Raw genomic sequence first — 57,671 nt, 5'->3', positions numbered from 1 at the left:
CAGCTCGCTATTTTGAATATTATTTTAAGGATCAACCAAAAATTGTTCGTAAAAACAGAACGTCTATTGCTGTACTGGATGGCTCAGAAACACCAGAAGAGCTTCATGAACTAGGAAAAGACATATTCTGGTATTTCGGATTAGGTTGTCGCAATGTGTCAAAAGTACTTGTTCCGAAAGGCTATGATGCGGCTACTTTCTTTGAAGCTGTTGAAGATTATTCATTCATTGGAGATCATTACAAATACCGCAACAACTACGACTATCACAAGTCGATTTTATTAGTAAATGGCACTAAACACCTGGACAATGGGTTCCTTCTTTGGTTACCTACAGACAATCTAGTATCTCCTATATCCATTCTTCATGCACAGGAATATGCAAGTAATGAAGAGCTAGAAGCTATCATCGAAAGCTATGGAGATAAGCTTCAGTGTGTAATTGGAAAAGGTCGTATTCCATTTGGCAGTGGACAACTTCCTGAACCTTGGGATTATGCCGATAATGTGGATACTATTGAATTCTTGAAAAGTCTATAATTAAAACAATTGCTGTCCGCTATGGACAGCTTCATGATCTAAAAGCCATTTCTTGCGCTCGAGCCCACCGGCATAGCCAGTTAGTTTACCATCAGATCCAATAACTCTATGACATGGAATAACGATAGCTATTCGATTCATGCCATTTGCAGACGCTACAGCGCGCACTCCATTTGGGTTATCCAATCTGTTGGCCTGCTGCTGATAAGTAGCTGTGGTACCATACGGAATGTCATGAAGAGCCTTCCATACAGATTGCTGGAAGTCTGTACCTGGAGTGATTAAGGGAATGGTGAATTCTTTTCTAGTTCCTTCGAAGTATTCCTGAACTTCTTTAATGGCTAGTTTAATGTGATGATTCTCTCCTGTGATGATTTGAGAATTAAGCCTTTTCTGCAGATCCTTAAACTCCGATTCGAGCATCCTTCTATCCACAAATTCCAGTAAACAGACTCCTTGATCAGTTGCACACACGAACATAGGTCCAAGTGGAGTGGTGAACCGACTCATTAAAATCACATCGCTTGATTGCTTGCTTGAAGGTGAATCTCCCATAATTTTCTTGTAGGTATACCCAAATCCACTTAAGGACTCATAGCCACTTTTAAAGGCCGTACTAGTGGTACTCGATCCTGTTTTTAGTTCTTGATATGCATTGTTGATCCTATACATCCTTTGGAAGGCTTGAAAGGTCATCCCATAATGCTTGTTGAACCAGCGTCGAACACCTTCAGGGCTAATCCCATTTTGTTTGAGTTGGTAGTCTTTGATTTTCTCTTTGGGGTGATCTTTCACTAACTGAATGGCTTGCTCTACAAAGTCAGGTGCTTCATTCGCATTTTCAGTCGGCTTACAGATTTTACATGGCCGATATCCATTATCCAATGCATCCTTAAAATCCGTAAAAAACTCAACATTCTCACGCTTTGGCTTACGTGCTCTACAAGTTGCAATGCAAAAAATAGAGGTTGTTTTCACTCCAACAAAGAAGATCCCAGTATAGCTCTCTTCCCTATTGACGAGTGCGTTGTAATAAGTATCAATGGTTTTTGATTCTGTAACTCTCATTTGCTAAGACAATATAAAGATCATTACAAAAGAGTCAAATCCATTCTCTCTTAGCAACCGAAAACTGGACGAGTATTTTTTCTACTCGAATTCAGAGTATCTGAACAATTAGAATCAACATTCAAATCTCTTCTGTTATGAGTTCAATCATTAATCTGGGCAGTATCCAATTGCAAAATCAACTCTGGATAATTTGTTATAGACTACTAGCTATTTCGCCCAGCATTTCTATTTCATCCGTTTGCCGCTTCCGGCCTTTTGGTTTTTAGTGTAGTGATTAGTCGCTGCATTATTTTAATCTGAGTATTTCTGATTGAGTATTAACTCTTACCGAATCAATGCTATTTCTATAACTCACCAAATATTCAATGAAAAACACATTTATAGCTTCTACATGAGTTACGGTATTTTTGAATTCTCGACTTTTGATAAGCTCTTCATAGTTATTAGGAATAATACATATCGCAAATGGATCCTTTTGAATGAATACTTCAGAATTATGCATTCCCAGGACAGATTCTGCATTTTTATGTATCCTCTCATAAGTGAGGTGTACATATTTTTCCAAATAAGCGATTTCGTTTTCATAGGTAGCAATGATTTTTCTTCTGAGGTTTTCATTTGAGATCAAATCAAGTCCCTTTACTTTCAGATTTTCATAAGCTGACTGGTCAAACTCCATACTTGAGCCAGTGCCAATTGCTGCTAGAGCCTTAGAAAAATCCTCATCATAGGCAGAGCCATTTTCGATATAGGATCCAATGAGGTGAAGCTGCTCAATATTCTGATTCATAAAACCCATCGTGTTATCAATCCTGGATAAGGATTGCTCCAGGCTATTGGCAATTTCACCTAACATTTCTATTTCGTCCTTCTGCCGTTTCTGATCTTCATTCCAGTTTTCGAGCTCCAAGGCTCCATAGATACCGATGACCAGCACAAATATCTCAAAGAAGTATTCTGGCCATTTGGTTTTTAGTGTAGTGATTAGTCGTTTCATATTGGAATGGGGTTTTATTTTATTCCAGAGCCGCGGCCAGATTCTTCCACTCGTTTGTAAATAAGCTGCTTTTTCCCTGAAGGACTGTATTTTGGAATGTAGTTGGTCAGAACCATCTCCTCTGCCAACGAATCAAATTCAATTTCAATAACTGATTCATACCGAAACCTATTCGCAGATAAAGCAACAAGGTGCAATATTGAATCTCCTTCATAATACGCTTTCGCCATTTCTTCTGTGGCCTTTAGCAGAATAGAATCAGACACTATTTTGAAAGTAAGTGTATCCGAAACCGATTCAGCTACATACACTCCCTCATATTTTAAATCAATATCCTCTGCTGGAGGAGATATTTTCCTCATATAGTTATCAGAGACTTCATTAGCACCAATCAGTTTATTAATGGCATAATAGTCTTTTACGGCCGTATTTTGCCAGAGCCTTAAATTCCAGAGCTCCCACCTCAATAAATCCATGTGATACGCAACCAAGCGATTTCTGTAGATAGGGTCATTGACCAGGTAGTCGATATACCGCTCGTCCAGAGAATCCACAAAGTGGACACTTTCTATGGTGCTGGCCCATGGGTATGTCTCCCGGATATTTTGTCTATGGAAAGTGATGAGGTCATCATTTTTTTCATCCACCTTTAGCATTGTGGTCGTCCAGGTGCCGTATAGAACATTCAATTGGCTGATGATTTCTTTATACTCTTCTGGTACTTCTCCAAGCTTCTTCAGTTTTTGAAACCCTCCCTGCTCAACCAGAATTGGGAAATGAAGCATCAAAACAGAAGATAATTCCCCGAACCTTCTATAAACAGTCGCGTCAGGATCAGTGGCAAGAATCATCTCTATCATAGAATCTTTACGAGCTAAGTATTCCAAAGGCACAGAATTCACTGTAATGATTATATCTTCTTGAACCTCCTTTAACACCTCCACATAGTTTGCATAGTTCTTTTTCCGTTCGTTCCAATCATCAATAGCCACTGCAATCAAAATCCCGGCAACGACAAGGATGATTTCACCAATAGCATAAAGCAGATAAGAAATGACTTTATTGTCTGAAGACAATAGCTTACGGCGGATGTTACGGAGTAGGAATAGCATAAAGCGGTGGTTATCAAGGAATTTAACAACAATCATCACAAAAACAAAAAGCTCTTCTGACATAAGAGTCAGAAGAGCTTTACTGCGAATGACACTATTAAAGTTTAGCCTTTATTCTGCTGCTTGATCAGGTTCAATGCGGAACCTGCCTTAAACCAGGCAATCTGACCTTCATTGTAGGTATGATTCGTTACAATCTCATCTTTAGAGCCATCTGCGTGAACAAATTCTAAAATCAAGGATTTACCTGGCGCAAAATCAGTTAAGTCAAGGAAATTGATGGTATCATCTTCTTGAATCTTATCATAGTCAGCCTCATTTGCAAAAGTTAACGCCAACATGCCTTGCTTCTTCAAGTTGGTTTCGTGAATACGAGCGAAAGATTTCACCAAAACAGCTCTCACTCCCAAATGACGAGGTTGCATGGCTGCATGCTCTCTAGATGATCCTTCACCGTAGTTATGATCTCCTACCACAATCGTAGGTATACCTTGCGCTTTATATCCTCTTTGTACATCAGGTACTCCACCATACTCACCAGTCAACTGACTCTTCACTTTATCAGTTTCGCCATTGTAGGCATTAACAGCTCCGGTTAAAGTGTTATTGGCGATATTATCCAAATGCCCTCTATATCTTAACCATGGACCTGCCATTGAGATATGGTCTGTAGTACATTTTCCTTGTGCTTTGATCAAGAGCTTGGCTCCTGTGATATTTTGTCCATCCCAAGGTTTAAAGCCTTCCAATAATTGAAGCCGCTTCGACTCAGGATTGACTTTCACCTCTACATTAGATCCATCTTCCGCAGGAGCTAGATATCCTGGATCTTCTACATCAAATCCTTTCGGAGGCAGCTCCCATCCAGTTGGAGGATCTAATTTCACTTGCTCTCCTTTGTCGTTGGTTAAAGTATCCGTAATTGGGTTAAACCCAAGATTACCCGATATAGCAATGGCTGCAACCATCTCAGGAGATGTCACAAAAGCGTGAGTATTTGGGTTACCATCTGCTCGCTTTGCAAAGTTTCTATTGAACGAGTGAACAATGGTGTTTTTTTCCTTCTTGTCGGCACCTGCTCTATCCCACTGCCCGATACAAGGACCACAAGCATTGGTAAACACTTTAGTACCTAGCTTTTCAAAAGTATTGATAAAGCCATCGCGCTCTATAGTAAATCGCACTTGTTCTGAACCAGGATTGATCCCGAACTCAGCGGCTGGTTTTAACCCTTTTGCTAACGCCTGTTCAGCTATAGAAGCAGCTCTGGAAATATCTTCATATGAAGAATTAGTACACGATCCGATAAGCCCCCATTCTACTTTCTCAGGCCAGCCATTTTCCTGTGCTTTAGCACTCATTTCAGAAATAGGAGTTGCCAAATCCGGAGTAAACGGACCATTTACATGTGGTTCCAAAGTAGATAGATTTATTTCGATCACCTGATCGAAGTATTGCTCAGGGTTGGCATAGACTTCCGGGTCTCCCGTTAAGTGTTCTTTCACACCATTCGCTAAGTCAGCTACTTCGTCACGTCCTGTAGCTCTCAAGTAACGCTCCATTGACTCATCGTAACCGAAAGTAGAAGTCGTAGCTCCAATCTCTGCTCCCATGTTACAGATTGTTCCTTTACCCGTACATGACATGCTTTCTGCACCTTCACCAAAGTATTCCACAATAGCCCCAGTACCTCCTTTTACGGTCAGAATACCTGCTACTTTCAAGATTACATCTTTTGGTGCAGTCCACCCATTCAGCTTACCGGTCAGTTTTACACCGATCAACTTTGGGAATTTAAGTTCCCAGGCCATTCCTGCCATCACGTCTACTGCATCAGCACCACCAACACCAATAGCGACCATACCAAGACCACCAGCATTTACCGTGTGAGAATCGGTACCAATCATCACACCCCCAGGGAAGGCATAATTCTCCAATACTACCTGATGAATAATCCCAGCACCTGGCTTCCAGAATCCTATTCCGTACTTATTGGACACAGACTCCAGGAAGTTGAATACTTCATTAGAATTGTTGATAGCATTCTGTAAGTCTGCAGCAGCTCCAATTTTCGCCTGGATCAAATGATCACAGTGAACCGTAGTTGGTACAGCAACCTTGTCTTTACCAGCTTGCATGAATTGCAACAAAGCCATTTGGGCCGTAGCATCCTGACATGCAATTCTGTCTGGAGCAAAATCCACGTAAGACTCTCCACGTTTGTAAGCCTCTGTAGGCTCACTTTCATACAAATGACTGTATAATATCTTTTCAGAAAGCGTAAGCGGTTTACCGGTTACCTCTTTAGCTTTTTTTACTCTTTGACCTATGGTTTCATAGACCTTTTTGATCATATCTATATCAAATGCCATATCTAATTGAATTGAATTCAAAATTTACAAAGGTGTGCCCAAATAAAAAATGGTTAGCACCTGAAATGTAAACATCAGACACTAACCATTTTGTTGCCTAAACTCTGAATTTTATTCAGAAAATCGGATTATCTAACCAATGCTTTGCCGCTAGGCTTGAATTTGGTCAAATCGATGCCTTTTACAGCAGCTTCATATTCATCCATCTTAGGAGTTCTTCCAAGAATGGTAGAAAGTACAACCACTGGAGTGGAAGAAAGTAAAGACTCTCCTTTTTTCTCATTAGAATCCTTCACTACTCTACCCTGGAACAAACGAGTTGAAGTTGCCATCACCGTATCACCTGGCTCCGCTTTTTCCTGGTTACCCATACATAGGTTACAACCTGGACGCTCTAAGTACAACATGTTGTCGTACTTGGTACGAGCAGCAGCTTTCGGGTTATTATCATCAAATACGAAACCAGAGTATTTTTCCAATACTTCCCAGTCTCCCTCTGCTTTCAACTCGTCAACGATATTGTATGTTGGAGGTGCTACTACCAATGGCGCTTTAAATTCTACTTTACCTTGCTGTGCCTCTACGTTTTTCAACATTTGAGCAAGAATCTTCATATCACCTTTGTGAACCATGCATGATCCCACAAATCCAAGATCTACTTTTTTCTCACCACCGTAGAAAGAAAGTGGTCTGATGGTATCGTGCGTGTATCGCTTCGATACGTCAATGTTATTCACATCTGGATCAGCAATCATCGGCTCACCTACGATATCAAGATCCACCTCTACTTCAGCATAATATTTCGCATTGGCATCAGGCTTCAATGTAGGGTTCTCACCAGATTTGATTTCAGCAATACGCTTATCAGCTTTATCGATCAACCCTTGAAGTACCTTACCTTCATTGTCCATGCCCTTCTCGATCATGATCTGAATCCTACCTTTAGCGATTTCAAGAGATTCGATCAACGTCTCATCTTCAGAAATACAGATAGAAGCTTTCGCTTTCATTTCAGCTGTCCAATCGGTAAATGTGAATGCCTGGTCAGCCGTCAAAGTCCCAATATGTACTTCAATCACTCTACCCTGGAATACATTCTCTCCGCTAAATTGCTTCAACATTTGAGCTTGAGTAGCATGAACTACATCACGGAAGTCCATGTAACTTTTCATCTCACCTTTGAAAGTTACTTTCACCGACTGAGGAATTGGCATAGAAGCCTCTCCTGTAGCTAATGCTAGTGCTACGGTACCTGAGTCAGCTCCGAAAGCAACTCCTTTAGACATTCTGGTGTGAGAGTCACCACCAATTGTGATATCCCAATCATTTACAGTGATGTCATTCAGCACTTTGTGAATTACATCAGTCATAGCTGGATATTGACCTTTTGGATCACGACCAGTAATCAAACCGAAATCATTCATGAACTTCATCAATTTCGGGATATTTGCCTGGGCTTTTGAATCCCAAACTGATGCAGTGTGACAACCAGACTGGTATCCTGCATCCACAATTGGGGAGATAACAGTAGCTGCCATTGATTCCAACTCCTGAGCAGTCATCAAACCTGTAGTATCCTGAGATCCTACGATATTCACTTCCACACGAACATCTGAACCAGCATGAAGAACCTTACCAGGAGTATTTCCTACAGCGTTTTTGTTGAATATTTTCTCTACGGCTGTAAGACCTACACCGTCATTAGAAATCTCTTTAGATGGAGCAAATACTACTGGAGCTTCGATTCCTAAAGTCTTAGCAGCAAAAGTCTGCAACTTCTTACCGAATACTACGGCATAAGAGCCACCCGCTTTGATAAACTCCACTTTTTGTGGGGTCAATGATGACGAAATATCAATCAACTCCTGATCACCATTGTATAATTTTTTCTCTTTGGTATTGATCGTCAAAACAGTACCTGTAGCAACAGAATATGCTTCTTCCAAAATAGGCTCACCATCAGCATCTTTCACCACATTACCTTCCGCATCGGTTTTCTTCACCCAGTTCTTTAAATCGATACCGATTCCACCAGTTACACCAACAGTAGTCAAGAAGATTGGAGAGATACCATTAGTACCAGCAATGATTGGAGCAATGTTGACAAATGGCACATATGGACTACCCGGGATTCCTGTCCACAAAGCAACATTGTTAACACCTGACATTCTAGATGAACCTACACCCATGGTTCCTTTTTCAGCGATCAACATTACTCGCTTATCTGGGTGCTGCGCTTTCAATTCAGTAAGCGCCTTTTGCATGTCTTTATTGTGCTCAAAGATACATTGACCATGAAGCTCACGATCTGATCTAGAGTGTGCATCAGCACCAGGAGACAATAAGTCTGTAGAGATATCGCCTGTACCTGCTATGAAGGTTACGATCTTGATTTCTTCTTCTACCTCAGGTAATTCTGTAAAGAACTCTGCCTTCGCATAACTTTCAAGCAACTCTTTAGCGATTGCATTTCCTGCTTTGAAAGCCTCTTTTAATCTATCGTAATCTGCATCGTATAAGAACACCTGAGTCTTTAAGACTTTGGCCGCACTCTTAGCAATAGCTTCATCATTACCAAGCGCCAAATCCAATAGCACTTCGATAGATGGACCACCTTTCATATGCGAAAGCAATTCGAATGCGAAATCTGATGAAATTTCTTCTACAACAGACTTACCAAGGATGATCTCCTTTAAAAATTTTGCCTTGACACCTGCGGCACTTGTTGTACCTGGTAGTGTATTGTAAATGAAAAATTTTAGAGAATCTTCTCTATGCTCATTTCCTGCATCTTTGATTTGAGAAATAATCTCACTTAATAATTCAGCATCATCAATTGGCTTTGGGTGCAGCCCTTGTGCTTTTCTTTCTTCGATCTCCTTTAGGTAATCGTTGTAGATGTTCATAACAGACGTCTTTTCAGTATTAAAGGCAAAATTTCAACTCACATAACTGCCCGTTTATAATAACTAATGAATGAAAAACCATTCTCAAGCTGTGAGCACAATTCTTCAGAAGGAAGGTCAACTCTATAACCTTAAAAATTCCAAATTGAGAATTGCGAGCCAAAGTTAAATAAACCACCATTATACCCTTTCATTCAATTCAAATTATATGAGGTGGACTTATGAAGACTTAATTATGATTCATCTGATTTAATAAGAATAACTTATATCATTCCCTAATTAGGTACTGATCAAAAGAACATTAACCCTGATTGCTGGTTAGGTTAATAAACAGTTCAATAGAACTTGTTGATAGAAAAAACTAAAACATACCTACACATGCCACAAGATTTTTTTGGTATCGAAAAGGAACTTACCACTCCCTTAGGGAAGCGTAAATATTACTCGCTTCAGCAACTAGCAGAAAAGCGACCTGAAGTTAAAACTCTTCCTTACTCAATCAGAATATTATTAGAAAATGCCATTCGAAATTACGATGACTTTGCAGTTACTGAAGAGCATTTAGAAACTCTCCTAAATTGGAAAAGCACAGCGGGCAAAAAAGACATCCCATACACTCCTGCGAGAGTATTGATGCAGGACTTCACTGGAGTACCTGCAGTAGTTGATATAGCTAGCATTCGCTCTGAAGTAGCCAGAAAAGGAAAAGACACTGGCAAAACGAATCCAGTAGTTCCTGCCGACATGGTCATTGACCACTCGGTAATGGTTGAATATTTTGGAACACTGAATTCGTACAAAAAAAATGTAGATCTAGAATATCAACGAAATGAGGAGCGTTACAAACTTCTAAAATGGGCTCAGAAAGCATTCACCAATTTCTCTGTAGTACCTCCTGGCATGGGAATTTGTCACCAGGTAAACCTGGAATATTTGGCTAAAGGAGTCATTGACAGAGATGGCTATCTGTTTCCTGACACTTTGGTAGGTACTGATTCACATACCCCAATGGTCAATGGAATTGGAGTACTTGGTTGGGGAGTCGGAGGAATAGAAGCTGAAGCTGCCATGCTTGGTCAGCCTATCTACATGATACTCCCTGAAGTAATTGGACTTAAGTTAACAGGGGCATTACCGGAAGGTGCTACGTCTACAGACCTTGTTCTGACAGTTACCCGACTGTTGAGAGACTATGGAGTAGTTGGTAAAATGGTTGAAATTTTTGGTCCTGGTTTGGAACACTTAACCGTTCCGGATAGAGGAACCATTAGTAACATGTCTCCCGAGTTTGGTTGTACAGACACTCACTGGCCAATAGATGATCAGACGCTCGCATACATGCTTAAAACAAATCGATCAAAAGAGCATGTGGACATGGTCGAATCCTACGCTAAAGAAAATCTATTCTGGAGAAACCCAGAAGATCAAATCGAATACACAGATGTAATTGAACTGGATTTGAGCACGGTAGAACCTACCATAAGTGGTCCAAAAAGACCACAAGACAAAATTCTACTTCGCAATGCTAAAGAGCAGGTTATTGGTTTATTGAAAGAGACTCATAGTAGAACCTACATTCCAGTTCAGGAAAGAACCGGTGTATGGCTAAATGAAGGCGGAGCTGTAGCAGAGCCAATTACAGTGGATGGTGAGATAAAAAGCGTCACTATGAAAAAAGGTGACATTAGATATAATCTATCTGATGGAGCAGTGGTAATTGCGGCTATAACTTCTTGCACCAATACCTCAAACCCAAGCGTAATGATCGGTGCAGGACTGGTTGCTAAGAAGGCGGTAGAATTGGGATTAGATGTGAAGCCATGGGTCAAAACTTCTTTAGCACCAGGATCCAGAGTAGTAACAGACTATCTAAAGAAATCTGAACTTCTACCTTATCTAGAAGCATTGAAATTCCATACTGTGGGATACGGGTGTACCACCTGTATTGGTAACTCCGGTGATATGATGCCTGAAGTGCAGAAAGCCGTAATTGAGAATGATCTGGTTGTTTGTTCAGCACTTTCTGGAAATAGAAACTTTGAAGCTAGAATTCACCCAAATATTAAAATGAATTTCCTGGCTTCCCCAATGTTAGTTGTGGCCTACGCTATAGCTGGAAGAATGGATTTTGATATGAACAACGAGCCTTTAGGAATTGACTCCAATGGTGTCGAAATATACTTAAAAGATATCTGGCCAACACAAGCTGAGATTAACGAACTAATGGACGTGGTAGTAACTCCAGAAGATTATAAAATTTCTTATGAGAAAATCTTTGATGGTGATGAGACATGGAAAGAACTAAATGCCCCAGAAGGCAATATCTATGAATGGGATAATGAATCTACATATATCCAGGAAGCACCATTCTTTAAAAATATCTCTGAAGAAGTGCCTGAGCCTGAAGACATCACAGGAGCTAAAGTTTTGTTACAGTTAGGAGATATGGTTACAACTGACCACATTTCACCAGCCGGTAAGTTCCAACCAGAACATCCTGCAGGGCAATATCTTACAGAGCATGGTGTACAACAGCGAGACTTTAACTCCTATGGATCCAGAAGAGGAAATCATGAGGTGATGATGCGCGGAACCTTTGCCAATGTACGTATTAAAAACAAATTAGCCTCAAGAGAAGGAGGATGGACTACATATCATCCAACTGGAGAAGAAATGCCGGTATACGATGCTGCTATGAAATATCAAGCAGACAACACTCCGCTAGTTGTTATTGGAGGTAAGGAGTACGGTTCCGGTTCATCAAGGGACTGGGCTGCAAAAGGAACGACTTTACTGGGAGTAAAAGCCGTAATCACTGAAAGCTACGAGCGTATTCACCGCTCCAACCTGGTTGGTATGGGTGTATTACCACTCCAATTCCTGGAAGGCGAAACTCAAAACACCTTAGGACTACAAGGAGATGAAAGCTTCGATATTCTTGGTCTATCTGATTTGAAAGCAGCACAAGAAGTAGAAGTCATTGCCACTAAGTCAAATGGAGATAAGATTGAATTCAAAGCGAAAGTAAGACTGGACTCTAGTGTGGATGTAGCTTACTATAAGCATGGAGGCATCTTAAACTATGTACTTAGAAGTTTCCTAAAGGATTAAGCCTCACTGCTCTAAACCCTTCACGAGATACCTTAAACAAAAAAGCCCTGGCGTAAACGCCAGGGCTTTTATATTTTATTCAAATAATATTAATAATCATTTGCATTATTCCAATCCATCAAATAACGGATTTCAATTGTACCAGTAGTAGACCCGCTTATTGTCTGTAATAGATGCATCTTACTATACCCATTATAAACGATTGCAAAATCTAAGACTGTACCATCCTCACCAGTTAAGGTAAGTGTAGTCTCAGTAGCATCCCATGTACCAATAGTCAAAACACCGTTTTGATCTGTCAGCAGGAATGAGTCATCCAGCTCAAGAGTTAATCGATAGATGATATCATTACCACCACCGGCAGCTAATTGACCATCTACATAATATTCCTGAACAATCCAGTCACCTGCTCTAACTCCACCAGCATTTGGTGCTACAGGTTCTGCACAGGAGATGGCAAAAAGCGCCATCCCTGCTAGAAATATATAACTTAATACTTTGTTCATGATTCTTATTGTTTTACGATTCTGATGTTCTCAACTTTTGAACCTTGACTTACAGTCATGTTGTAAATACCAGTCTCGAAAGTAGAAATATTGATTTGTTGTGTAAACTGCTCAGCATTCTTCTCGAAAGTTTGGTCCATAACGATCTGACCTGACAATGTCATTATTTGAACTCTAACAGAACCAAGTTCTTCACCTGGTATTTCTAAGTTCACAACATCAGTTGTAGGATTCGGATAAGTACTTGCTACAATTGAAGCACCATCAGGTAAGGTTGTTCTTCCTCCTCCATCAGCAGAAACTGCGTTAGATGAAACAGTACAAACACCTCCAGTACCTTCAAAATCAACTTCAACCATATATTCAGCATTATCAAGAACAGTAACACTAGAAGAGTTAGTCTTATTTCTAAGTTCTACTCCATTTCTGTACCATCTGATTTCCTGCCATCCTGAATAACTAGATATTATCGCGTCAATAGTAGCTCCATCCAATTCTAGATGAACATTATTAGGCTGTCCAGTATAAGTTGAGAACTCATTAAAGTTCACACATCCAGAACCGTCGAAATATGTCACCTCAACATAGAACGGAGTTGCTTCACTTACAGCATCAGAATAAATATATGTAGTCGTTGAAGAGTTACCTTTTACAGGTGCTCCCGAAGCAAGACCAGTTTCAGCATTGATCAACTGATATGAGTAAGACGAACTAGATGAATTAATTCTAAACTCTATTACCCCTTCACCACAAGTTGCATCTGTTTGAGTCAAACTAGGTAAAGAAGGAAGTGAACGTTCCTTAATCTCAATGGTATTTGAGATTCTTCCATAACATCCAGCTGCATTACCAACTTTCACAGAATAAATTCCACCTTCAGCTACCGTAATAGTATTGGTAGTATTTGCAAATCCACTTTGGTTCGAATTGATTGTACCACCGTTTCTATACCATTGATAATAATCAAATCCAGCAGGCGCAGTTAATGTAGCACTACCTTCACCAGTACAGAAAGCCAGGTCTCCAGTAACTTCCAAAGTTGGAGTTCCAACAGGTATGTCATTTATAACTACTTCAAATACTCCTGTAGATTCAACACAAGTAGCGTTCACATCAGAACTAAATCTATCAGCACGATACATGCCTGAAGCTGTAACCTCCAGGTTATTACCTGTAGTTGTTGCATAAACGGTTTCTGTACCATCATCTGCCACTGAATAAACAGTTACAGTTCCTGAGTTACCATATCCAGTATTTTCAAAGAAATACAAGTATGCATTATCACATGACTCAATTACAGATCCTTCATCAATGATATTATCCTCATCATAGAATGAAGTATTCATCACGTTGAAATCTGGTGAAGAAATTGATTCAACAACCACTTCTTCAGAATATGGGCTACCACATGATAGATCAAATGAAATGTTAGAAACACTTACAGAGTAAGCTCCATCTTCATCAACTGTGATAGATTGTGTTGTTGCACCTGTAGACCACATATAATGATTGAATCCTGCTGGTGCTTCCAATACCACTTCACCGTCACCATCACAGAATGTAAGAGCTCCACTTACAACAGTAATAGCAGGTCTATCTGGAGCATCTAATACTTCTACTTCGACACTATCAGTCATATAAATACAACTTGAAGTTGTAACCCTTGCAAAATAAGTACCAGAAACTCTGAATCCTTCATTATCACCAAGAGTTGCGTCGGTACTAACTGGGTTAGACAAATCATCTCTAAACCACTCTACAGAACCGTAAGCTCCTGAAAGACTAGCATCTACTAATCTTCTAGCACTTAATTCTAGAATTCCAGTTGCATCCTCACATACTGTGTAAGATTCACCAGCACCAACTAGCACATATTCACTACCATTAACAGTTTCTCTGTAAAGAGCGTAATTAGGTAAATAATCAAGTCTGTCTGTATAATCTGATGTATAAGAACTACAAGTAGTTCCATTCGAAGACATAGCAGTAATTCTCATTTCCAATTCAGTTGTTTCTGAGATAGTGCCAATATTAATCTCCGTATCATCAAGATCTGGGTCATAAGTAAGACTTCCAAGTACAGATGCATCAGCAGAATTGATGATTTCATACATGAAGTAATCTTGTACATCGTCAACATTAACGATCACGTCACCACCTTCACATTCTAATACATCATCAAAACTAAACTCAGCATCTTGATCTATTAATGCTATAAGCTCCACAGATCTCTCAGATGGAGTTCCAGAACCATTAACATCCATGTAGTCATCTCCATCATTGTCATAATCTAGTCTAAACCAGATATTAGTATTATTTGACAAACCTTCGATAATACTTGTTGGAATACTTACAGTTTCAGTTCCTGTACCTTCAGTTGCTTCAAACTCATACCCACTCAACATTGTATATCCTGAACCAGTAGAGTAATAAACAGACATTACATTGTCCGAATCAAACTTACCTCTGATTTCATATGATAATTCAATCTCCTCACTTGCACATGCATCATCAGTACTAACAGATGAAATCAACACTGCTTGGTTAACTACATTAACACTGCTAGATACATATTCGAATGGAAGACTTTCACCTGAGAGGAATTCAAAGTTGCTTATTACAACATTAATTCCATTGCGCTCTTCTTGTCTAAATCTGAATCTAGTTGCATTACCTCTTATATCATCATTTAATTGATAAGTGAAGGAATCGGAGATATTTGATTGCATTTCTGGATCATCGTAATAATCCAAGGTAGGGAAAGTATCCAATTGAACATAAGAAACTCCTTCATCAATTGAATATTCAAATATCAATTGTTGATTTGGTCCTAGATTCTCTAACGTTTCATCAAAAGTCAAATCAAACGTAACCAAAGCAGCGCCTTCCAATTCTCCAACTTCAAAATCACGAGTAGTTATTAAACCTCTACCATAATCATTAGGGAATTGTCTAACACCACTATATGTTGTGTAATCAATATAAGAATCTGCATCATAAGTCGCTGTACCACCACTGTAGAAATACAACTCAGTAACAGAGAAATTCGAAATTCCGTCCTCAGTAGCATACTCATATTTAAATTCAATTCTATCATTTGAATTAGCATTATTGTCATACCAATCATGCATATCAGGCGTTGTTGAATCTAGATTCAAATATTCATAAGAATTTGAACCTGCCGGAGTTGTATTAAAATAAACCCATGCACCTCCATTAACTCTGTAATATAAATCTACGGACTGCTGACCATCTCTATTATCAACACGAGTCCTAAAATAGCTTGCACCATTCAAATACGACTCGTAGAAATTATAGTTAGTCATAGCACTGCTTACAAACTCTGTTTCATAGATTTCTAAGTCTGCAAACGAATTTTCACTTACTAAATCTCCTACCTCTCCAAGTGCAACATCTTCTGTCAATTCTACTCTGAATTCAAAGCTACCACCTCGTACGTATGGAGGAAGATCCACAGTGATATCAGCTATACCTTGCTGAGTAGCTAAGACCAAATCTTCACCACCAGAGAAGTCTTTAACCAATAGAGTAGCAAAAAGATTGTCGAAACTTGCATTATCTGTTTCGTCATTTTCTACGTCAATAGAGAAAGTAGCAGAATTTCCAGCGTATAGAACATCCGTAACATCCCCCTCATAAATTGTAGTAATTGATTTCAAGAATATGTCTAACGTACCTACGCTATCAGCAGTCATCAATTCATATTCTACTTCATCAACCGTTAAAGTAGCTACAAAACCAATATCATACTGACCGTTTTTAGCGTAAAATGGTACTGAAGCAGAACTCACGCCATACTCCGATGTTGTTCCAATAATTACATCTTCGTTTGTATCAGGGTCTGTAACTCCATCTAAAGAGAAAGTAAATACTGTTCCTTCAGGGAATTCTGTTTCATTAATCTTAGTTGAATCAATTGTCCACAAATAATCAAACGTATCACCATTAAATACTGGATCAGTCATTACATTTTGCTTCCAAACGTAGTTATTCAAATCTGGCTGCAAGTACTCAACATCTTGAGAAACATTAGGTCCTTGTGTATAATAGCTTGTAGGGAATTCATTAGTCTCACCCTCAACTATACTTATTCCACTTAAAGTCCAAGTCGTTTCCCCTGCACCTCTATTCAATGCTTGAGCCCACATGAAATGTGTAGCTTCAGTTAAATATTCGCTAGGTATACCAATTGAAATTGCTGCTCCTTCGTACAAATAACCATCATACGACGAATAGTCTTCACCTACTGATAATGTATCAAAAGAAGTACCTCCATCTGTTGATACCAACAACTGAGGTAACGTCAAGAAAGTTGAAGGAGTACCACCTGTATAACCAAATGTAAAGTTCAATGTAACTGTATCAGTAGCAGTTAAGTCTAGTGCAGAGGTTAACAATGAACGATCTCCCGCTTCATTGAAAGTAAAGGTTCCTGCATATGAAGTTTCACTTGCATCTCTACCATCTACAGCGAGAAAATAATCTTCTTCGTCTAAATTAGTAGTGATGGCCTCATTCATATAAGTAGCATCACCTGATTTGTAGAAAGGAATAACCTTAATTAGATAGTCATCGAAATCATCATCAATTTCTTCTAACTCTTCAACAGTTGATGGGAAGTTAACAGTCACTTGAGCAGCGCCAGTAGCTGTTGACTCATCTAATACCATGTATCCTTGATCACCTTCTAGTACGACAGCAAAGCTAACATCTGAAGGGAAAGGTCCATCTGCATTGTACTCTACAACAAATTCCTCACCAAGAGAATATTCTGGATCTGGATCTCCCAAATCAGATACACTCAAAGAAAGGTTCTCAAACTGCAAGTCTTGTGATAATGAAAAATCTGCAATAGCAATGGCGTTCAATTCTGTCATTCTGAGACTAATACCTTCAAACAAAATTTCGTTATCGCCTGATCCTACAACACTAGAAGTGTTATAAATGAATCTCAAATAAGTTGCTGATGTCAAAGCTTCCTCAGGTAAATCAGAATACTCTTCAATAAAGCTTCCATTACCTTCAAATTCAACACTATCAAATGCTACCCAAGTATCACCCTCATCAATAGAATACTCAAAGAAAACCCAATCGTCTTCTTCATAATTATCAACATCAAGTTCGAACTTAACAGCAGCACCTGATGCATCAGAGAAGTCAAATTCAACTGATTCAGCATATCTTTCTCCATCAGTATCACCAAAAATATTTTCATCTCCTGAACCATATTCTCCTTCTCTCATTGCAAGAGGGAAGTTGTCTTGAGAGGTTCCGGCTACAGTACTTCCCCATGTGGCATCAATTACTGATACAACTGTTTCTCTATTGCCATTTACTAATGATAATCTAAATTCAGGATCTCCATTGTAATTATACCCTATTGGAAGATTTGTTTCTATTGTACCAGATGCAGATGCTGCGAGTCCTGATTCTAATACGACATAATCATTCGGAGCTGACAAATCATTATCCTTTACTTCAAGAGTTAAAGTAACTCCTGTAAATTCAATATCTCCAACAATTGTATACGAAATATCTAAATCACTTGCAGGGTAGATGAAACTGCTTTCTCCTTCTGTAATAGCATCATCAGATGATATCACAATGTTATTAATAGAAATACCAGTTACTGGAAGAACAACACTGTTAGAGTTAGCAACTCCTGCAAAATCAACCATAACATAAACGTTGTAGTTTCCTGCAACGATAGCTGGAACAGTAGCACTAAACGTACCCGCAGCAGTTAATGTATCCAAAATGATATCAAATGGCTCATCTCTCTCTAACATTAAATAAAAGTTGGTTCCATCCGGAAGTGCTCCATTATCAATAGTTAATGTAGCAGAGAACGCATCATCGTAGAATAAATCTCCACTCGCCTCTGGAATTTCAGATAAAGAGATTTCTGGAGCTAACACGTCGATTTCATAATCTGGTTCATAATCCAAATAATCTGGAGTAAATAGTGTAGATGCACCTTCAATTTGAATGTTCCACAAATACCATGAATCTAATTCAAAACCATTGTTGCTTAATTGTCTCCATCTAAAGGTTGTAGAATTAGATGCTACGTCTGCAACAAATTCTGTTACCTCAAAAGACTCTCCTCCAGCAGCTTCATTCAAGTTGAATGTTTCAATTACTGTATAAGTACTACCATCGGTAGAAAACTCTAAGACAATTTCTGTACCTTCTGGACTTCTTACATTATTCTCTCTTTCTAAATCAAAAGAAACCATCAATCCTGAGTTCGATGCAATTTCAATTTCTGGAGTGGTAAATGAACGACTTCCACTTTGCTCAAAGAATACATAAGAACCCTCGTAATCTCCTCCTTCAATTAAAAGATCATCCTCATCGTAATCATTGAAGATGTCTTCGTCGGTTCCGAGAATGGCTTCAGTACCTTCATACTTCACAATTTCCAATGTGATATCATCATCATACACAATATCTCTGGTAATTGTCCCGGTAATTACGATTGTACTGTCGTCATTGACAGTTAAATCTTCATCTTCTAAGAAGTATTCACCTCCTAAAAGAGCTGTATAATTATCTCCGTCGGGATCAAAACCTTCAACGTGTGCGTATATTGAAATTTCATCACCTGGATAAAAGTCTTGATTAGAGTTTGCAATATTGTCACCGTTTGCAAGCTCAACCGAATCAATATTAACTAAGTAGTTGTCAATAGACACAGGAGAAACTTGAGCAATAGCACCCTGGAACAAATATTTCTGAATCTCCAAAGATTTAACTTGCCAAGATTGACTACTTCCTAGCGCTACTCCAACTTGTTTCAATCTGAACATAGATGTTGCAGATATTGCAGCACTTTCCAAAACATAAGATAGAGTCTCATCGTCAGCAAAGCTCTCAATTTCATCAATTGTCACCCATCCAGAACCAGTATTATACTGTAGTAAAATATCCCCCTGGCTATTGGTTTGATTTACATCTCCAAAACCGATAACTAGTGTTACGTATTCCTCTCCACTTAAATCAACAGCATTTGTAGTAATGCTTCTTGTCGTATTTTGATCGAACGTATAAGTAAAATCTGACTCATTAGAACCACTAACTGTTACAACAGAATTTTCAAATTGGTAAGTTGGGTCTTCAAAGTTTCCATAAAATCCGGCTACAAAAAGATCATCTGTAAGGTCATTAGCATTTTCTAAAGGCCATGTTCCTTCCAATGTACCATCACTAGCAGTTGCATTATCATAAACAACTCTAGTCTCTGGATCAAGTATTACCGAATCCTTCTCACCATAATAATAATAGAATGTTGCATCTGATGAGAAACCAAATGCTTCATAGTCTACCGAGAAGTCTTCACCAACAAAATCAGCAAGCTCTTCATTTGTTAAAGAAAATGAAGGAGCTGATATATCAAATGTCAATTCCTGTTCGCTTCCGTAAGCTACATAATCTCCTGTAGAACGTACAATGTATAGTTCTGATAATGACCAAGCCTTATCAGTAGCAATAGCGAAAGTATCACTACCAGGTTGAGATATTCTGAAAAACACAACTGATTCTTCAACATCAGCAGGCAAATCAAAAATCACTCCACCATTGGTTCCTTCAAATTCATCATCCCCATTAACATCGGTTAATGCAGTATATGTTTCTTCATTATCAACAGAGTACTCAACTACTATTGGATTATCTGTGGTAACAGCAGAAGCATCTAAAGTAATTTGGAGCTGACTGTTATAATCAGCCGCATCTTCATCTTCACTGAAGTCATAACCCACAGTTGCTGATCTCACATTTGTTCCTCCACCTATATCAAAAGTTGCAGGAAAAGTACCATTAGACTCTCCAAATACATCATCAAGGTCACTGTAATCCGCAGATACAGAAAAATCATCCCAACGGTCACCAGCATCACCTGCTTTTCCAGCGATAACATAGAGTGCTCCAGGGTTGAACTCTTCAATTGCATAGTTGCTCATAGGAATAGTAATAGTGATTACATCAGATGCAGTTGTACTTGAGCCAAGTAATATATCTTCATCATCGTATTCATTATTGCCATTGATATCCATAATAACAGAATACTGAGTTCCTGTAGGGAAACCAGTAGCTGAATAATTCACATCAACTTCATCAAGAGGATAATAAGGCCCAATTGCTGGGTCCAACGAATTAATAACAATCGATGCCCCATCCAGGGAGACCTCTTGTCCGTTCGCTACGAAAGCAAAACAGCCTATCATTACGATAAGCAAAGCTTTTACATTCCGCATAAAATATTGTTTGTAATTATTTATCATTTTTTGCAGTGATTTAATTAAAGAAATTTAAATCCAACTCGTACAGAATTCATGGTATTGATGTTACCGAAGCTATTTTTAGTCTTTTCTTGAAAAAGCTCTCCGTTAACAGTAACCTCTTTGTTGTACTGCTGATACAAATTGAATCCGACTTCTGTACCAATGTAAAATCTGGAACCAAAGTGGTACTCTGCACCTACTCCAGCACCAATCCCAAACTGGAAATAACTTCTATTAGAAGTCGTTCCACCGCTGAAACTCACATCAGTAGCACCGTCGATACTGTAGTCTGTAGTGGACTCCCTACTGGTAATCCTTTGACCTACAATAAAATCAAATGCTGCATAAGACCTGAATCCGTCCTGAATACCGAAATGGTACTCACAACCTGGTCTCAAAGTGTAAGTGCTGTAATTAGTTACAGCATCGGGCGTGGTTTGCGTATTACTCAAATCCATATTGATCCCAAGTCTGGGAACAATGTTTGTAGTAACCGCATACCTTGCTCTGAACGAGCCAAAGTCAAGTAAGGATCCTCCTGTAAATGGAGTTCCTGTGATCTCGAAGGCTAAATCTCCTGCATCAAAGTACCCTCCTTCGCTACCAGACGATGAATCTTCGTCTTGAGCAAATAGCGTACCCCAACTCAGCAAAATAGCTAGAGAGACCAAAACACATTTTCGCATAAGTGTAAATGGTTAGGGTTGAAAAATCAATTTTGGCGGTTTTTAAAGAAGGGAAAAAGGCGGCTCCTTATAAAACCACAACAAACCTAGGAAAAATCTAACTTAGATACCATACCCAATTTTAGGTAGAGACCCTGAATTATTGCATTATTAACAATATTGGTTGTAATTTTTCAATATTATCAACCGCATCAACTTTTCTTAAGCTCATTTTTACAATTTCATCATAAAAATTTAATATTTCATTAGAAAGGAAAAAAAATTCTGACAGCCTACATATTCGACCGATAGAATGCTAACTTTTCTGGATGAATAAAAATCTGGACATCAGGAAAGTGTCACATTTCCTTATTATCCTAATTGGATTAACTGTATTTCTCGTCTATGCTCGAGAATATGCCATACCATTTATAATTGCACTCCTCATCTGGTTCATCATTCATGAATTGAGAGAAAATATTCAACAAGTACCTTGGTTAAGAAAAAATTGTCCAATGTGGCTACAAAGTACCATTGGGTTTATTGTTATTAATGCTGTGATCTTACTACTTCTAGAGTTACTCTATGTTAGTATGTCTGATCTTTTACTCTCTATCGAACTCTATGAAAGTAATCTTGATAAAAGTCTGTTGCAGATTAATACTCTGACAGGAGTAGATATAAGTGATCAAGCGTTGAAATACATACAGGAATTAGATTTGGCGGCAACAGCCTCTACCCTCTTCGAACATATCTCTGTATTACTAGGTAACTCATTCCTTATACTTATATATGTATTGTTCCTATTATTAGAAGAATCTGTTTTCGAACATAAACTCAATGCCCTATATTCTGATGAGAAACGTAAAAAGAAAATTGTGGCGCTTTTTCAAAAAATGGACCACAGCATTAGTAAGTACCTAACCTTAAAAACAATAGTAAGTCTTATAACAGGTATTCTTAGTTACATCGCTCTTCTTATAATAGGTGTGGATGCTCCTATATTTTGGGCCATACTAATTTTTGTTTTGAATTATATTCCTACCATTGGATCGTTGATAGCAACACTGTTCCCTGCAGCATTCGCTGTAGTTCAGTTTGGAGAATTTGGGCCGATGTTCATGGTACTTATTTCCGTAGGAATCATACAAGTTATAGTAGGAAATATTGTGGAGCCTAAAATCATGGGTGACTCCCTTAACATTAGTTCGCTTGTTGTTATTTTATCATTAACCATTTGGGGAGCACTCTGGGGTGTAATGGGAATGATCTTAAGTGTGCCTATTACTGTTATTATGATTGTTGTTTTTGAAGAAATTCCACAATTAAGAAATGTAGCCATACTACTATCAGAGAAAGGTCAACTCAAAAACCTGGATGAAGAGAATAACTAAACCAAAGTCAGCTTAACTAGTTAAACAAAATAAAAACTCACACATGAAACGTAACAGTTTACAAGCATTAACACTTTTATTAGCCATAACCATCTTTTCGTGCAGCTCTCCAAAAAAATCTAAAGAAACTACAGGCGAAGAAAAAGTAGAAGAAGCTGCTAAAGATCTAGGCCCTAAAAAATACACTATTTACAAGGCTCCAACTTCATATGAGTACCATGAAGCTTCATTAGAAATGATAGAGCCATCATCTCCACTTGATACAGGTAAAACAGCATTCAAATTTGAGGTAACTAATTACGAGTTGGGCATTCAAACACCTGATGCCGGCACAAGAGGGATCGCTAATTCAGGAAAAGGCCAACACATTCACTTCATTGTGAATAATGATCCATATTCCGCTCATTACGAGCCTGAATTTACCAAAAGCCTTCCTGAAGGAAAGCATGTGATTTTAGCATTTCTTTCCAGGTCTTATCATGAGGCTGTAAAAAATGGTTCTTCTTATATATTAAAAGAATTAGTTGTAGGATCTCCTGATGAAAGTACTCCTTCATTTGATGAATCAGCTCAGCATTTGTTCTATAGTAGACCAAAAGGAACATACAGTGGAACGGACACTGAAAAATTGATGCTGGATTTCTTCCTATTCAATACTTCGATTTCTCCAGATGGCAATAAAGTAAGAGCCACAATCAACGGAGAAGAACATATGATCACAGAATGGGCTCCTTATTATATAGAAGGATTAGAAAAAGGTCAGGTTTCGATCAAATTAGAATTGATTGACAAAGATGGAAACAACATCCCAGGACCATACAATACAGTTGAAAGAATGGTGACTATAGCAGAATAAACTCACCTGCAATTACAATATTTTAATCCCATCGCTTGCCGTGATGGGATTTTTTGTATCTTAGAAGACTGATATTCAATTAAATACCATCATGAACTCCACTACTCACTCAATGAATATCGTCAGTATTTTGAAAGAAAATGGATACAAAATCACTGAACGAGGTTCATCAACTGTCCTAAAAAAGCCCAGCACTGGTAGCCTAACCACCTTCATCATTTTTGGAATTATTGGATTAACCTTACTAACTGCTGGCATATACATAGGACTACATGCCACTACTATCTTAAGTGGATTGGTTTTTCTGGGAGTGCCATTAATCTATGAGCGATACAAATATCCAAATACGATTATCATCAACTGTGAAACCAAAGAAATGACACTCAAGTCAGGATATACAGTTACGAGAGTCTATCGATTTAATGATATCAGTGCACTAGAAGTAGATGAATCTATCGTGACTAGTGATGTCAGTCCTTTCAAAGATGGATATCAAGACTTCATTTACACTTTTAAGGTGCAAATTGGGAGAAATAGCCACAAACTTTTGAATCTGGTATTCAGAAAAGAAAGCGAATCATCAGTTGGAGCAGTTACTTCTTACTTATCTGAAAGACTAGCTCTTCAAACGACACTTTAATCTTCCCATTCTGCCACAAACAAATTAGTGTCTCTGTTGCCTCCATTAAATCTATTGGAGGCCCAAACTAATTGCTTCCCGTCTGGGCTGAACATGGCGAATGAATCGAATACTTCATCGTAAGTAATTCGTTCAAGACCAGTGCCATCAACGTTGATCATATACAGGTTGAAAGGAAATCCTCTTTTGGACTCATGATTAGAAGAGAAAACCACTTTCTCTCCCGATGGATGAAAATAAGGTGCCCAATTAGCATTGCCAAGATTGGTAATTTGCTTCAAATCAGAGCCATCAACATTACAAATGAAAAGCTCCATTTGAGTTGGCTGAACCAAGCCTTGAGCCAACAAATCTTTGTATTCTTTGATCTCTTCTTCCGATTGTGGACGAGAAGCTCTGAAGATCAACTTGGTACCATCAGGAGAGAAAAAAGCACCTCCATCGTAGCCAAGTTCATTAGTCACTTGCTTCACGTCAGAACCATCGATGTTCATGGTGTACAATTCTAAATCACCAGACCGTGTAGATGTAAACACTATTTTATCACCCGTCGGAGATACAGTAGCCTCTGCGTCATATCCTTCTGTATTAGTTAATTGATTGATGATATTACCTTCCAGATCAGCAACGAATATATCATAGGTATCATAAATCGGCCATACATACTTCCCTCCTACTGATCTAGGTGGATTTGCTGGACACAAGGAATCTCCAAGGTGTGTAGATCCGTAGACAATGGTAGAATCCCCAGGCAAGAAATAAGCACAAGTAGTTCGACCCAGACTTGTACTGATCATTGGCGGTCTTTGTCCTGGTTGTGCTTTATTGACATCCAATGTAAATATCTGATCACAAGAGACACCCCATTCCGAGAAGTCAGACTGAAATACCAATTGGTCACCACCAAATGACCAATATGCTTCGGCATTATTTCCTCCCCAGGTGAGCTGTCGAATATTCTTCAGGTGAGACTCTTGTTCATATCGAAGAGAATCGCTTAACCCTTCTACCTCTGCTGCTTCCTGAGAGGTCGACTTAGGACCATTACATGAAAATAATATTAAGACTGAAACAATACCTGTAATGTATTTCATAACAATTAACTTTAAACACGGACTAAAACTAAATATAACTTCTTTATTATGAGGTTCATCTCAGCTTTAATACTAGGATCTTTTTTAATATCCTGTCAACAACAACCTGAATCCACTACATCCATTTATGACGACATTCAAGTCCTGGCAAGTGATTCACTTCAAGGCCGAGAGGTGGGAACAGAGGGAGAACGAATGGCAGCAGCCTATTTGGTGAGTCGATTTAAGTCTATAGGGTTAGAGCCAAAGGGTACAAATGATTACCTCCAATCTTTCTTTGTGAAAGACGCTGATAATCCTCATGAACAAGCCAAGATGTCTGCAGTTGACTCAATCAAAGGAATTGAAGGAAGAAACGTAATTGCTTTTCAGGATAACCCTGGAGATAATCTTATTATCGTTGGTGCTCATTATGATCACTTAGGCTATGGAGGCTTCTCCTCTCTTCATAGAGGTGACACGGCAATTCATAATGGAGCTGATGATAACGCTAGTGGTGTAGCCGCTATGCTGGCAATTGCCCAATATTTTAAAAAGAATCCTCCCAATTCAGACCTTCTATACATTGCTTTCTCTGGAGAAGAGAAAGGTCTTTGGGGATCAAACTATTTCGTTAAAAACCCGACTATAGATCTTACAAATGCCAATTTCATGATCAACATGGACATGGTTGGCAGATTGGATACGGCCAAAGGAATTGCCATTCATGGCACAGGAACTGCACCGGTTTGGTCTGAGGTAATTGATCAATCTAATACTGTAGGTCTGAAGGTGATTAAAAAAGAATCTGGAGTGGGACCATCAGATCACACTTCATTTTACCTACAGGATATCCCAGTACTTCATTTCTTCACTGGTCAACATTCTGATTATCACAAACCTACTGACGATGCTGACTTGATCAATATTGATGGAATACAGAAGATTGCTACACATATAGAAAACATCATTTCCAATCTGGATAATGAGCCGAAACTTGCTTTTCAAAAGACAAAAGACGAATCAACTCAAGGCCCTCGATTTACAGTAACTCTGGGTGTTGTTCCTGATTATTTATTTGATGGAAAGGGAATGAAAATAGATGGAGTGAGTGAGGATAAACCTGCACAGAAAGCAGGACTTGAAAAAGGTGATGTGGTTTTACAAATGGGAGATAGCACCATTACTGATATGATGAGCTATATGCAAGCATTATCTGCATTCTATAAGGGAGATGAAACTAAAGTTGTTATTGATAGAAACGGAGAAGAGCTTATCTTTGACATTACTTTTTAATGCGCAACTTAATCATCCTTATTTCCATTGGCCTGTTCAGCTGCTCAGAATCAGCTGATGATGTAATACATAAACATCATCAGGCTTTAGGTGATATTTCTACTATAGAGAATATTATCACAAAAGCTGATTGCCAGGGTCCGGATGGATCTTACAAAACAATCACAAAGTCCTCGTTTACAGATGATTACCTATTGTTTTTACAGGACTATGACTACAAGCCTAATCCATTTTATGCTTTAATTAAGACAAAAGAAAAAGGCTTTGGATTAGATACTAATTTCACCAATCAGGGACCATTATCCAATGCCATCATTGCGGTGTTGAAAGCGCATGAATTTCATGAGATGATGCTGCAACCCGATCAGCGATATTTCGACTTAAAACAACTGGAAGACACTGTTTTCTTTGATCAACAATGTACGCAAATAATTGGATCCGATCATTTAGGACTTCCAGTACGCCTGTACTTCGATAAAAAGACTCACCTAATGGCAGGAATTGCTCAAGCCAATCCATATAAAAAAGGTGAAGTCATTTGTGTCCATTTTGAAGACTGGAAATTTAACAATGAAGTCCCATTGTTCAACCGTGTCAATATTCGGCAAGGAAAAGACGATCAGTACATCCTGGACTACAACAAAATCATTTTCAATCATCCTGAGTTTGAAGAACTTAAGTTGAAAGAAAATTAATCTCCAATAATTTCCCTTCATCACATTTTCGAACCATTCATCACAATATCCCTCTCAATCACAACCTTGCATTACATAATACCATTTAATAAATAGTATTATACTGATGCAACCTGTCACCAACTCTTTGCATCTAATGCATAGAAACCTAAAGATCAACTCAAACCAAACTAATAGAATCATGATTCGCAATTACATAGTTGTTGCTTTCCGAAATCTCCGGAAGCAAAAGTTCTACAGTGCTATCAACATTCTAGGACTATCCATCGGGCTTACTTGCTTTTTATTCATCTCACTTTTTGTATCAGATGAATTCAGCTATGACAAAGCATCGCCATTTTCTCAAAACATTTACCGAATGGATTTCAGTGGATCCATCAATGGGAATGAATTCATCACCGCGCTGATGAGTGCTCCAGCCGCAGAAACCATGAAAGCGGACTATCCTGAAGTGGAAGATGCTTTTCGGTTCAGAACTTCTGGCAACTGGTTCATCAAACGAAAAGGGCAAGAGTTGACTTTCAAAGAAGAAAATGTGGTATTCTCTGACCCCAATTTCTTCACATTCTGGGGAGTAGACTTACTCTATGGAGATCCAGAAACCTGCTTAAACAGGCCAAAAACTCTGGTATTGGACGAAACCACAGCTACCAAAATATTTGGCAAGATGGATCCTGTGGGACAGATGGTTGTTCTTGACAACAAAGAGGATTATGAAGTAACAGGTGTATACAAGGACCTTCCAGATAATAATCACTTCCATTATAATGTCATGCTAACAATGCTGGATCGTGAGGAAGCTAAAGGTAAAATGTGGATGAGTTTTAACTTCAACACGTACTTAAAACTCTCAGAAGGAACTCAACCTGAAGAACTTACAGCTAAATTTCCAGATTTGATAGACACCAAACTTGGCCCAGAAATTAAGCAATTTATGAATCTGGATATGGAACAATTTCAAGCTCAGGGCGATTATGCTGGCTTGTATCTGGTTCCACTATTAGACATCCATTTATACAGCGATAAACTAGGTGAATTAGAGGCTAATGGAGATATCAAATATGTATATATCTTCTCTGCAATTGGATTATTCATCTTGATTTTAGCGTGTATCAACTTCATGAATTTAGCCACAGCTCGATCAGCTAATCGGGCGAAAGAAGTTGGAATAAGAAAAGTAATGGGTGCCTTCAGAGGACAGCTGATCAAGCAGTTTATCTCTGAAGCCATGTTAATTTCCTTGATCTCAACCATTTTAGCACTTGGCCTCACTTCACTGCTAATGACCTATTTCAATGATTTAGCAGGAAAAAGCCTTCAAATCTCACAACTATTCTCCACTCAATTTTTAGCTATTATAGCTTTAATCATGATAGTAGTTGGGTTATTATCAGGTAGCTACCCTGCATTTTATCTATCCAAATTCAGACCTGCAGAGACCCTAAAAGGCAAACTTAATTTAGGTTTTAAAAGTGGCGGGTTAAGAAGTGTATTGGTGGTGATGCAGTTTACCGTTTCAATCATCATGATTGTTGGGACAGCTATTGTATTCAATCAGCTCTCCTATATTCAAAATAAGAAATTGGGCTTTGATAAAAACCAGATCTTAATGATCAATGATGCATGGATTCTAAGAGACAATGTTCAAGCATTTAAAAATGAAGCACTAAGAGATTCCAGAGTAAAAGCTGCAACTGTAGCTTCTTTCCTACCAGTTGGAACGACGAATAATAACAACGTTTATTATCCAGGAAAGAACGTTAATACCAATGAAACTCATATTCTAAGCAATCACTACATTGATTTCGATTATCTGAGCACTTTGGATATGAAAATCGTGGGTGGAAGAGCCTTTTCGAAAGAATATCCAACCGATTCTACAGCGGCAATTCTTAACCAAACTGCTGCCAATCAGATGAATATCAAAGTTGGTGATTTCATTTCCAATCATGGTGGAGATCAGGACTCCATGTATGCTGTAAGCTACCGTGTAATTGGAATAGTAGAGGACTTCCATTACGAATCTCTTAGATCAAATATCAATCCGCTAGTCTTCCACATTGGTAAAAGAACTGGATATGTTGCGTTGAAAGTAGAGCCTACTGAAACTGAAGCAACCATTAAATACCTCGAAGAAATATGGGATAGAATGGCTCCAGGTCAACCTTTTGCTTACAGTTTTATGGATGAGCGATTTGACCGTATCTATGCTAACGAACAAAAAGTAGGTCAGATTTTTGGAGTATTTGCCTTTCTGGCAATTTTCATTGCTTGTTTAGGACTATTTGGCCTAGCCTCATTTACTGCAGAACAAAAACGCAAAGAAATAGGTATCCGAAAAGTGCTAGGGGCTACGGTAGCACATATCGTAAACAGACTATCCATGAGCTTCATCAAACTAGTAGCAGTTGCTTTCTTGATAGCTTCCCCTATCTCATACTTTGCGATGAAAGCATGGCTTGATGATTTTGTTTACAGAACCGATATTAAGGTTTGGGTATTCTTAGCAGCAGGTATTGCTGCTTGTGCAATAGCCTGGCTGACCATGAGCATCCAAAGCTGGAAGGCTGCCAGAGCCAATCCGGTTTCCTCTCTTAGAAATGAATAACGAAAAAAGGCCTTGAGGAAATCCTTAAGGCCTTATATTTTGCTACTTATCTCATTGATTCACTTGCCCCTGCTGATAGCTCAAAGTTACACCACCCATGTAGGATGGATTCATATAGGTTTCTCCACGAATGATCGATGAACGTCTTCCTAACCCAACATTAGCGGATTTTAGCATACACGAATTAAGGTGAAATTTCGAGCTATTATTCACAGTCCCTGTCAACTGATCAATAATAAAAGGCTGATTCATAAAAATATCGGATTGGAAATCCAGTGAAACTTTCATTTCCTTAATAAATAGTGATGAATCAGGCAATACCTGAGTCACAACCTTCATTGCCCGTCCAGATATAGATAATTGCTCCAGGCTGTCCTTAAAGATCAAATTCACTGACATGGAGTCCATCACAATGGATGGTTTCATTGTTCCCAGACTCAACTGAAATGACTCACACACAGGCATAGGATCTACCCGATCGATATACAGCGTATCATTAGCCACTCGATAGTAAACTTCAGTTTTTATCTCTTCCGTAGCATAAACCTCAATAGTCGATGGACCAACACCTTTTAGCTCAATGAAACCATTGAATTTGAGGCCACTAAGATTAATGACTTCAAAAGAAGGCAAAGTAATAGCTTGTGATTCCTTACAAATCACTTCACTATTTCTCACATAACTATCGCCAATATATTCACCTCTCACTCTGATTTCGGCAAATACGCCAATCCAATAAAAGAGGAACCCTACTAGAAAAATAGTTAATACAATATTGCTCGTTTTCATTTGATTCTGTTTTTAGTTAGAGATTGAGGTGTGACTTGAGCTCTTCTTTTGAAATGCCGAGAAGCTCAGATTGATGAATAAAATCAGGAAGCACTTTTTCGAAAAAGACCGCCTTTTTCTCATTTCGAATGAGATCTATTGCTTTTTCTGTGACAAAATATCCAATACCTCGTTTGTTCTCAATGATGCCTTTTGATTGCAATTCATTGAAAGTACGCATAATGGTTACCGGATTTACTCCCACCTCAGCGGCCAATTCTCGGACCGACGGTATTTTCTCACCGACTTCATACTGTTGTTTTAATATCTTTTCTGACAGACTCTCTGCTATCTGAGAAAAAATACTCTGACTGCTTTCAAACTCCATTTCACACCTCCTTTTCCTTGAGTTTCATAAATGAAACCACCATAAACACTATTCCGAATAACAACAGAAACAAACCAAAAAAAGTGACCTTAGTAAGATTATCAACTCCTTCGGATCCAATAGGTGAAAAAAATGCATCCTCACTTGTCAACCGAAAATGCCTACCCCACTCCAGGTATCCCATAAAAAAATACACTAACCAGGTACAGACACCTACATAAACCACACTGAAGAACAGCGTTTTCAATAAAGGATATTTGGAAAAACTAACCGCACCTAAAAAGAACATCATCGCTATAGCGAATATGATGGAAAAGCCAAGTCCAACAACGTTTGTGCTAGAAACTTCTCTTATTTCGCCTTCCACAATTTCAAAATCCCTAAGGTAAAAAACCTGATCTGTGAAGCCGATCATATCAAATGGCTGAAATGGATTAGACCGAATAACCGACGCTATGAATGTACTTAGTTCGTATCCTAACATAAAAAGTACAGGATACAACACAACAAAAAGTAGAGGGTAGAATATAAATTCCACAATATATTTCTCTAGTACAGAACCTGGAGTCATCAGATATCCAAATGCTTTCTCTTTTGATCTAAATGATGAAAAAGCAGAGCTGATATAAAATCCGCCCAGAATAAAATAACCAAATAGAAATAAAGCAAAATGGAAACTATCACTCGTCTGACTTACACCTCCCATTATTTTAAAAATCCCCGTAATAATTGTAGATAACCCCAACACTACGAGCATTCCCATCAAAAGCGACTGGTAATTGTGTAAAACAAATTGCCGAATTAGTTCACCAAACCTACCCGTACTAAACACATTACTTGTTTTCATTTCCCGTCTAGTTTTATGCCTTTAGTAATGGCGTTAAACAATAATTCAATATCCACAGAAGACTCTAAATCGCCTTCAGGCAAAATCACCCGATATCCGCCTGGACTAACTTCTGAATACAATGGATTTATACCATCCAAATCCTTCACCGATGCAAACCTTAAGCGCTCAGAGATGTCCAACATCTCTTTTTCCATCACCACATTGCCATCATCAATTATCATAATTCGATCGATCAGATTTTCGACATCTTTCACCTGATGAGTAGAGATTAGGACTAACTGATTTTCTTCGATTGAACCGGCAATTAGTTTTCTGAACAATGCCTTGGATGGAATATCCAACCCATTTGTTGGTTCATCAAGAACTAGTAGATCACACTTGGTAGCCAATGCAAAAGCAATCAGAAACTTCTTCTTCTGACCATAAGACATGTTACTCAACTTCACATTAGTCGGAATTTCAAACTCCGCTAGATGACTATTCATCTGTTGATGATCAAACTTTGGGTAAAAACCTGCATTGGCCTTAATATAATTAGTCACTGAAATTCCTGGCAGATAGAATTCCTCTGGCAAATAATAGACTCCTTCTAAAAATGACGGCTTCCGATCTGCTGGGATGTATTCACCTACTTGCACTTTGCCTGATTTGGGATAAAGCATTCCGACAATAATCTTCAACAAGGTGGTTTTCCCAGCACCATTTTTACCGAGCACTCCTGTAATACTCCCTGGAGTCATTTCAAAGGAGAGGTCTTCATACAGCTTTGTTTTCTTGCTATGCGAATACCTAAGTGATTGTATTTTAATCATAATGACTATAATGTTTTACTGTATTACTTATGTATAACAGTACAATAGTAATAAACCGTTAGCTATTTTTCAAATCCCCTAACGGTTTTACAACAATATCATGAGCATATCGGCTCAATTCACATTTAAATGCAGGTTTTTTAGAGTACAGTAAATCGCAAAATCCAGAAAATCTCTATGAATAACATATCAATACCTGGTTTGCATAAGTGGTATTGGGTGGGTATCATTCCAGTACAAGAATCAACTCTGAACTGAAAAATCAGTAAATGCGAAATCGATTAAGGAAGAAAAACAAGGGTTTGTTGTATCAAATTTCAGCTGATTGTTAAAGTAAATGAGCAGAAATACGAGCATCAGATAGTTTAGTCTGATGCCCTATTAACTATTTTGATGCCAGCCAATCTCTTGCTTCATCTACTGACTGACAATGCTGAACCTCGAATTTTCCTTGATCCATTTTTTGAACGATGTTCTTTACCGACATCTGGTTTAAGACATTCTCCGCCACAACTATTGCTGAAGACCTATATCCTTTTTCAAAAGCAGCAGGAAACCACACATTGGTTAGATAATCCTGATTCTCTTGGCTTACTACACTGGACTTTCTGTTATCAGCGATAACCTTACTAGACTTTTTAGCTACAATTAACTCCAAGGCTCTTCCACAAGCCTCTTTGAATTGGGCCGGTGTAGAAAATCCATTCCATTCTAAGTGAACAGCCTGAATATCTGGATGATAATATATTTTACAATGTTTTTGATCGTATTCTAAATCCATTTTCATTATTAAGATTGATGATGACAAAAGCTATGTAATTGTTCATTCAAATACGCCTTTCAATTAGATAAACACCCCTTGACTTTTGACCAAAAAGTTTTCCACATACACTAAATTGATCGTCCTCAAAAGAGAATAGGTGGTGGGATTTTTTTTATTTTGTTGGTTGTTAAGAAAAGCAAACCACCACGCTGCATGTACTTAATCTTTGATACGGAAACTACTGGTTTACCAAGAAATCAGAATGCTCCATTAACTGACTTTGACAACTGGCCAAGACTTGTCCAGATTGCCTGGCAGCTTCATGGTCCTGAGGGAAATCTAATATCTCAAGGAAATCATATCATTAGGCCTGATGGATTTACCATTCCCTTCAACTCTCAGAAGGTCCACGGAATATCTACAGACCGTGCCTTAGAAGTTGGTAAAGACCTCAAAGAAGTACTAGACATCTTCTCTGAGGATGTTAGGCGTGCAGAAGTCCTGATTGGACACAACATTGAGTTTGATAACAAGATCATCGGTGCGGAATACTTGCGAATGGAGCAAGAAAACCTGTTAGAAGGGTATCCAAACATCGATACGGGTCTTGACACCAAAGAATTTTGTGACATACGAATGGGTAACGGGCGTCTTAAGATGCCTCGACTTATCGAATTGTATGAGAAACTTTTCGGCAAGCCTTTTGATGATGCCCACGATGCTGCCTATGACGTAGATGCCACAGCTCAAGCCTTCATGGAGTGTTTGCGTAGGGAAATCATTCCTACTCATGATGGTACTGATCCTAAGTCGATCAAGTATGAAGCTCCTGATCTGGAAGCAGCTAACTTTGCCTGGGCTAGAGAAAAATCCGGAGGTCAATTAACTGATCGAAAAGTATCTGTAGAAGAGATTAATGGTCCTTTCTGTCATTTGCACGTTCACTCACAATTCTCCGTTCTACAAGCTACGCCAAATGTTGAGTCCATTGTAGCCAAAGCGAAGGCTTTGGAAATGCCCGCTGTTGCCCTTACGGATCTTGGTAACATGTTTGGGGCCTTCAAATTTGTAAGATCAGCTCTTGCAGAGGGTATCAAGCCAATTGTAGGTTGTGAGTTTTATGTAGCAGAAAATCGTACTAGACTTCAGTTTACAAAAGATGACCCAGACAGACGATTTCAACAAGTATTATTAGCTAAAAACAAAACCGGTTATAATAACCTGATCAAGCTTTGTTCACTTGGACACATGGAAGGTCTTTACGGCCTCTATCCACGTATTGACAAGGCACTCATAGAACAATACAAAGAAGGTGTAATTGCTACCAGTGGTGGACTTGCCGGTGAAATCCCGAATCTAGTCTTAAACGTAGGTGAGCATCAAGCTGAAGAAGCCTTACAATGGTGGTTAGACCTTTTTGGTGATGATTTCTATCTTGAAATCAACCGTCACAACCTGGACGAAGAAAATCACCTCAATGAAGTATTAATTGGCTTTGCTAGAAAGTATAACATTAAGGTCATTGCAGCCAATGAACTCTTCTACCTGGATGAAGAAGAGTCCAAAGCACATGACGTACTTATTTGTATCAAAGAAAACGAAAAGCAAAGTACTCCAATTGGTCGTGGACGTGGCTTTAGACCAGGACTAAAAAACTCAAGCTATTACTTCAAGAGCGAGCATGAGATGAAATCAGCCTTTACGGATCTTCCGGAGGCGATTGAGAATATCAAGGAGCTCATCGATAAGGTAGAAGAATATAAGCTCGAACGTGATGTATTACTTCCTGCTTTTGAAATTCCGGAAGAATTCAAAGATCCACTGGATGATGAAGATGGTGGTAAACGAGGCGAAAACGCCTTTTTGCGTCACTTAACCTACGAAGGAGCTAAAAAGCGATACGAGGAGATCACTCCCGAAATAAAGGAGCGGTTAGATTTCGAATTAGCAACAATCGAGAACACTGGATATCCAGGTTACTTCCTAATTGTACAGGATTTTACCACAGAAGCTCGAAACATGGGCGTTTCTGTAGGACCCGGAAGAGGATCTGCAGCAGGATCTGCGGTTGCATATTGTATTGGAATTACCAACGTTGACCCTATCGCTTACGATCTCCTATTTGAGCGTTTCCTAAATCCAGACAGGGTATCACTTCCCGATATTGATATTGACTTTGACAATGAAGGTCGAGAGCGTGTAATCAAGTACGTGGTAGATAAATATGGCGCTACTCAGGTAGCTCAGATCATTACCTACGGTACTATGGCGCCAAAATCAGCTATTCGAGATGCTGGACGTGTGATGGAACTTCCTCTACCCGAGACTGATGCTATCGCCAAACTGATTCCAGAAAAACCAGGCGCAAAATTCTCCAAAATCTGGGGAGAAGTTCCTGATTTGGAACGGATGCGCCATGGGAAAGACTTACCTTCTCAGGTATTGAATCAGGCGGTAGTTTTGGAAGGATCTGTACGAAATACAGGTGTTCATGCGTGTGGTGTAATCATCACACCCGATGACCTGACGAAGTTCGTTCCGCTTTCTAAAGCCAAAGACTCTGACCTTTATGTTACACAGTTTGACAACAGTGTAGTAGAGTCCGCTGGGATGTTGAAAATGGACTTTTTGGGTCTTAAAACCCTATCCATTATTAAAACAGCTATTGATAATGTCAGAAAACGACATGGCATTGAAATTGACATTGACAAGGTTCCTTTAGATGATAAAGTGACCTATGACCTATACCAGCGAGGAGAAACGAACGGAACGTTCCAGTTTGAGTCTCCAGGTATGCAGAAGCACTTGCGCGCACTGAAACCCGATAAGCTGGAAGACCTTATTGCCATGAACGCCTTGTACCGTCCAGGGCCGATGGAATACATTCCAGACTTCATCAACCGTAAGCACGGTAAAGCCGAGATCGTCTACGATTTGGCTGACATGGAGGAGTACCTTGCAGAAACCTACGGTATTACGGTATATCAGGAGCAAGTAATGCTTCTTTCACAGAAGCTTGCAGGATTTACCAAAGGTGAGGCCGACGTATTACGTAAGGCCATGGGTAAGAAGCAGCGTGCCGTTCTTGATAAGATGAAGCCGAAGTTTGTAGAGCAAGCAAAGGAAAAAGGCCATGCACAGGACAAACTAGAAAAGATTTGGAAAGACTGGGAAGCATTCGCAGCCTACGCTTTCAACAAATCACACAGTACATGTTATTCTGTAGTAGCTTACCACACAGGGTATCTGAAAGCCAACTACCCTGCGGAATACATGGCCTCAGTGCTTACCCACAACCAGTCCAACATTGAGAAGGTCAGCTTCTTCATGGAGGAATGTAAGAGTTTGGGCATCAAAGTATTGGGACCACACGTGAACGAATCAGGAATGAATTTCGAGGTGAATGCTGAAGGAGAAATTCGTTTCGGACTCGGTGCAATTAAAGGTACTGGTGAATCTGCAGTACAAGCTATTATCGAGGAGCGTAAAGAAAATGGACCGTTCAAAGACATTTTTGATTTTGCGTCAAGAGTTAATCTTAGAGCGGTTAACAAAAAGTCCTTCGAAAGTTTAGCGAAGGCTGGTGGATTTGACTGTTTTGAAGAATTCCATAGACGTCAATACATCGATCCAGATGATGAAGGGTCTACAGTAGTAGAAAAAGCAATTCGCTACGCCAACAAGATGCAACAAGAAGAAGAAAGCAATCAGGTTTCTCTCTTTGGTGGCGGTGGTGAAGGTGATTCTACTGTGGTCATGCGTCCTAAAATTGGCCGAATAGAGCCTTATGGAGATATCGAAAAGCTGAATATTGAGAAAGAAATGGTAGGTCTGTACATCACAGGTCATCCTCTGGATCAATACAAGTTTGAAATGAATTACCTGACGAATTGTACAGTTTCAGACCTTAAAGATTTAGAAGCTATTAAGGGTCGGGAATTGCGCTTTGGAGGAATCATCACCAGTGTGGCTCATAGAACCACGAAAAAAGGTAAGCCTTTCGGTCAATTCACCTTAGAGGATTTTAACGATAGTTATTCCTTCTTCCTGTTTGGACCTGACTACATCAACTTCAAGCCATTGCTAGAAACAGGGTGGTTCATGTATGTGGTCGGCATGGTACAACCTAGATGGAATGGAGTAGATCTGGAGCTTAAAATCATGCAAATGGAGCCTTTGGGTGAAATTCGTGATAAAATGGCGAAAGGAATAGAGTTACAAATGCACCTAGCAGACGTCACACGCATGTTGGTAAATGATCTGGAGAGTTATACTAAGAAATATCCTGGGAGCTGTCAACTGAAAGTGAGCATCACTGGAATCTACGAGGATCGGCCAATTGCATTGGAAATGTCCAGTAGGAAAATGACCATTGGTCTAGAAGATGATTTCTTGAAACATCTCGATCAGCTAGACGGGATAAATTACAGAGTAATAACAGCTTGATAATTTTAAGTTATGAGCTAATTGTCAGACAGCTAACAAATCAAGAGTTTGTCGGAAATAGCATCAACAAAAAATCTATCTTTGCCGTTATCTCATAGACTGAATACATAAACTGATATACAAAATGGCAAAACCATTAGAATTAACCGATCAGAACTTCGAAGAAGTAATCAACACAGATAAACCCGTACTAGTAGATTTTTGGGCTGAGTGGTGCGGACCATGTAAAATGATAGGCCCAGTTGTTGAGGAGCTTGCTGCAGACTATGACGGCAAAGCGGTAATCGGCAAGGTAGATGTTGATTCTAACCCAGAAGTTTCTGCAAAATTTGGTATCCGTTCTATCCCAACATTGTTGGTATTCAAAAACGGAGAAGTAGTAGATAAGCAAATTGGTGCGGTGCCAAAAACGGCATTGAGCGAGAAAATCGACAAGCAATTAGCTTAATCAAGAAAGCATAAAAAGAAGTTAAAATCTCAACCGTTATGGTTGAGATTTTTTTTTATTTAAGGCAATGTTAAGCTAGTTTACATCAGGAAAACACACTCCCTCCAGGCTCCTATGTCACTAACTAGCAGACTCTTACTCATCATAATTACTTCCTCTTTGATATTTCCTTTTTCAGGTTGTAAAAAGGATGATAATGATACCGAAGTAATCAACTTATTAGAAAATCCGGAAGATGGGCCTGTAGCAGGTAATCCAGATGGCAACTATTCCATACCTTCCGCAGCACGGCCTGAAGATGTAACTAATCCAGATCAAGTAATTGGTGATGGTACCCCTGAGATCTGCACTGGTCAACTGGTCATTGATGCCATTTCCAAAGGAGGCAAAATAGTATTTAATTGTGGAGCTGAACCCCTAACGATCACCTTACCAGAAACAGCTAAAATATACAACGATGCCACCGATGAGGTGGTGATAGATGGTGGTGGACTTATCACACTCAGTGGTGATGGTAAAAGACGAATACTATACATGAACACGTGTGATCAGAGCCTTACCTGGACCACATCACACTGCAATGATCAGGAATACCCTAAAGTGACCATTCAAAACATCACCTTCATCAATGGCAACTCTAGTTCTGAATCGGAATACACCGGTGGTGGAGCTATTTGGGCTCGTGGTGGTCAGCTTAAAGTAGTTAATAGTCGCTTTTTCAACAATACCTGTGCTTCTACAGGGCCTGACTTAGGAGGTGGCGCCATCAGAGTGTTTGATCAATTTGAGGATCGTCCTGTATATGTAGTCAATAGCACCTTTGGTGGAGCAGAAGGTTTTGGTAATTCTGGCTCCAACGGTGGAGCACTTAGTAGTATAGGCGTTTCCTGGACGATCATCAACTCCATGTTTTCACACAATACTGCTGTCGGCAATGGAGGCAATCCGGCTCAAGACAATACTCCTGGCGGTGGAAGTGGTGGTGCTATCTACAATGATGGGAATGAAATGACCCTATCCATTTTTGGATCAATCATTGAAGAGAATGAAGTCAATGCCTATGGCTCAGCGATCTTTTTTGTGACTAACAATCATACAGGAAACATTATCATCGATCAATCTATCATTCGAAACAACATCGGTGGATCCTGGTATCCTGTCTACCCAGGCATATCGATGCATGCGGACACTGACATTAAGGTGACTAATTCTACTATTGAGTAAGTCCTCCCTTTAGTCTGGAATCTGATCAATGGGATTAGATTAGTATGCAAATTAAAAAGCTGCTTTGCCGAAGATTTTTCAACTAAATTGACCACATAACTTTCAAATCTCATAATTTAGTTAGAACATCAAGCTTTGAGTCAATTTTAATGAGTAGTCAAATAGTTAAATCATCTATAAAGAATCACAATCAAACACAGCTGGATTATTTCGGTCAAAAGATAAAGAAAACAATGGTTCCTGTTGATAGCTATTATGTCAACAGACATGCCGATAAGATGATTGAACTATCTGGTATAAAACAAACCGACAAAATCTTAGAAGTAGGTTGTGGTATGGGAAAATTCACTTTCCCATTATTAAAAAGAGGATTTAAAGTTACAGGGCTAGACCTTTCCCCATTCCTTCTTCAAAAGCTACTTGAGCACAATAATAATTTATTCAACATCGATCTGATCTGTTCTGATATTCTAGAAATACCTTCAGAATATGACGAGCAATTTGACTATGTTATTGGATTCTTCACACTTCACCACTTCCTACAATTGGAAACTTATTACCAGGCTATGGCCAGAGTTCTAAAGCCAGGTGGAAAAATTTGCTTCATTGAACCTAATGCGTATAACCCTCTATACTATGTTCAAATAGCTTGCACACCAGGAATGTCATGGGCTGGAGATAAAGGTGTAGCTCAAATGACACATACCAAATTCAAAAGAGCAATAGACTATGCAGGATTGAAAAACCTTCATCTAGATAAGTATGGTTTTTTTCCTCCATTTGCTGTAAATAATAAATTCGGTCAGAAAACCGAACAAATAATAGAGAAGACCAGAATATTTAATAGTATATCTGCATTTTTATCAATCTCGGTAACAAAATGAAAGTTGCTGAATTAGCGTCCAACATAACCTTATCAGAGAATAAGTATTGGGTAACTGAAGAGAAAGAAAAGGTTTCTTACACTAAAAATGGTCATGAACTTATCAAAGAGAGTGAGGAAAATTCATTCTGGTTTAATCACCGTTTAACTTGCTTAAATGAGCTAATCAAGTTATACCCCATTAAACACATGATGGATATTGGAGGTGGAAATGGGCAAATCTCCGAATTTCTTCAGTCAAAACACATTCAAACCATACTTTTAGAACCCAGGTTAAGTGGAGTGAAGAACGCCCAAAAAAGAGGTATTGAACAAATAATATGGGGTTCACTTCAAAATATAGACTTTAAACCCAATAGCATTGAATCTGTTGGCCTATTTGATGTATTAGAACACATAGAGAATGATAAGGATATAATAGCAAGCATACATGATATTCTATTGCAAAATGGAACGCTTTGGATCACCGTGCCTGCATGGCAATTTCTCTATTCTGAATTCGATAAAGAGGTCGGTCATTTTAGGAGATATAATTTAACTGAATTAACGACGATTTTAAAGGAAGCAGGATTCAATGTACAGTATAAGTCATATCTGTTTTTTCTTCTCCCATTTGTCATCTGGCCGGTTAGAAAATTTTACAAGCTTCAGAAAAAAGAAACAAAAAGGAGAAAATTTGGACACATTGATAAGTCGTCATTCATTGGGATAATCTTAAAGTTCATTTTAAGAATTGAATCTTATATGATTTCAAAAAAGATGCATATCCCCTTCGGATCCACGTGTTTAGTTGTAGCTAAAAAAGAATCCAAATGAGCAAGTTTGAACTCTGGGCTTTCTATTCATCTCTCGAACTTCTTCACAAAATAGACTCCCCACTCCTGACAGGTTATATTGTGGATTTAGAGAAAAAAGGCAAAGAATTGCGTCAGTCCCTGTATGACACTCAAATAACAGAACACCATCTTGATGACCTGACTACTGCAAGAAACAACACCAAAAAAGATATCATTTGTCGAATTAATCCTCAGTCGCCAATAAATACATCTGAAATTGACAATGTCATTGGTGAAGGTGCAGATGAGATACTTTTACCTATGGTACGATCGGTCAGTGAAGTTGAAAGAGTATTGAATTACATTAACAACAGATGCAGATTAAGCATTATGTTGGAAACAAATGAATCATTATCAGCTGTTGAAGAGTTGAACACACTGCCTTTAACCAGATTTTATGTGGGGTTAAATGACTTAGCAATTTGCAATCATAGAGCAAATATTTTCACCCCTATGATTGATGGCTCTTTAGAATTAATAGCTAGAAAAGTTAATAAAAAATTTGGATTAGCAGGCCTTACTCACCCATCACTTGGTGCTCCAATACCGTGTGAAGTTATCATTAGAGCTATGAAACGTCATGGGTGTCACTTTGGAATCCTCAGACGTTCATTTTATCGTGATCTCAACCAATATGACGCGCAAGAAATTCTTGAAAGTTTAAGCAACCACTTTTGCCACAATGAATTAGACTCTGATCTCCAAAGTCAATGGATGTCCGATAAATTTACAATTTCAAATGCTGCTTTTTAATTCTCCGAGTTTTGATTGCACAAAATGCTGCTATGTAGGCATATTTCAATCTTTTTGAAAACGTAAATGAGGAAGGGTATTGCGAAATATCTCGAATAGCTTCCAAATATTCAATCCTATCTGACAATAAGGCAATCATTACAGTTAAATAAGGTTTTTTTAACTGACCACAAGCTGCTAACAAACGTTCTTTCACTTGAGAATCAATCAAATAAAATGAACCAGCATTGGGGTGTAAGCCCGTAAAGATTTGCAAAATGAATTTGAACAACCTGGAAGTTAGCATTCTTGATCTGGATTGATAAGCTCCCAATCTTTTTACAAATATGGAAATCCCACTACTTGAATATACCTTCAAAAGATTTGGAATAAGCTCTGGCTGATCCTGAAGGTCACCATCCATAACAATTATCATTTCTCCTCTGGCTTTTCTTATTCCTTCGAGAGTAGCACTTTGCTGGCCAACATTCTTCTCAAGACTTATAATTCTTAAAGAGCTATACCCATTAGCTAAATTTTTTAAAACATCATGAGTATTGTCAGTAGAGCAGTCATTAACAAATATCAATTCATAGGAAATCACATCGTTCACCTGCTTATAAATCCGTTCAGTTAGCTCAAGTATTGCTAATGCATTGTTATACAGTGGGATAACAACACTTAACTTATAATCCATATTCTTCAAAATACCACTTTATAGTTTCGTCTAGACCTTTTTCAATGCTCCGGCTATTCTTCCAACCTAATAATTCTTCGGCTTTTGAAATATCAGCCACATATTCACCTCTATCATAAACAGATGGCTTAAGCTCTCCAGATTTTACTAAATCTTTTCCAATCACGGATTCAATAAGACATATTATTTCCCTTGCAGAATACTGCTTTGAAGAACCAAAATTCACCTCACAACCATTTTCAATTTTATTAATTGCCATAAGCAACAACCCATCAATGAGATCTTCGATATAGATATAATCTCTTTTGTAACGATCATTAGTAACACTCATTGGTTGATTGTTCATAATACACTCGATAACCTTGATGATTAACTTATAGCTGTGATCTCTTGGACCATATGCTCTAAAAATTCTTGCTATCCTGATCGGCAAATTCAATACCTCTGCACCAAACACACATAAGTTTCTCTCATTAAGTTTAATTAAGCCACGCTCTGTAGCTGGTTTCAAAATGGTTTTCTCTGATAAAATATAACTTTCTTCGTTCCAATGATATATTGTCGAACTACAGCCATGCACAAAAGCCCGCAGATTAGAAGAGGTACATGAGGCATGTAATAATGTCATCAACAGACTTGAAGTACTTCTCAGCTGATCTGCAAATACATCGATAGAAATAAGTTCTTTATAAGCCGGCTGTGCGAGATTAAAAATATACTCCGGAGATAAATCGATTATTTTAGTTGTTAATAAATTCGCTGATAAACCTGTAACATCAATTAGGTTTATTTGACTTTTTACGGCTTCAATTCTATTTAAATGAGATGTGGTCCTAACTATTACATGGACATTTGCTCCATACGAAACCAATCTATGAACTAAATTCGAACCAATAAATCCAGTCCCTCCTGTAACAAGGATAGTTTTATTAAAAAAATGGGTTTTAAAAAGCATTCGTGTGCAAACGCGGTGATATGAATAATAATATGCTGAAGACTAAATTAGCTCAAGAATCCATCATACCATATTTCATATGGTTTTTAATTCCAGTAGGAATTGTCTTAGCCTTTTATCAACCATTTCAACAGCCTATTTTATTTGATAGAGCTTACCTATTGTTCATGTCTCAAGTGGTAGAGCGAGGAGATAAACTTTATACTTCAACCACATTTGGGTACACTCCATTATCAACATTGTTTATTGGATTTGTAATGAAGTTTGGGCGATTTTTTCAGCTCAACACTATTGAATCAGCAAGAATATTTGGAATCTTCTTTTATGGAATAATCTCCGTCAATTTCTACCGACTTTGTCTTACAGTGTTTGATAACAAGCACGTAATCAACCTTACAACTATATCCTTCATTGGGCTAGATTATTTTGGAATTTTGAGTTCTGTAAATGCAGAACCTAAATTATGGGTTTTACTATTTACAATATTGGGACTAAAGAGCTTTATACAATCTAGATGGTTTCTTGTTGGCTTATATTTTAGCCTTGGCGCCATGTGCTGGCATGTAGACGTTTTATCATTAATTGCCTGTGGCATCACACTTCTAATAACTTTCAAATCCAAACTTAAAAACTTACTCAAAGTATTTGCAGGAACTTTAGCAGGAACTCTACCAGTACTTTTATACTTATCAGTAACTGGCCAATGGACTGACTTCTGGAATCAGGCTGTTTTGAGAAAACTGACTATTGAAGGAGAAGAATTGGGGGAATCTATATTTATATGGATTCAAAAGGGTATATATCCAGCATATCTAACTGAATCTTTACATTTCATTATTGGATTAATTGGGGTTATAATTTTAATGACAGTACTTTTCATAACAAGAAAAAAAGCTGCTGTCATGAAATTCAGACAAACTGATGGCCTATTCATTGTTATTTATTGTTCGATTTGGGCACTATTCAATTCTCTTGAATTTCAATCTAATGTGGATCTTATCCCCTTAATACCTGTGGTAATAATTGGCATGGGAATAGTGTATTCTATACTAATTCAGTCTGATAAAAACTCGAAAACAACACCTATCGCTTACTGTTTAATTGTAGCTTATAATTTTTACAATCTTATTGGTTTGAACCTACCTTTTACTTTTCAGGATCAACTACAAACTTATCGAAAACTAAACGAACAATACGGTAATGGACTATCCATAGGAACTACTAACTATTATGCGGTAACAGAATCAAAAAACCCATCAAAACTCACAAATTTTCTTCCTTATGAAGAAGCTTTCTTAGGAGACGAACTATTATGTCAAGCCATTCAAAACTCACTTATTCAGAATAACATCACATACATTATTGAATTAGATAGAAGTAAAAGAAACCGAAGTGAAGCACAAGAAAACTTAATACAACTTATTGGGAAAGGAAAAAAAACACCACACTCGCGCACTGATTGTGCAGAAACCCTAATTAACAATAAAACTGCTGTTGACTCAATTACCATCAAACTTCAAGCGATATATTTTCTTGATAATTATTACATCAATGAGAGTTTCATGATTTATGACATAACTAACTAAACCACCTCTACTTTCTGATTCTTAGTGGCAGCGTCAAAGAATTTGGTAAAGCTTACTTTTTGCCCGGTTTCATCAGAGACGTAGAAATATTCCTTTCCTTCTAGCTCTACCGTACAGACTCCTAGATCGTATCTGAGTGCTTTCACCTTCCCTCCTACTTCTACCGGCATGCCGTTGATATCCAAAATTGGTCGAGGGCCGTCTTCTTTCTTTTTCTTTCTAAATAAGCCAAACATTGCGTTTTGTTACTATCCATTCTGCATGAGTCAACAGAAGATTTCTTTTTAAATTGTAAATAACTAATTAACACTTCATAAATCATGAATAAATTTCTTTCTCCAATATTCCTGTTATTATTTACTTCGACTGTAGCCTTTGGTCAAACACGGCATGTAGATAGCGGGTTTGAAAAAGGATATTTCAAGAATGAAGTCAAAGTTAGTTATTGGCAATATTCTGACAATGGAACAGATCTATCTCTCAAATTTAACTATAACAATGGATCAGTTGTATACCTAAAAGAACAACCGAAACCATGCTACTTGAAAATTGAAAACATCTGGCAATTAGTCATTCCAGAGGTTAATCCCAGAATGGTCGGAAGTGAAGGTAAATTTTATTCGCAAATCTCCAGTAATTTAGAAATATCAAACAGTAATCGCACTGGTGTTTTTTATGTAACCTTCGAAATAGACAGTATTGGTACACCAAAAAACTTCAAGATTGAAAATGGTTTCGATGCAGAGTTAGCGATGAACGCTCTAAATGCGGTATCATCAACATTACCGGATCTATGGATTCCCGTACAATTTAAAAATGTTCATTTCACTACTCGTTTTGCCATACCGTTTGTAATTCAATCAGTAAGCTCTTCAACTCCTCTAAAACTGCAGCTAGATGATTATAATATGATGAAAGAAATTGTAATTACAAAAAGTACTGCAGCGAATTCAACACCTTACAAACGTCATATTTATCCAGAGCAAATAAACCTGTCACATCTAGAATTAGATAAACTCGAAGGTCCGATATTAAATAAACAATTACACGCAATAATACTAGATGATAATAATTTCGACAGGATTCCAGTGTTCAAATTCTCATCTTATTTAAAATACATCAACCTAAACAACAACTCATTCAAAATTTTGTCAAAAGATTTTGAAAAATATAAGAATCTATGGGCTCTTAGCATAAGCAACAATCAACTCACCCAACTTGATATAAACTTTAAAAAACTTAAAAATCTAGAGTATTTGGATCTCAGTTTCAACTATTTATCTCATATTCCGAATTCAATTTCAGAACTTCATAACCTTAAAACTTTAAATCTTTCATACAATAAGCTAAAGACAATACCTAAAGAGTTATTGACACTAAAAAATTTAAGCTATCTAAATATTGAAGGAAATGATTATTCTCAGTCTGAAATTGAAGAAATACAAAAAAACTTAACATCAACAAAAATAATTTTCTAGACAAGCAATCCTATACTATGAACCACCACATCCAATCCATCCGCACATTTATAGGAGCCAAGGACTTTAATGAATCACGTGCTTTTTACACTGCTTTTGGTTTTGAAGAAGTACCTTTAGGCAATATGTCATTGTTCAAGCAAGGCAATTTCGGTTTTTACCTTCAAAATGCATATGTCAAAGATTGGGTGGATAACTCCATGATCTTTTTGGAAGTGGAAAACACTGAACAACATAGAAACGCTATTCTTGCTTTGAACCTTAAGAAACAATTCCCTAAAGTTCGCATCTCAGAAATCGTCAAAAACGACTGGGGAGAAGAATACTTTGTACATGATCCTTCTGGGATCCTTTGGCATATCGGGGAGTTTTATTGACACATGTAATAATTTCAATAGTCAATCAGTTATATTTAAATATCCAACTTAATGATTGACTATGACTAGAAAAATAATTCCATTTTTCATTTTAATTTCTTCCTTCACCTTCTCATGTACGGAAAAGAAACAGATTAAAACAAATGCCAATTTGATAAAACTCGAAACAGAGTTCATTAAAGGATATGGCCCATTCAGTGGTGGAATGACAAGCCTTAGCTATTCAGAGAAAGATTCAACCAGCTCCTGGTATAGAACCAGTTCTGAAGTGACAGGTATACCGAACAATTGGGAGAGCTATTTTACAGATGAGTACTGGCTAAATTCTGATCAATTCGTTTACCAAAATTATAAAGCTGGCAAACTAGACTCTGCTTTTTTCTATTATTTAGTTGAGTCCTGGAATATTAACCTTGACAATACTGAATTCTCTGACACACCAATTATCTGTACCGCCAGCGTAGTTGTTAATACTGGCTCTCCAGAACTAGAGTTCATTATTGACACCAATGGTGATTTAGATTTTTCTGATGAAGAGATTCATCAACCAATTCCATTCAATGATTGGAGTAAACAAGACTCCCTCTCAAGACATTCAATATTAGTTGATTATGAATACATAAAAGATGGTGAAGTACAAAGTATGAAAGTTCCAGTTCTTATTTTGAATTCAGATGCGCACAAAAATCTTCTTATTGGAACTCCTTTGCATTTAAAAAGTACACTAGAAGGCACAGATATTCTTATCAATTTTGGCTTTAGACTATTGACATTTAACAATAAAAGCAGTCTTAAATTAGCGGGAGCTAGCAGAATTGATCAACCAACAGAAAAAAATGAATATATCGTCATCAATAATAGCCGCTATGTAAATCTGGGGCTAGAAGCCAATACTAGAAATCTTTTGCTTTACAAAATACCATCTGACAGTTTAGTAAACTCTACCCAGGTAGGTTTTCACGCCATCCCATTCGAAGAGAATACATTTATCACTGACAAAAAGGTATCTCTGGATAAATACAAAGGCAAGTACTTATACATGGAATTTTGGGGAAGTTGGTGTGCACCTTGCATAAAAGAAATCCCAAATTTAAAGCACGCATACTCCAATTTAGATAGCTCAAAAATCAAGTTCCTTGGTATTGCAAAAGATGATTCAACTAGCCTTCATGAGCTATTATTAGATAAAGGTATTGAATGGGATCAAATACTCAGAAACAGCTCAGAGGGAATTATAGCTGATTATAGTATTGAAGACTATCCAACTTCCTTACTAATCGATGTGAAAGGAAATATTGTTGCTAAAAATCTAAGAGGCGACAATCTATTAGATACCCTGAATTATTACCTTAATTAACCTGTGAATAGAATACAAATAAAAAAAGGATCAGCTTGTCAGCCGATCCTTTTTTATTGCATTAGCTAATAAGCTATTAGAATGCTCTTACCATCACGAAAGATGCTGTAAACGCACCACCATCATCATATACTTTTACATAGAAAATACCCTTGTATGGAAGTGATACGGTATGAGTAGATTCACCTGATGGAACAGCAACCTCCTGTGTGGAGATGACATTCCCGAAGAAATCATGAATGGTCACATTCACATCCAAAGCATTGCTAAAGTCAAACATCAAATCCTGAGAAGAACTCCATGGATTGTTTGTAGACTTACATGATCTTCTTACCACATTTTCACAAGTTCCCAAAGTCCATCCTTTGCTTAGGAAGTGATCCACAAAATGCTCATCCACACACAAGGTCACTCGACCATTGCACATCTGAACACCTGTTCTGGCCCATCTACCATAACCTTTTTCACATCCAATATCATCGATAAATACTTGTGCTGCTACCGAAGCAACCTGACCAGCAGCATCTGTGATAGTCACTGCAATCAGTGAATCTGTAAAGTCTGGAGTGATCTCAACTGAAGCTTCAACTGAACCATTGCTCCATGAGAAATAGTAAGGCTCTAATCCACCTGAAACAATTGGAGAAACGGTAACAACTTCTTCATTATAACCTTTCGTCAAACTAATATCAGATAAAGACTCTACAACCAAAGGAGTCACAAATTCAAACACATCAAATCGTGAAACGACTGGCAAGTGATCTGAAGTTGTTCCAGAGTAGTTGTCAATCAGATTGAACGGAATGAACGTGTAAACTGAGTTGTCAATGTAAGAATCGTATAACTCATCTGTAATGGTGATATGATCAATCATGTTGTCAGAGAATACATACGATCTAAATCCTGCTTCACTCAATATCTGAGATACTGGAGTATATGCTGCAGTGTCGTTTACGAAGTTGGCATAAGGCGTTACACCACCACCACCGATTGACACGTCTACATCATCATTGTAATCACCCAATACGATCACCATGTCGTTTGCATAATACGCATCCAACGTATCTTTCAATGCCTGAGCGTCATAAGTCTTACGAGCAATATCGGAAGATCCGCCACCAGACTTAGCATGTATGTTTACAAGACGAACAGTTGCTGGCATGCCCTGAACGTTTACATCAGCAGTTACCATGTATGGCAATCTTCCACTAGCCCAGAAAGATGAAGCACTTCCTGTCGGGTAATCGCTCATATCGGTAGTCACGCCGGTTCTTGCATCTGTATAGAATTGCTCGAACAATACTTGCTCGTCAGTGATAGTTACTGTATTCGTGTTATAGATGAAGCATAATTGTTGCGCAGGGAAATTAGGATCTGCTGGTTCAAATGAATAAGAATACACATCTGAACAAACTCTCGCATAATTTCCTAAGGAATCAACCAAAGCGTCCAATAGACCTGTATCAGACACTTCCTGTACAGCGATGATATCAGCATCGATCGCTTGAATCATGGTGATGGCATTTTGAAGCTGAAGCGCCACGTCAGAAGGACCGTAGTTTGGCAAAGTAGATCCAAAGAACTCCATGTTCCAGGTGACCACATCAAAAGTGCTGTCTGTAGAAATATCCGTTCCTCCAGGAGTGTAATCCTGAGCATCTGGAATATCCGCTTCGAAACGAGGCAACAACTGAATAGCTCCATTATAGCTACCAATCACGCCAGTCACTGTAGTTACTCCCTGTGGCTTCAACTTTCCAATTAGGCTTTCCACTTCAGCATCTATTCTCAACTGAGTGCTTCCTGATCCATCAGATATTCCATAGTTGGAGCCTGGGTAGAATAAGCCTCCATCATCAAAAGTCACATTGGTAATAGTCACCAACTCACCTTCATGGTCTGCCAATTCACTGATTGTTAATGTATCTGCATAAACCGGATTGCCTAGAGAAAGTGTATCTAAAGAAGTAATGTTAGTCACCTGTAGCATTTGACCAAATTCGCTCAAAACACCTTGAACCTGAATTTGATCACCAATTTGAAAAACTCCTATCCCATGTACCGATGTATCGTAAATACCAATACCTCCTGTGCTATCCTGAATGTATGCAGGTCCAGCAAATTGATCGGTTGCCGTTAAGATACCCGCAATGATGATTGAATCTCCAAGGCTCTTAGCACGTGCTTCCGCAATAGAAATCAACACCAATGAATCTGAACCAGGGCCTGGATCAACTCCACCAGAACCAAAAGATTGTCCAGTGTTGATCGCTCCAAAAGTAGCAGCAATAGCCTCAGACCAGGTAAAGTCTGTGTAAGCAAAACCACTTCCTATCAATTGCAAAGAGAATCCTACTGGAGTAGATCCTGTCTCTGCCACACCAATGTCTTCTGATGTCATACCAACAGCAGGACCATCTGTAGCCACAAATGAACCTTCGTAGCTTACAAATTGCACTACGGTATCCTCTGCGTTCACAAGAGCAACACCATCAGGAGATCCGTTCTGAATGCCTGAAATTGAGAAATACAATGTTCCGAATCCATTTTGTTGGTTAGGAATAATCCCTGATAATGAAGTCGTATTATAAGATCCGCCACCATTGCCATTGTATAAAACGAGTGACCATCCAGCAAGGTCTAAACCTGCTGTACCGGCAATCTCAACTGCTTCGTCTACATCGCCACTTGCATTGTCATAGTGTATCTCGTTAATAAAGGCAATTTCTGCTGCTGGAATAAATGTTTGTCCATCGTTTATCAGATCATACGTACTAGCTACATCTGCAGCCCACGTAAAATCAGCATAAGAGCTTCCTGTTCCTTGAAGCTGTAGTGAAAAACCTGCAGCCGTAGAACCACCTTCTACAACCAAAATATCTTCTGAAGTCAAACCATCAGCCGCTCCGCCTACTGCATCGAATGACCCTTCGTAGCTTAGGAATTGAATCACAGCATTTTCAGGAGAAACCAATGCAACTCCATCTGGGCTTCCATTTTGCAATCCAGAAATAGCAAAAAACTTCGTTCCGAATCCACTTTGCTGATCAGCTAAAACACCACTCAGTGAAACAGTATTGTAAACAGAACCACCATTTCCATTGTAAAGCACTAAAGAATAACCAGACAAATCTGTTCCTGCAGTACCAGCAACTTCTACACCTTCATTGACATCTGCACTTGCATTGTCATAGTGCAATTCGTTGATCCATAGATCTACCACACCTGGAGTCACAACAATTGTGGTATCATCTCCATTTCCTGTGGTGTCAGATGGATTGCCTATTACCTGGTCAATGTTTACAGCATCGAATGTATTAGCACTTTCTACCCAGATAAAGTCTTCAAAATAATATCCTGTACCTGTTAGCTGTAAGGAGTTGCCAACCAACGTAGAACTGGTTTCAGCAATACCAATATCAGTACTTTCCAAACCAACAGCAGGACCATCGTTAGCAATCAGCGTACCTTCATAGCTCAAGAACTGTACTACGGTGTCTTCAGCATTAACTAAAGCGATACCATCTGGTGAACCATTCTGAATACCAGAAATAGCGAATGAAATAAATCCATAGCCCCCTACTTCATTGGTGAATACACCTGAAAGTGAAACTGTATTGTAAACCAGGCCATTGCTGCCATTGTAAAGCACCAATTCCCAATCTGTAAGATCAATACCTTCTGTACCAGCAAGCTCAATAGCTTCGCCCACATCGCCACCATCATTGTCATAGTGGATTTCGTTGATGAAAACGACTGCCTCAGGTGCAGCTCCTATAAACTCTTGAGTAGCATTAATCAAATCGTATGAAGAACTATCTGGAGCAACCCAGGCAAAGTCAGTATACTCTGATCCTGAACCTGTCAGCTGTAAAGAGAAGCCTTCTGGTGTAGAGCTGGTTTCACTAACTACGATATCCGTACTTAGCATACCATCCGCTGCACCACCTACTGCAGTAAGTGTACCTTCATAGCTTAAGAACTGAATGACCGTAGTATCCTGTACCAAAGCTATACCATCAGGTGATCCATTTTGAATTCCAGAGATCGCAAAAAAGGCCGTTCCGAATCCATTGGATTGATCGGTCAATGTGCCCGACAATACTGTCGTGTTGTACACAGCACCATTGCTACCATTGTAAAGTACCAAAGTGTATTGTGACAAATCAGTACCAGCTGGACCAGCTATTTCGATACCTTCACCAGTGTCTGTACTGGCATTGTCGTAGTGAATTTCGTTGATAAAGACTGTTTGTGCGATGGAAGAATGCACACCAAGCCCAACACCGCATAGCAATGCGGCTAACATGACGAGTTTTTTCATTGTTGAAGTGTGAGTTTAATTCAACCGCAAAAATCGCATTTAAATCGCTGATACCCTAATGGTTGTAGTTTAAGGTTATGTGAAGTTTGATCAAATGATTAAGATGACGATATTTGAGAAAATGGACAAATGGGAATTTAAAACCTTCATATTTCAACCAAATAAGGCAAAAACCATCAAGTATCTAATCTATGATATTCTGATAGTCATTGGAATAGTTGGGGCCATTATAACTGTCTTCCTTGAGCCAATGACATTGTATTTCTTGGCTATTTTAGGTTTGAAATTATTCTTCAAATTGAATATTAGAGATTTGAAGTTTGAACGCTCAGTAAAAGATTTTGGAGGTATCGGACAATCAATTACCATTACTGAACAAGGGATTCAGTTTGAAGATCAATTTATTGTTTTTGCTCAAGCAGAAAGTCTTGTTATCTATGTTGATGAATATAACTAATGCCAAAGCAAGTATTCTGGACCCACCATGGAGGAAACAATGAAATTCGAATCACTAAAAATGGGAAAGTCACCTCTTTCAACTATTACATCGCTTCCAAAGGAGATTTTCATTACATGGAGCATTTAGTAGCCCGGATTGAGGAGAAGTATCCCCCTCAATTGATTTAACTCACCGCTTTACCAGTTTTCTCAAGCAAGGCTTTGGTAGCTATACTTCCTTTATTAAGAAACTTATGGATTTTATCTTTTGTATCTATTCCCTGTCATCTTAATGGTTGTAGGTTATGTGAAGTTTGGCTGAACTCAATTGAGTAATTGCGTATATTTATTAAAAGTCAAATGCCATACAGATGTTAACTGAAACCTTCTATCATGTATACAACCATGCGAACGGTGACGAGAATTTATTCCGATCAGAAGAAAACTATCATTATTTCTTAAGACAATGGGCTAAATACATTGAGCCAATTGCAAGCTCATACGCTTATTGCCTTATGCCTAACCACTTTCATTTTCTAATTAAAACCCATAATCTTGATCAACCTTTTGGAAAGTTTGGAAATCGAACCGCGTAGGTTTTCCAAAAGTTCGCTAGTAAACAATTTTCAAACTTATTCAGCAGCTATACACAAGCCTTCAACAAAATGTATAATCGCAGAGGGAGCTTGTTCATTCCTAATTTCAAAAGAAAAGAAATTACCTCAGATGAATACCTTACTGCTATAATCATCTACATCCATAGAAATCCTTTACACCATGGCTTTACAAAAGATATTATGTCATGGCCATATAGCTCTTACGAAGCATTCTTAGTCAACAAACCCACTCGACTCAAAAGACAAGCAGTTAAAAATTGGTTTGGAACAAATAAGAGTTATTTAGAAAGTCACGATTCGGAAATAAAGTTAACTGATCACAGCTTACTAATTGATTGGTGAACATCTATAATAATTGTATATCCAAAATAGCAGCCACAATGCACTGCGCCTGCCGGAAAGGTCGGTTTAGCAAGTCAAAATCCAGAAAGAAAAATGTGGCTAGAAGTACAAAAGCAGCACAGTGGACAAGTTCATAGTTGACTTGCAGAGAAGTATCCCCCAAAGATGGATTAATCCCCTCCAGCCCAATTTGAGGTGCTTATCAAACATTTATTGGCCAATAGCAGGTTCATTGATTATTTTTAGTCATATACCGAGCAAAACAGTGACTAACTAAGCACATGAGCTATGAATGAATCAAGCTATGAAACCTTACTACCACAGATACTCAACATCTCCGATGAGGCCATCAAGCAACCTAACCTGCCCATTGCCACCTTCATTCAAGAGGCAAGCGACCTGACCGAATGGGTTAGGGAAGATATTGACGAACTGAGCACTGCAGGCATAGATGCCTCCATTGTGGAGACTCTATTAATACAGACCAAAGCACTGATACACGCCCAAAGTATCTGTGTAACTCAACAGCTCTCAACTGACCAAAAATACCAGCAATACCAGGTAGAACGCGCTCAAGCAGAAACACTAAGGGATGAACTTACCACTGCTTTCCGGTTTGCCTTTAGTGATCACCCAGATCTACTCAAACAAAAAAAAAGCAAACGAGGCAGGGGCAGCATTGCCGCGCTCGTTCAGGACCTATATCAGCTATCCATCCTTGGGAAGGACCAGGACCACCAGGAAGAACTCTCTGCAATAGGCTTTAATCTGCAGCAACTGGACCTGGCGGCTACTTCGAGTCAGCTCTTGAGCCAACTCCATGCTACCGTAACGCAACAGAAGTCCCAAAAAACCAATAACCGAAAAATCAGAAACAAGGCCTACACCTTGCTGAAAACAACGGTTGAACAAGTCCGTGCCGCCGGCAAGTATGTATTTCGGAACCATCCAAGCCGACTAAGAGGCTATAAAAGCGCTCATTGGGCTCGCAAATAGTCCTCCATACATTTTTTATCATCCCCATTTCTATGCAGTATGTTTTCATGGCACAGCATTAGCCTCTCATGGGTACTCATTTATCATTCATGGCACCTCACTTTTATCTCATACTAACCATGACTCCATTATGCATTACCATGAACATATTTTATTTGGCATGAATATAATAAGTAACCGCAGGACAAAATTTCATTTGGCATAATAGCTTGATTAAATATTGGAAGGCTACACAGATTGGATGATGGTACTGGAGAGCTACCAAGCACATGATTTTTGTTGGCATGGCTCCTACCCATTCAGGAAAGCGTTTGGTGCTTGCCTGCACAGAGAACTTTTTAATGTTTCGCATTTGCCATGCGGTAGTATAAGTTAGAAACTTGAAGATTTAAACATCCGCGTTACAAACGCGGATGAGAAAGAGGAAGCACATGCGCAAATACATCATGTTAGCGAGATATTCCGGTTAGCTTAAAGTTCCACGGTTGATCGTCCCTTTTTGTTAGAGTTACCGTCACATATCGGTAACCTTCATCTCCCTTTACTAGAATTTGATATTCAGCTGACCCGAAAGTTCGGCCTGAATTAGTTGTTATTGAACTAGAGCCAGTTACAAGCCATCCAAAACTGTTTATTTCTCCAACGAGATCGTTGATTTGCTTGCTCTCTCTAAGTTGTTCCTTCGCTACTTTAAGTGCGTCGGAGAATAGAAATATTGAATTGACAGTTACAAATAGAATAACAAACAGAATATGTAAGGCCGTTTGCCAACCCGACCTAAAATAAGCTTTGAAAATCCCTATTTTAATTAGCAGTTCGGTTATCAAAACTACTCCGATGGATCCTGCAAGAAACGCGAACCCCACTGTGCTACTTTCCCAGAAAAAGTAGATTTCCAGATTTCTAGCAATCAGACCATAAATCATAAAAACAAGTCCTGCAATTGTCAGAATCTTAATTACAGGATGGAGTTCGTGCCAGAAGTTCTTTATATCCATTCAGATGATTTTTCTCACTAACGCCCGTGTATGTCGCTGTGTGTGCTCACACTTGTTTAATTCTGATAAAAGTAGCTTATCTGTCGCGCCTGGCCAAGGGGTGCATTCAAAGTTTGTAGAAAGCAGTGCGTTGTGAAGTGAAAAATCCTGCGAGATGCGGCAAGTAGAAAGCACAGCACTATCTCAGCGGTAGATTCATGGCGAAGTTCGCACTGAAGCCTGCAAAGTGGCAGTTTGGCGCATTCGTGCTAGCACTTGTTATCCTCATTTCATTTTGTTCATGCGCAAAAATTCGTTTCTGCATTCGATGAACTTTCTTCGTTGTTCCACAGGAATCAGTTCCTGAAAGTATTCGGGTTCGTATGATGAAATTATTCGATGATGACCGTTGCTAATAACTTCAAATGAGTCCGTTGTTCCATCTGTTTTTGTCCAGAGTGTTCCAGATCCATCTTCTCTTACTTCTTCATGAAGGTTCAGAGAGTCAAGCTCAAAATTCCAAAAGTCGCGAGAATCGAAGAATGTTAGGAGTTCCTGAAACTTACCTTCACCAAATGAAAGTTTCCTTGACTTGGTTCGGATGATGTTTTTGTTGCCATCGAGTTTTAGAGTCAATTTAATCCGTTCCCATTGTCCATTGGTTCGTCCGTATATGATGTAAACCTTTTGTTGGCTCCAATAGGAATTCCTAGAAAACGCAAGTACTTGATCGTATTCATCCGAGAATTCTGTCCAAATGATTGAGTTTTGTGATTCTTCAGTTGACAAGTTCGTTCGTACTTCTGTAAGTTCCTGTCCCAAGAGAATAGTTGGCAGAATAGTCAGAGTTAACAGGAGTACTTTCATAGAGGAAGATTGAGGATAACAAATTAGTTTCAACATGACCGGTCATGCTGTTTTTTATACATCATATTTACTTATTCGTTTTAATAAACGTTTAAATACGGATAGTATAGATTATTCCTCCAAAATAACGGAATCTCACCTACCAATCAAGGTAATCGAAGAATTGGATAGCTCTGTAAACAAAAAAGCATCCACCAGTTGGCAGATGCTTTCCAAAATTCCTTTTCACAAGAATCTTAACTCACCGCTTTACCAGCTTTCTCAAGCAAGGCTTTAGTAGCTTTGATTCCTTCTGGCTCAGAAAGCTCTGCACCTTCGTATTCGATATCGATGTAGCCTTTGAAGCCAGCATCTTTCACAATC

At 38.5% G+C, this 57,671-nt stretch carries 42 protein-coding genes (2 of these 42 cut by a window edge); 21 read left to right on the top strand and 21 right to left on the bottom strand.

All coding sequences use genetic code 11. From position 1 onward, the window contains the following. Positions 1 to 539 carry the 3' portion of an acyl-CoA reductase gene (locus NXS00_RS22050; RefSeq protein ID WP_258101448.1) on the top strand. The gene continues 460 nt to the left of window position 1, outside the view, so only the last 539 of its 999 coding nucleotides appear in the window; the start codon falls outside the window, past its left edge; it ends in the stop codon at positions 537 to 539. Here NXS00_RS22050 and NXS00_RS22040 read toward each other — a convergent pair whose 3' ends face one another. The 5 genes from NXS00_RS22040 to NXS00_RS22020 all read right to left on the bottom strand — a co-directional run bounded on the left by NXS00_RS22040 (position 540) and on the right by NXS00_RS22020 (position 8,997). Continuing rightward, positions 540 to 1,607 (bottom strand): bifunctional transcriptional activator/DNA repair enzyme AdaA, encoded by a 1,068-nt coding sequence (locus NXS00_RS22040; RefSeq protein ID WP_308709669.1) that lies wholly within the window; start codon positions 1,605 to 1,607, stop codon positions 540 to 542. Positions 1,608 to 1,896: 289 nt separating this feature from the next. Next, positions 1,897 to 2,607 carry a hypothetical protein gene (locus NXS00_RS22035; protein ID WP_258101447.1) on the bottom strand — a complete coding sequence of 237 codons (711 nt, stop codon included), beginning with the start codon at positions 2,605 to 2,607 and terminating at the stop codon, positions 1,897 to 1,899. Between the two features lie 14 nt (positions 2,608 to 2,621). After that, positions 2,622 to 3,719: a DUF6090 family protein gene (locus tag NXS00_RS22030; RefSeq protein ID WP_258101446.1), complete on the bottom strand. Its 1,098-nt coding sequence runs from the start codon at positions 3,717 to 3,719 to the stop codon at positions 2,622 to 2,624. Positions 3,720 to 3,823: 104 nt separating this feature from the next. Further along, positions 3,824 to 6,091: an aconitate hydratase gene (locus NXS00_RS22025; protein ID WP_258101445.1), complete on the bottom strand. Its 2,268-nt coding sequence runs from the start codon at positions 6,089 to 6,091 to the stop codon at positions 3,824 to 3,826. A 128-nt stretch (positions 6,092 to 6,219) separates the two neighbouring features. Then, a complete protein-coding gene (locus tag NXS00_RS22020) occupies positions 6,220 to 8,997 on the bottom strand; it encodes a bifunctional aconitate hydratase 2/2-methylisocitrate dehydratase (protein ID WP_258101444.1) in 2,778 nt (925 codons plus the stop codon). Between the two features lie 378 nt (positions 8,998 to 9,375). Here NXS00_RS22020 and acnA point away from each other — a divergent pair, with 378 nt between their 5' ends. After that, positions 9,376 to 12,108 carry an aconitate hydratase AcnA gene (acnA, locus tag NXS00_RS22015; protein ID WP_258101443.1) on the top strand — a complete coding sequence of 911 codons (2,733 nt, stop codon included), beginning with the start codon at positions 9,376 to 9,378 and terminating at the stop codon, positions 12,106 to 12,108. Positions 12,109 to 12,197: 89 nt separating this feature from the next. Here acnA and NXS00_RS22010 read toward each other — a convergent pair whose 3' ends face one another. Genes NXS00_RS22010 through NXS00_RS22000 form a run of 3 tightly spaced genes read right to left on the bottom strand, consistent with a single transcriptional unit; the run spans position 12,198 to position 21,606 of the window. Beyond that, on the bottom strand, positions 12,198 to 12,614 hold the full coding sequence (locus tag NXS00_RS22010; RefSeq protein ID WP_258101442.1) for a hypothetical protein: 417 nt from the start codon (positions 12,612 to 12,614) through the stop codon (positions 12,198 to 12,200). Between the two features lie 5 nt (positions 12,615 to 12,619). Continuing rightward, entirely contained in the window at positions 12,620 to 20,893 is an 8,274-nt protein-coding gene (locus tag NXS00_RS22005; RefSeq protein WP_258101441.1) for a T9SS type A sorting domain-containing protein, read from the bottom strand. 44 nt (positions 20,894 to 20,937) lie between these two features. After that, on the bottom strand, positions 20,938 to 21,606 hold the full coding sequence (locus NXS00_RS22000) for an outer membrane beta-barrel protein (protein ID WP_258101440.1): 669 nt from the start codon (positions 21,604 to 21,606) through the stop codon (positions 20,938 to 20,940). A gap of 308 nt (positions 21,607 to 21,914) precedes the next feature. On the opposite strand from NXS00_RS22000, the gene NXS00_RS21995 reads away from it, so the two are divergent. The 3 genes from NXS00_RS21995 to NXS00_RS21985 all read left to right on the top strand — a co-directional run bounded on the left by NXS00_RS21995 (position 21,915) and on the right by NXS00_RS21985 (position 24,475). Next, on the top strand, positions 21,915 to 22,979 hold the full coding sequence (locus NXS00_RS21995; RefSeq protein WP_258101439.1) for an AI-2E family transporter: 1,065 nt from the start codon (positions 21,915 to 21,917) through the stop codon (positions 22,977 to 22,979). Positions 22,980 to 23,022: 43 nt separating this feature from the next. Next, on the top strand, positions 23,023 to 23,835 hold the full coding sequence (locus NXS00_RS21990) for an outer membrane protein assembly factor BamD (protein WP_258101438.1): 813 nt from the start codon (positions 23,023 to 23,025) through the stop codon (positions 23,833 to 23,835). 91 nt (positions 23,836 to 23,926) lie between these two features. Continuing rightward, the gene (locus NXS00_RS21985; protein ID WP_258101437.1) at positions 23,927 to 24,475 is read left to right on the top strand and encodes a hypothetical protein; all 549 of its coding nucleotides are present in this window, start codon (positions 23,927 to 23,929) and stop codon (positions 24,473 to 24,475) included. On the opposite strand, the gene NXS00_RS21980 is transcribed toward NXS00_RS21985, so the two are convergent. Beyond that, positions 24,472 to 25,569 carry a TolB family protein gene (locus tag NXS00_RS21980; protein ID WP_258101436.1) on the bottom strand — a complete coding sequence of 366 codons (1,098 nt, stop codon included), beginning with the start codon at positions 25,567 to 25,569 and terminating at the stop codon, positions 24,472 to 24,474. The two genes, NXS00_RS21985 and NXS00_RS21980, sit on opposite strands and share 4 nt — an antisense overlap. A gap of 48 nt (positions 25,570 to 25,617) precedes the next feature. On the opposite strand from NXS00_RS21980, the gene NXS00_RS21975 reads away from it, so the two are divergent. From NXS00_RS21975 to NXS00_RS21965, 3 genes are all read left to right on the top strand, one after another. Next, positions 25,618 to 26,844 carry a M20/M25/M40 family metallo-hydrolase gene (locus NXS00_RS21975; RefSeq protein WP_258101435.1) on the top strand — a complete coding sequence of 409 codons (1,227 nt, stop codon included), beginning with the start codon at positions 25,618 to 25,620 and terminating at the stop codon, positions 26,842 to 26,844. After that, on the top strand, positions 26,844 to 27,539 hold the full coding sequence (locus NXS00_RS21970) for a hypothetical protein (RefSeq protein ID WP_258101434.1): 696 nt from the start codon (positions 26,844 to 26,846) through the stop codon (positions 27,537 to 27,539). The genes NXS00_RS21975 and NXS00_RS21970 overlap by 1 nt, the downstream gene beginning before the upstream one ends. 181 nt (positions 27,540 to 27,720) lie before the next feature. Continuing rightward, positions 27,721 to 30,147: an ABC transporter permease gene (locus NXS00_RS21965; protein ID WP_258101433.1), complete on the top strand. Its 2,427-nt coding sequence runs from the start codon at positions 27,721 to 27,723 to the stop codon at positions 30,145 to 30,147. A gap of 51 nt (positions 30,148 to 30,198) precedes the next feature. On the opposite strand, the gene NXS00_RS21960 is transcribed toward NXS00_RS21965, so the two are convergent. The 5 genes from NXS00_RS21960 to NXS00_RS21940 form a co-directional block, all read right to left on the bottom strand. Next, complete coding sequence (locus NXS00_RS21960) at positions 30,199 to 30,936, bottom strand: hypothetical protein (RefSeq protein WP_258101432.1); 738 nt, start codon at positions 30,934 to 30,936, stop codon at positions 30,199 to 30,201. 16 nt (positions 30,937 to 30,952) lie between these two features. Continuing rightward, on the bottom strand, positions 30,953 to 31,303 hold the full coding sequence (locus NXS00_RS21955; RefSeq protein ID WP_258101431.1) for a GntR family transcriptional regulator: 351 nt from the start codon (positions 31,301 to 31,303) through the stop codon (positions 30,953 to 30,955). Position 31,304: 1 nt separating this feature from the next. Then, positions 31,305 to 32,150, bottom strand: coding sequence for a hypothetical protein (locus tag NXS00_RS21950; protein WP_258101430.1), 846 nt, complete (start codon positions 32,148 to 32,150; stop codon positions 31,305 to 31,307). Then, positions 32,147 to 32,965 (bottom strand): ABC transporter ATP-binding protein, encoded by an 819-nt coding sequence (locus tag NXS00_RS21945; RefSeq protein WP_258101429.1) that lies wholly within the window; start codon positions 32,963 to 32,965, stop codon positions 32,147 to 32,149. Before NXS00_RS21945 ends, NXS00_RS21950 begins: the two co-directional genes overlap by 4 nt. Positions 32,966 to 33,350: 385 nt before the next feature. Next, positions 33,351 to 33,746, bottom strand: coding sequence for an STAS/SEC14 domain-containing protein (locus NXS00_RS21940; RefSeq protein ID WP_258101428.1), 396 nt, complete (start codon positions 33,744 to 33,746; stop codon positions 33,351 to 33,353). 195 nt (positions 33,747 to 33,941) lie between these two features. Between NXS00_RS21940 and dnaE the strand changes: the two genes are divergently transcribed. From dnaE to NXS00_RS21910, 6 genes are all read left to right on the top strand, one after another. Next, a complete protein-coding gene (dnaE, locus tag NXS00_RS21935; protein ID WP_258101427.1) occupies positions 33,942 to 38,174 on the top strand; it encodes a DNA polymerase III subunit alpha in 4,233 nt (1,410 codons plus the stop codon). A 124-nt stretch (positions 38,175 to 38,298) separates the two neighbouring features. Then, positions 38,299 to 38,622: a thioredoxin gene (trxA, locus tag NXS00_RS21930; RefSeq protein WP_258101426.1), complete on the top strand. Its 324-nt coding sequence runs from the start codon at positions 38,299 to 38,301 to the stop codon at positions 38,620 to 38,622. Positions 38,623 to 38,736: 114 nt separating this feature from the next. After that, entirely contained in the window at positions 38,737 to 39,846 is a 1,110-nt protein-coding gene (locus tag NXS00_RS21925) for a hypothetical protein (protein WP_258101425.1), read from the top strand. 149 nt (positions 39,847 to 39,995) lie between these two features. Then, positions 39,996 to 40,730 (top strand): class I SAM-dependent methyltransferase, encoded by a 735-nt coding sequence (locus NXS00_RS21920; RefSeq protein ID WP_258101424.1) that lies wholly within the window; start codon positions 39,996 to 39,998, stop codon positions 40,728 to 40,730. Further along, positions 40,727 to 41,545 carry a class I SAM-dependent methyltransferase gene (locus NXS00_RS21915; RefSeq protein ID WP_258101423.1) on the top strand — a complete coding sequence of 273 codons (819 nt, stop codon included), beginning with the start codon at positions 40,727 to 40,729 and terminating at the stop codon, positions 41,543 to 41,545. Before NXS00_RS21920 ends, NXS00_RS21915 begins: the two co-directional genes overlap by 4 nt. Further along, positions 41,542 to 42,318 (top strand): aldolase/citrate lyase/malate synthase family protein, encoded by a 777-nt coding sequence (locus NXS00_RS21910; RefSeq protein ID WP_258101422.1) that lies wholly within the window; start codon positions 41,542 to 41,544, stop codon positions 42,316 to 42,318. Before NXS00_RS21915 ends, NXS00_RS21910 begins: the two co-directional genes overlap by 4 nt. On the opposite strand, the gene NXS00_RS21905 is transcribed toward NXS00_RS21910, so the two are convergent. After that, entirely contained in the window at positions 42,293 to 42,994 is a 702-nt protein-coding gene (locus NXS00_RS21905) for a glycosyltransferase family 2 protein (RefSeq protein WP_258101421.1), read from the bottom strand. The two genes, NXS00_RS21910 and NXS00_RS21905, sit on opposite strands and share 26 nt — an antisense overlap. Continuing rightward, complete coding sequence (locus NXS00_RS21900) at positions 42,984 to 43,949, bottom strand: NAD-dependent epimerase/dehydratase family protein (protein WP_258101420.1); 966 nt, start codon at positions 43,947 to 43,949, stop codon at positions 42,984 to 42,986. The genes NXS00_RS21905 and NXS00_RS21900 overlap by 11 nt, the downstream gene beginning before the upstream one ends. Positions 43,950 to 43,969: 20 nt before the next feature. Here NXS00_RS21900 and NXS00_RS21895 point away from each other — a divergent pair, with 20 nt between their 5' ends. After that, positions 43,970 to 45,535, top strand: a complete 1,566-nt coding sequence (locus NXS00_RS21895) for a hypothetical protein (protein ID WP_258101419.1) — start codon at positions 43,970 to 43,972, stop codon at positions 45,533 to 45,535. Here the strand turns inward: NXS00_RS21895 and NXS00_RS21890 are convergent. Next, complete coding sequence (locus tag NXS00_RS21890) at positions 45,532 to 45,771, bottom strand: hypothetical protein (RefSeq protein ID WP_258101418.1); 240 nt, start codon at positions 45,769 to 45,771, stop codon at positions 45,532 to 45,534. The genes NXS00_RS21895 and NXS00_RS21890 overlap by 4 nt on opposite strands. 84 nt (positions 45,772 to 45,855) lie before the next feature. On the opposite strand from NXS00_RS21890, the gene NXS00_RS21885 reads away from it, so the two are divergent. The 3 genes from NXS00_RS21885 (at position 45,856) to NXS00_RS21875 (ending at position 48,747) form a co-directional block, all read left to right on the top strand. Then, on the top strand, positions 45,856 to 47,013 hold the full coding sequence (locus tag NXS00_RS21885) for a leucine-rich repeat domain-containing protein (protein ID WP_258101417.1): 1,158 nt from the start codon (positions 45,856 to 45,858) through the stop codon (positions 47,011 to 47,013). Between the two features lie 17 nt (positions 47,014 to 47,030). Then, the gene (locus tag NXS00_RS21880) at positions 47,031 to 47,390 is read left to right on the top strand and encodes a VOC family protein (RefSeq protein WP_258101416.1); all 360 of its coding nucleotides are present in this window, start codon (positions 47,031 to 47,033) and stop codon (positions 47,388 to 47,390) included. A gap of 61 nt (positions 47,391 to 47,451) precedes the next feature. Next, positions 47,452 to 48,747 carry a TlpA family protein disulfide reductase gene (locus NXS00_RS21875; RefSeq protein ID WP_258101415.1) on the top strand — a complete coding sequence of 432 codons (1,296 nt, stop codon included), beginning with the start codon at positions 47,452 to 47,454 and terminating at the stop codon, positions 48,745 to 48,747. 76 nt (positions 48,748 to 48,823) lie between these two features. On the opposite strand, the gene NXS00_RS21870 is transcribed toward NXS00_RS21875, so the two are convergent. Further along, positions 48,824 to 53,071: a DUF5689 domain-containing protein gene (locus tag NXS00_RS21870; RefSeq protein WP_258101414.1), complete on the bottom strand. Its 4,248-nt coding sequence runs from the start codon at positions 53,069 to 53,071 to the stop codon at positions 48,824 to 48,826. A gap of 103 nt (positions 53,072 to 53,174) precedes the next feature. Here NXS00_RS21870 and NXS00_RS21865 point away from each other — a divergent pair, with 103 nt between their 5' ends. The 3 genes from NXS00_RS21865 to NXS00_RS21855 all read left to right on the top strand — a co-directional run bounded on the left by NXS00_RS21865 (position 53,175) and on the right by NXS00_RS21855 (position 55,464). Beyond that, a complete protein-coding gene (locus NXS00_RS21865) occupies positions 53,175 to 53,528 on the top strand; it encodes a hypothetical protein (protein WP_258101413.1) in 354 nt (117 codons plus the stop codon). After that, entirely contained in the window at positions 53,528 to 53,698 is a 171-nt protein-coding gene (locus NXS00_RS21860) for a hypothetical protein (protein WP_258101412.1), read from the top strand. The genes NXS00_RS21865 and NXS00_RS21860 overlap by 1 nt, the downstream gene beginning before the upstream one ends. 1,058 nt (positions 53,699 to 54,756) lie before the next feature. After that, positions 54,757 to 55,464, top strand: coding sequence for a hypothetical protein (locus NXS00_RS21855; protein WP_258101411.1), 708 nt, complete (start codon positions 54,757 to 54,759; stop codon positions 55,462 to 55,464). Between the two features lie 449 nt (positions 55,465 to 55,913). On the opposite strand, the gene NXS00_RS21850 is transcribed toward NXS00_RS21855, so the two are convergent. The 3 genes from NXS00_RS21850 to NXS00_RS21840 all read right to left on the bottom strand — a co-directional run. Next, positions 55,914 to 56,462, bottom strand: a complete 549-nt coding sequence (locus tag NXS00_RS21850) for a cytochrome c oxidase assembly factor Coa1 family protein (RefSeq protein ID WP_258101410.1) — start codon at positions 56,460 to 56,462, stop codon at positions 55,914 to 55,916. 264 nt (positions 56,463 to 56,726) lie between these two features. Beyond that, the gene (locus NXS00_RS21845; RefSeq protein WP_258101409.1) at positions 56,727 to 57,308 is read right to left on the bottom strand and encodes a hypothetical protein; all 582 of its coding nucleotides are present in this window, start codon (positions 57,306 to 57,308) and stop codon (positions 56,727 to 56,729) included. 236 nt (positions 57,309 to 57,544) lie between these two features. Next, a protein-coding gene (locus NXS00_RS21840) for a sugar phosphate isomerase/epimerase family protein (RefSeq protein ID WP_258101408.1) crosses the window boundary here: on the bottom strand, positions 57,545 to 57,671 show its final stretch. 926 nt of this gene lie beyond the right edge of the window; the window shows 127 of its 1,053 coding nt (coding positions 927-1,053); its start codon lies off the right edge, out of view; the stop codon is at positions 57,545 to 57,547.

The organism is Marinoscillum pacificum (genome assembly GCF_024714495.1).
Taxonomy (GTDB): Bacteria; Bacteroidota; Bacteroidia; order Cytophagales; family Cyclobacteriaceae; genus Marinoscillum; species Marinoscillum pacificum.
Note: the sequence above shows the minus strand (reverse complement) of the source record. Positions and strands in the feature narration are given on the sequence as shown.

Bases quoted from the DNA above. Each gene is read 5' to 3' on its own strand.
- NXS00_RS21870 (WP_258101414.1), bottom strand. From the start codon at position 53,071: ATGAAAAAACTCGTCATGTTAGCCGCATTGCTATGCGGTGTTGGGCTT.
- NXS00_RS22025 (WP_258101445.1), bottom strand. From the start codon at position 6,091: ATGGCATTTGATATAGATATGATCAAAAAGGTCTATGAAACCATAGGT.
- NXS00_RS21915 (WP_258101423.1), top strand. From the start codon at position 40,727: ATGAAAGTTGCTGAATTAGCGTCCAACATAACCTTATCAGAGAATAAG.
- NXS00_RS21955 (WP_258101431.1), bottom strand. From the start codon at position 31,303: ATGGAGTTTGAAAGCAGTCAGAGTATTTTTTCTCAGATAGCAGAGAGT.
- NXS00_RS22005 (WP_258101441.1), bottom strand. From the start codon at position 20,893: ATGCGGAATGTAAAAGCTTTGCTTATCGTAATGATAGGCTGTTTTGCT.
- NXS00_RS21860 (WP_258101412.1), top strand. From the start codon at position 53,528: ATGCCAAAGCAAGTATTCTGGACCCACCATGGAGGAAACAATGAAATT.
- acnA (WP_258101443.1), top strand. From the start codon at position 9,376: ATGCCACAAGATTTTTTTGGTATCGAAAAGGAACTTACCACTCCCTTA.
- NXS00_RS21875 (WP_258101415.1), top strand. From the start codon at position 47,452: ATGACTAGAAAAATAATTCCATTTTTCATTTTAATTTCTTCCTTCACC.
- NXS00_RS21920 (WP_258101424.1), top strand. From the start codon at position 39,996: ATGAGTAGTCAAATAGTTAAATCATCTATAAAGAATCACAATCAAACA.
- NXS00_RS21970 (WP_258101434.1), top strand. From the start codon at position 26,844: ATGCGCAACTTAATCATCCTTATTTCCATTGGCCTGTTCAGCTGCTCA.
- NXS00_RS21945 (WP_258101429.1), bottom strand. From the start codon at position 32,965: ATGATTAAAATACAATCACTTAGGTATTCGCATAGCAAGAAAACAAAG.
- NXS00_RS22035 (WP_258101447.1), bottom strand. From the start codon at position 2,607: ATGAAACGACTAATCACTACACTAAAAACCAAATGGCCAGAATACTTC.
- NXS00_RS21940 (WP_258101428.1), bottom strand. From the start codon at position 33,746: ATGGATTTAGAATACGATCAAAAACATTGTAAAATATATTATCATCCA.
- NXS00_RS21995 (WP_258101439.1), top strand. From the start codon at position 21,915: ATGAATAAAAATCTGGACATCAGGAAAGTGTCACATTTCCTTATTATC.
- dnaE (WP_258101427.1), top strand. From the start codon at position 33,942: ATGTACTTAATCTTTGATACGGAAACTACTGGTTTACCAAGAAATCAG.
- NXS00_RS21850 (WP_258101410.1), bottom strand. From the start codon at position 56,462: ATGGATATAAAGAACTTCTGGCACGAACTCCATCCTGTAATTAAGATT.
- NXS00_RS21910 (WP_258101422.1), top strand. From the start codon at position 41,542: ATGAGCAAGTTTGAACTCTGGGCTTTCTATTCATCTCTCGAACTTCTT.
- NXS00_RS21960 (WP_258101432.1), bottom strand. From the start codon at position 30,936: ATGAAAACGAGCAATATTGTATTAACTATTTTTCTAGTAGGGTTCCTC.
- NXS00_RS21990 (WP_258101438.1), top strand. From the start codon at position 23,023: ATGAAACGTAACAGTTTACAAGCATTAACACTTTTATTAGCCATAACC.
- NXS00_RS21905 (WP_258101421.1), bottom strand. From the start codon at position 42,994: ATGGATTATAAGTTAAGTGTTGTTATCCCACTGTATAACAATGCATTA.
- NXS00_RS21925 (WP_258101425.1), top strand. From the start codon at position 38,737: ATGTCACTAACTAGCAGACTCTTACTCATCATAATTACTTCCTCTTTG.
- NXS00_RS22020 (WP_258101444.1), bottom strand. From the start codon at position 8,997: ATGAACATCTACAACGATTACCTAAAGGAGATCGAAGAAAGAAAAGCA.
- NXS00_RS21975 (WP_258101435.1), top strand. From the start codon at position 25,618: ATGAGGTTCATCTCAGCTTTAATACTAGGATCTTTTTTAATATCCTGT.
- NXS00_RS21900 (WP_258101420.1), bottom strand. From the start codon at position 43,949: ATGCTTTTTAAAACCCATTTTTTTAATAAAACTATCCTTGTTACAGGA.
- NXS00_RS21980 (WP_258101436.1), bottom strand. From the start codon at position 25,569: ATGAAATACATTACAGGTATTGTTTCAGTCTTAATATTATTTTCATGT.
- NXS00_RS22040 (WP_308709669.1), bottom strand. From the start codon at position 1,607: ATGAGAGTTACAGAATCAAAAACCATTGATACTTATTACAACGCACTC.
- NXS00_RS22000 (WP_258101440.1), bottom strand. From the start codon at position 21,606: ATGCGAAAATGTGTTTTGGTCTCTCTAGCTATTTTGCTGAGTTGGGGT.
- NXS00_RS21865 (WP_258101413.1), top strand. From the start codon at position 53,175: ATGACGATATTTGAGAAAATGGACAAATGGGAATTTAAAACCTTCATA.
- NXS00_RS21895 (WP_258101419.1), top strand. From the start codon at position 43,970: ATGAATAATAATATGCTGAAGACTAAATTAGCTCAAGAATCCATCATA.
- NXS00_RS21855 (WP_258101411.1), top strand. From the start codon at position 54,757: ATGAATGAATCAAGCTATGAAACCTTACTACCACAGATACTCAACATC.
- NXS00_RS21965 (WP_258101433.1), top strand. From the start codon at position 27,721: ATGATTCGCAATTACATAGTTGTTGCTTTCCGAAATCTCCGGAAGCAA.
- NXS00_RS22030 (WP_258101446.1), bottom strand. From the start codon at position 3,719: ATGCTATTCCTACTCCGTAACATCCGCCGTAAGCTATTGTCTTCAGAC.
- NXS00_RS21885 (WP_258101417.1), top strand. From the start codon at position 45,856: ATGAATAAATTTCTTTCTCCAATATTCCTGTTATTATTTACTTCGACT.
- NXS00_RS21985 (WP_258101437.1), top strand. From the start codon at position 23,927: ATGAACTCCACTACTCACTCAATGAATATCGTCAGTATTTTGAAAGAA.
- trxA (WP_258101426.1), top strand. From the start codon at position 38,299: ATGGCAAAACCATTAGAATTAACCGATCAGAACTTCGAAGAAGTAATC.
- NXS00_RS21890 (WP_258101418.1), bottom strand. From the start codon at position 45,771: ATGTTTGGCTTATTTAGAAAGAAAAAGAAAGAAGACGGCCCTCGACCA.
- NXS00_RS22010 (WP_258101442.1), bottom strand. From the start codon at position 12,614: ATGAACAAAGTATTAAGTTATATATTTCTAGCAGGGATGGCGCTTTTT.
- NXS00_RS21845 (WP_258101409.1), bottom strand. From the start codon at position 57,308: ATGAAAGTACTCCTGTTAACTCTGACTATTCTGCCAACTATTCTCTTG.
- NXS00_RS21950 (WP_258101430.1), bottom strand. From the start codon at position 32,150: ATGAAAACAAGTAATGTGTTTAGTACGGGTAGGTTTGGTGAACTAATT.
- NXS00_RS21880 (WP_258101416.1), top strand. From the start codon at position 47,031: ATGAACCACCACATCCAATCCATCCGCACATTTATAGGAGCCAAGGAC.